This window comes from Streptomyces sp. NPDC002809 (assembly GCF_040295435.1).
Taxonomy (GTDB): Bacteria; Actinomycetota; Actinomycetes; order Streptomycetales; family Streptomycetaceae; genus Streptomyces.
In genome coordinates this window covers 1-55,470 of sequence record NZ_JBEOVJ010000034.1, presented here as the reverse complement: position 1 = coordinate 55,470, position 55,470 = coordinate 1, and the positions used below count along the sequence as shown (strand labels likewise).

Here is a 55,470-nt window from a genome sequence, read left to right as displayed (position 1 = left end):
CCTCCGCCCCGCATCCTCCTCCCTGCGGAGCGGGTCTGTACACCGACCCCCTCCGTCAAGTGCCCTCCCGCACGGGAGCCGGGGCCGGAGCCGGGCACAGGCAGGCCCCTCCCCCACCGGGAGATGCGTGCGGCGACGCGGACGGGCCTCCTCAGGCGCGGCGGCGGCCCAGGTGGACCGTGCGGGCCATGAGCAGGTAGGTGTCGCGGCGGCGGTGCAGTCCGGCCGGGTCCTCGGGGTCGAGCAGCCGGTCCAGCACCGCGACGTCCTCGGCATCGAGCCGGTCGCGCAGCCCGTCGCGGCGGCGGGTGAGATCGGCGACGACGTGGTCACGCGCGACGTCACCGAGGGGCGCGGCCAGGTCGAGCAGGAAGCTTCGGGTGCCCTGCGGGGTGAGGCCCACCGCGGTGAACAAGGCGGCCCAGTCCTCGTTCTCCCGCCGGGCGTCGGGAAGCACGGCACGCATCTCCTCGAAGACCTCGGCCTGCACCGCCTCCATCCGGGCCTCCAGGCCGGGGCGGCCGAAGCCGAGGTCGCGCGGGAGCTGGCGCGGCTGCAGGCCGCCCTCGACGAGCGCGACGGTGCCGCCGGGGTTCAGCGACGAGGCGAATCCGGCCAGCACGGCGCGTTGGTCGCCCATGTGATGGAGCGTGTTGCCCGCCCACACCAGGTCCGCCCGCCCCAGCTCCGCGAGGCCGGCCGGGATGTCGGCGTGCAGGGTGGAGACCCGGTCCCCGAGCCCGAGCCGCTGCGCGCGGTCGCGGGTGCGCTCCAGCAGGGCGGGCGTTCCGTCGACGGCGACGACCTCCGCCTCGGGGAACGCCTCGGCGAGCAGGCAGGAGATCACGCCCGGCCCGCTGCCGATGTCCAGGACTCGGCGCACCTCGGGTGCGTCGGGCAGACCGGCGATCCAGCGGGCCGCCTCCGTGTACTGCTCACTGCTGAGCTCGGCGTTCTGCTCCAGCAGCGGGCCCATGACGTCCCAGTCGAAGTCGGCGGGGTCGTGGTGGTTTCCGTGGGCACCGCCGTGCCCGTGGTCGTGTCCCTGGCTGCCGTCGTGGTGGTGTCCGTGCGCGGTGTGGTTGCTCATGGGCTCAGCCTCGACACACCTCGACGGTGGCGCAAACTTTGTTGCCGTTACGGCAAGTCCCCGCTCGCACCTACCTGCGGCGGAACGCCAGCAGCCGGTACTCCGGTTCGGCGCGACGGCGGTCGGGATCGGGCAGCGCGGTCAGGACCCGGGCGAGCCGTTCGGCCGCCGCCCCCTCAAGGGCCAGACGCGAGGCGAAGTAGCCGCGCCGCACGCCCTGGGCGGCGTCCTGAGGCGTCCGCCCCTGTCCGTACCCACGGAAGACGGCACTGCCCACCACGTCGAGACCGGACGCGGCGCCGTACTCGACGATCAGCTCCGTACCGTCGGCGGGACTCGGTGCCAGATATGGGGCGAACGCCTCGTCGATGTCGCTGCCGACGTCATGTGCCGCGTCCTTGTCGACCGTGGTGACGAACACTCCGCCGGGCCGCAGCACCCGCGCCGCCTGGGCCACCACCGCCCGCACGGCCCCTTCCTCACGCAGCAGGTGCAGCAGCCAGACCGCCGTCACCGCGTCGACCGCGGCGTCGGGCAGGGGCAGCCGGCGTGCGTCGGCGAGCACCACCGCACCGACGCGCCGCCGGGCGACGTGGGCCATGCCGTGGGCGGCGTCGGAGCCGAACACCCGCAGACCGGGGCGGCCGCCTGCGATCCGCTCGGTGACCAGTCCGGTGCCGCAGCCGATGTCCAGCAGCGTGCGGGTGGCGGGAGGGACCAGGCCGAGCACCGCGCCGGCGGCCGCCTCCGCCCGGGGCACGCCGCCGCGCGTGGCGTCGTAGGTCGCCGCTTCGTCGTCGTAGTCCAGCATCCGGCCGACTGTACGACATGGCCCGTAGTCGCCGCGTACAGAGCTGACACCCGTATTGCCGCTGGGCCACCTGGGCCATAACTTGCCGTTATGGAGCTGGAGTTGCGCCATCTGCGAACCGTACGTGCCATTGCCGACACCGGCAGCCTCACCAAGGCGGCCGCCACTCTCGGGCTTGCCCAGCCCGCTCTGAGCGCACAGCTGCGGCGGATCGAGAAGGCGCTGGGCGGCCCGCTGTTCGACCGGGACCACACCGGTGCGCGGCCGACGCTCCTGGGCGAACTGGTGCTGGAACGGGCGCGGGTGGTGCTGCCGGCCGTCAGCGAGCTCCAGGAGGAGGCGGTGCGGTTCGCGAACGCGTGGGGGGCCATGGAGCGGTTCCGGCTGGGCGGCACGCACGGACCGCTGCTCGGCGGGCTCGTCGACCGGCTGGCCGCGGCGCACCCGGCGGCGCCGGTTTCCACGTACACCTCATGGTCGGTTGCGGAGCTGGCTGCCCAACTGGTCGACGGCAGGCTCGACTTCGTCCTCATCGGGGCTTGCGGCGAGAGCCCGCCGCCGGTCGCCGACCGGCTGGAGTGGCAGGTCGTCGGAATCGATCCTGTCTTCGTGATGCTGCCGGAGAGCCATCCGCTGGCCCGGGAGGCGGAGCTGGAGCTCTCCGCGCTGGCGGACGAGTGCTGGGCGGATGTGCCCGGCGACGGCTGCTTCGCGGACTGCTTCGTGGCCGCCTGCGCGCGGGCCGGCTTCAGCCCGGTGTCGGTGTACGAGACGGACACCGCGTCGGTCGTCCATCTGGTGCAGGTGGGACGCGCGGTCGGGCTGTGCCGCGCGACGTTCCCGCCGACGCCGGGCGTGGTGACCCGCCCGGTGACCGGCTCACCGCTCAGCTGGCGCCATCTGCTTGGCTGGCACCCCCGGTCGGCGGCCGCATCGGCAGCGGCCGGAGCGGTGAGCGGGCACACCCGGGCGGCCTACGCCCAGGCGGTGCAGCGGAGCGACACCTACACACGCTGGCTCGCCGCGCATCCGCGCTTCGGCGCCGCTTCCTGACGAGCCCCCGGCTACTCCGCACCGTGTCCCGGGGCGACGGCCTCGACCCTGGCGGCCAGCCCCAGGTCCTTCTCGGTGACCTTTCCGCCCGCGTCGTGGGAGTTCACGGACAGCGCGACCGTGTTGTAACCGAGCGTGAGATCGGAGTGGTGGTTCAGCTCATCCTGGATCTGGGCGACGTGCACGGTGAGACCGGCGGCGGCGAAGTGTGACGGGAGGCGGTAGGTGCGGGTGATCCGGTCCCCTTCCAGCGTCCAGCCGGGCAGTTCGCGCAGCCGGTTCTCGATCTCGTCCTGGGGCAGCGGTGCGGCAGGCATGCGGTGGCTCCTCGCTAGGGCCTTGCTGGTCGATGATGCCGGTGACGTTACGGTCTCGGTATGACAACTGTCGCGCTTGACACGGGGGTAGGGCCGCTGCTGCGCAGCTGGCGGGAGCGTCGCCGGATCAGCCAGCTGGAGCTGGCGCTGCGGGCCGACTCGTCGGCCCGGCACATCTCCTTCATCGAAACAGGCCGTTCCCGCCCCAGCGAGGAGATGGTCCTGCGGCTGGCCGGCCATCTGGACGTGCCGGTGCGGGAACGCAACGCCCTTCTGGTGGTGGCCGGTTACGCACCGCGGTACACGGAGACCGCGCTCGGCGACCCGGCGATGGGTGCGCTGCGCGAGGGCATGGACCGGCTGCTCCAGGGGTACGACCCGTATCCGGCGTTCGTCGTCGACGGCCTGTACACGGTGGTGGCGGCCAATCAGGGGATGACCCGGATGCTGGACGGGGTGGCGGAGCATCTGCTCACCCCGCCGCTGAACGCGATGCGCCTCACGCTGCACCCTGAGGGGCTGGCTCCGCGGATCCGTAATCTGCGCGAGTGGCGGGCCGATCTGCTGGCTCAGATGGAGCGTCAGATCGCCCTGGTCCGTTCGGCGGAGCTGCGTGCCCTGTACGAGGAGGTCGCGGACTATCCCGTACCCGTGGGGGCGGATGGTGACGCGGACCGGTCCGCACCCTCGTCCTCGGTTCCGTTCGCCCTGCCCCTGGTGATCGAGCACGGGGGGCGGTCGCTCTCCTTCGTCGCGTCCATCGCGACGTTCAACACCCCCATGGACGTGACGGTCGCGGAGCTGGCCATCGAGACGCTGCTGCCGGCCGACCCGGCCACCGCCGCGTATCTGAGGTCGCTCATTTGCTGACGACGGGCAGTGCCCACGGGGCGTCCGCCCTGGCCAGGACCTGCGCGGCCAGACACACCACGCCGAGGATCACGACGGCCAGCAGGAGCGGCAGGATCGGATGACCGTGCAGCACGGCCACCGCCCCGACGAGGGCGCCCGCCAGCATGGCGGCGGCCGAGAGGACCCGGCGGCCCGCCTTGCTGCCGGGGCCTCCGGCCAGTCGGCCGTCGGAGGCGATGCCGGTGATGGTCAGGGTCAGCACGGTCGTCTTGAGATCGGGGACGGCGAGCGCCCGTGCGAGGGAGTTCTGCAGGCCGAGGCCCAGGGCGAGCAGCACGATGAGGGTGAAGCGCACACCGCCGGTGTACGGGCTGCCCGAGAAGAGCGTGACGACCAGGGCGGCCAGGACGCACACCGTTTCCGCGCACAGGGCGTGCAGCAGCATGCGACCGCGGTGGGCGTGGGAGCGGTGGACGATCCGCCCTCCGGCCACCGCCCCCACCACGAACCCGCCGAGGGCGACGAACGAGGCGGCCAGGGAGAACCCCGGAGCTCCGGCGAAGGCGAACCCGGCGAAGACCACGTTGCCGGTCATGTTCGCGACGAACACCCGGCCGAGCTCCAGATAGCTGACGGCGTCGACCAGTCCGGTGACGACGGTCAGGGCGAGCATCAGCGGCGGCAGCGGTCCGTGCCGGTCGTTCATGTCCGGTACGAGGGTGGTCCATGCCTCACGCAGTACTACGGGCACGGGCATGGGCATGGGCACCGGCACGCTCCGATCACAAAATGGGGTGATCAGGATTGTGCCGTCGTGGCCGGGCCCCAACGCCATGGCCGATGCGCGTCGCCCCTGTTCCGCTCGAACGGCGCAGGGGCGACGGACCGGCACATGGCCGGATCGGTGGAGGCAACGGGCACCACGCGCCCCTTTGCCGGGGAAGCGCGGGCGGCACGCGCGCCCGTTGCCGAGGACGCCGGGCGGCACGCGCGCCCGATATCGAGGACGCCGGCTACACGCGCGCCCCGTTGTCGAGCGGGTCGCGCTGCCCGGCCCCGGACTTCCTGCGCGGGGTGCGGGCGGGCGGCGGGGCCTTGCTGCTGCGCTCCAGGAGCAGGGCGGCGGGTACGGCGGTCATGACCGAGGAGTACGTACCGACGACGATGCCGATCAGCAGGGCGAGGGCGAAGTCGGCGAGGGAGTCGCCGCCCAGCACCGCCAGCGCGACGAGGATGAACAGGGCACCCATCCCGGTGTTGACGGTTCTGGGGACGGTCTGCAGGACGGCCCGGTTCGCCACGTCCGCCAGGGGCTGCCTACGGGCCTTCGCCCACAGTTCCCTGACCCGGTCGAAGACGACGACCGAGTCGTTGACGGAGTACCCGATGACGGTGAGGAGCGCCGCCAGGAAGATGCCGTCGACGGTGCGCCCCAGCCAGGCGAAGGCCCCGACCAGGATGATCACGTCATGGACGAGCGCGCCGACGGAGGCCACGGCGAACGTCCACCGGAACCGGATCGCGAGATAGCCCAGTTGGACGAGTACGGCGATGGCCAGGGCGATCAGTGCGTTGCGCCGCAGTTCGTCGCCCAGGCTGGGGCCGATGAGTTCGTCGCGGACCTTGGTCGTCTCGCCGCCCTCGGCGGCGAGGGCGGCGCGCAGTGCGTGTTCGCCGTCGTTGTCCAGGTTCCCGGTCCGCACCGAGATGTCACCGGCGCCGGCCGTGGTGACCTCCGCGTCGCCGAAGCCCGCACCGGCCAGCGCGGTGCGCGCGCTCTCCACGTCGACGGGACGGCTGGTGGCGTACTCGACGAGCCGGCCACCGGTGAACTCGACACCCAGGTTGACGCCGCGCACGAGGATGCCCGCCACCGCGACCGCGATGAGGACGGTGGAGATCAGCAGCCAGCGCCGGGGTGAGCGCATCAGCTGCGGATCGCGGCGGGCGATCCAGGTCCGTACCCGGCCGGGGCTCGCGATGCCGTTGACGCCCCGGTAGTCACTGACGAACCGGGAACGGGCGGCCGTCTCCGTGAGGGCTCGGGCGATGACGAGCGCGGAGAACATCGACGCGAGGACGCCGATGCCGAGCGTGACACCGAAGCCCTTGACCGGGCCGGAGCCGAGGAAGAAGAGCAGGCCCGCCGCGATGAGCGTCGTCACGTTGGAGTCCGCGACGGCGCTCCAGGCGTGCCGGAAGCCCGCGGTGAGCGAGGTGCGCAGGGACTTGCCTGGGCGGAGTGCGTACTCCTCTCTTGCCCGTTCGAAGACCAGCACGTTCGCGTCGACCGCCATCCCGATGGCCAGGACGAACCCGGCGAGTCCGGGCAGCGTGAGCGTGACGCCGAGCGCGACCAGCGCGGCGTACGAGATGACTCCGTAGGCGCCGAGAGCAACCGCGGCGAGCGCGCCGAAGAGCCGGTAGACGACGGTGATGAACAGTGCCGTGGCCGCGGCGCCGATGACGGCGGCGCGGGCACTGGCGTCGATGGCGGCGGCGCCCAGCGTCGGGCCGACCGTCCGCTGCTCGACGATCTCGACGGGCACGGGCAGTGCTCCGCCCTGGATCAGCAGGGCCAGTTCACGGGCCTCGTCGGCGCTGAAGGAGCCGGTGATCTGGGTGGATCCGGAGGGCAGGCCGGTGTTGCAGGCGACGGTCGGGGAGACCTGCGGCGAGGAGATCACCTGTTTGTCGAGGACGATGGCGACGCGGCGCCGCTCGTCCTGGACGGGGTGGCAGGCCGCCTCACCGGTCAGCCGGGTCCAGTCCCGGCCGGCGTCCTTGTGGAAGTCGAGGGAGACGCTCCAGCCGGCGCCCTGCTGGGCGTCGAACGCGGCGGAGGCCTCCTTGACGCCCGCGCCCGAGAGCGCGGCGGGGCCGAGGGCGAGAGTGCGGCCCTGTTCGTCGGGGAGCGTGAGCCCTTCGCCGCCCGGGGTACCCGGGCCCTGTACGGCGTGGAAGGTGAGCTGGGCGGTCTTGCCGATGACCTCGGCGGCCTTGCGGGGGTCCTGGACGTCCGGGAGTTCGACGATGATCCGGTCCTCGCCGGAGCGGGTCAGGGTCGGCTCCGTGACGCCGAGCGAGTCGATGCGCTTGCGCAGCACCTCCAGGGTGCGGTCGGTGCTCTCCCGGTCGGCCTTGGCGGTGTCGGAGTCCTTGGCCTGCAGCACCATGCGGGTGCCGCCCTGAAGATCGAGGCCGAGTCTGGGGGACATGGTCAGCGTGATGAGCACGGAGACGAGCAGTACGGCCGCAGCCAGAACCGCCCGCACCGTGGTGGCGCGGGTCATGCGTGTTTCCTCCGAGGGGCGGCCGGACACGGCCCGGCACCCCGAAGGGCGCTAGGACGGCGTGTGCGGCACGGCAGTGATGGGGGGCGGGACCGGTGACGGGTCCCCGGACCGGTGAGCGGCGGCCCTCGGAGGCCCGCGTACGCCGGGAAGCGCAGCGCGGAAACGGTCGGCGGAGCCCGCGGGTGCGGCGGGTGCGGATCCTGGGACGGGGTGCGGGGGCGGGACCCCGGGCGGGAGCGGTGGCAGGGAACCGGGACCGGGCGGTGGCAGGTGCTGCGGGGTACGGGGATGCTCTGCGGCGGCCCACGGCTGGGGTGCCGTCGCCGGTCCGGGGCGGTGGACTCCGGGGGCGGTGACCGCCCCGGACCGGCTGGGGCCGGTCCGGGTGTCGCGGTCGCCCGGTGCCCGGCCGGCCGGGTGGGTCCGCACGGTGCGGTCCGTGCGGAGCGAGCGGTCGGTACCGAGGGCGGACGGCCGGCTTCCGGCCGGACTGTCGGCGGTGGGGGCCGTACCGGCGGACGAGCGGATGGGGAGTCCGGCCCCGGCCGCTGCGGGTGCGCCGCCCGCGACGGCGAGGACGGCCAGGAGCAGCGCGACAAGGAACTGACGTGCCGCCGCCGCGCGTCCGGGGTGCGCCGGGTCGTCCGGCCGGCTCCCGGGAGGCGCGTTCCCCCGGGGCGGCCCCGGGAGGGGGGTCACCCGGATCGACCGGGCAGGGCCGGTGCGGCGGAGGCGTGACGGAGTACGGAGCTGAGGATCAGCCCGGCACCGCGCACGACCGTGGTCGCCGGATCTTCCGTGAGCCGGACGGGGGTGCCGAGGCGGACCGCGATCCGGTGGGTGATGTCCGGGCGCAGCGCACCGCCTCCGGCGAGCAACGGACCTCTGCGCAGGGCTCCGAGCACCGCGCCGTGCCGGTCCTGGTGCCACATCCCCATGACCATGTCCAGGACGGCCCGGACGACGGCGGTGGGTGCCTCGCCGGGTTCCATGTCGCTCGTACCGGTCTCGGCCAGGCGCGCGTCGCGGACCCTTCCGTCGACGAGGAGGGTCGCTTCGGTCAGTTCGGCACCGATGTCGACGACGAGGAGCGGGCCGCCGTCATGCGGTCCGGCGCAGGCCGCAGCGGCCCTGGCGCTGTCCAGGACGATGACGCTCGACGGGCCGAGCGCGGTGAGGATGTCCCGGGCGGCGGTGCGGTGTCCTGATCCGGCGAGGACGGGCCGGCTGAGGACGATCACCGTGTCGCTGCGGTCGGCGCCCAGGGCGGTGTCCGCGATCCGGGCGAGCATCCGGCCGCAGGACTCCGTGTCGACGATGCGTCCGCGCCGGACCGGACGGCCGCCGTGCCCGTACTCACCGGCCGGGTCGGATCCGGTGTCCGCGACGACGCCCTGTCCGGGGATCCAGGCGCGGGTCCGGGAGCTGCCGAGGTCGATGGCGAGCCCGCGGGTGATCCCGCGGTGCTGCCGGTGCTGCCGGTGAACGGAGCGAGCCTCTCGCTGTCCGTCGCGCAAAGAACGCATCGCCCCTCACCCCCGGCCCGCTACTGCGGCCGTTCACACACCCATTGACCCGCAGATAGCGAGGCATGGCCGAACCATCACTATGCAATAGGGAGGCAAAGAAAGCCACTCCCGCAGCAAATCGAAGGACTCGACTCAGCAGGGAAGCGCGGCGCCGGACATGAACGGTTCCGCGCCGCCAGGACACCCGCGGCCGACCGGCGCGCGGCCGCGGGCCACGCCCACGCCGCGGGACGCGTCCATGCCAACGGCCCACGCACGACCTGACGCCACCCGGCCGCCGGACGCAGTTCCTCGTCCGGCGGCCGCACGGTCGAACGGTCGCGCACTCACACAGCCACACCCCCGCACCCCCACGCGGTCACGCGGTCACGCGGTCACGCGGTCACGCGGTCACGCGGTCACGCCTCGGACGGCAGGAACTCCGCGATCAGTTCCGCGAACTCCTCCGGGTCGGCGATCCGGACACCCAGCTCCTCCGCCTTGGTTCGCTTGGAGCCGGCCTTCTCGCCGGCCACCAGGAGCGTGGTGCGCTTGGAGACACTGGAGGAGGACTTCCCGCCGGAGCGCTCGATCAGCTCGTTCATCTGATTGCGCGAGAGCTTCTCCAGGGCCCCGGTCATCGCTCCGGTGACCACCACGGTCATCCCGTCCAGCGGCCGCCCGTCCACGCCCTCGCCGTCCGTCGCCGCGTCGCCCTCCTCGCCCGGTTCCGGCGGCGGTGTCGCGCCCGGCTCGGTCATGGTGACCCCGGCGGCGACCAGCTTCTCGATCAGCGGGGCAAGCTCAACCAGCTCCGCGACGACACCGGCGGCCTTCTCCTTGCCGATGCCGTCGACCCGCTGGAGGGACTCGGCGTCGGCGGCTCTGATCCGGTCCATGTCCGCGAAGTAGCGGGCGATCCGCCGGGACATGGAGCGCCCGGTGCCTCGGACTCCCAGGGCGCAGAAGACCCGGGAGAGCGGCTGTGCGCGTGCCGCGTCGATCGCTTCGATGAGATTGTCGGTGCTGGTCTCGCCCATCCGCTCCAGCGCGAGCAGCTGCTCGCGCTCCAGGGTGAACAGATCCGCGAAGTCCGCGACCAGTCCGGCGTCGACGAGCTGGACGACCCTGGTCGCGCCGAGTCCCTCGATGTCGAGCTGGTCGCGCCCCGCCGCGTACGAGATGGAAGCCACCAGGCGGCAGTTGCGGCCCCGGACACAGCGCCAGCGCTGCTCGCTGGTGTCGATCTCGGAGCCGCACTGCGGGCACGCTTCGGGGAAGACGACCGGCTGCTCCTCTCCGGTCCGCAGGTGTGCGACGGGGGCCTCGATGCGGGGAATGATGTCGCCCGCCTTGTAGACCATCACGTGGTCGCCGATGCGCAGATCACGGCGGGTGATGTCGGCCGGATTGTGGAGGGTGGCGAAGCTGACGGTCGATCCGTCGATCTCGACCGGCTCCAGCACGGCGCGCGGCGCGATGATGCCGGTACGGCCCACGTTCCACTCGACGCCGAGCAGGCGGGTGACCTTCTCCACGGCCGGCAGCTTGTACGCGATGGCCCAGCGCGGCGCCCGGGTGCCCGAGCCCGCGTCCCGCTGGTCGGCGGCCAGGTCCGCCTTGATGACGATGCCGTCGATACCGAAGGGCAACGAGGCGCGCAGCGACGCGACTTCCTCGATCCGCGCCTGGGCGTCCTCGACCGTGGTGACGGTGCGCGGCGCCACCGCCGTGTCCGCCGCCGTGTGGACACCGAGCCCCGCCGCATAGCCGAGGGTCTCGCTGTGGGGCAGCTCGGCCGGTGTGGTGGTGAGCCCATCCGATTCGGGCAGCGCGACCACGCCGTACGCGAAGAACGTCATCTCCACCGTGTAGGGACGGTCCTTGGCGCGCAGGGTGCCCGCCGCGCCGTTGCGTGCGTTGGCGAAGGGTGCGCCGCCGTGTTCGGTGCGGAGCGTGTTGGCCTGCTCGAACTGCTCGGTCGTCATCAGGATCTCGCCGCGCATCTCGATCGTGACCGGCTCGGCGAGCTGCCGGGGCAGGCCGACGACGGTGCCGATCGCATGCGACACGTCCTCGCCCGCGGTGCCGTCGCCCCGAGTGATCAGCTGCTCCAGCCGGCCGGCGCGGTAACGGGCCGCGACCGCGAGGCCGTCGAGCTTCGGCTCGACGCTCCAGGCGGCGACCGGGCGGCCGATCCGACGCTCCAGCGAGGCCGTCCAGGTGGCGAACTGCTCGGCCGAGAAGACGTTGTCCAGGGAGAGCATCGGGACCGTGTGCGGCACGTCCCCGACCGCCACGCCTCCGGCGACCTTCCCGGTCGGGGACTCGGCCAGCACGTCCTGCGGGTGGTCCTGCTCGTATGCGGCGATCCCGCGCGCCAGCCGGTCGTACGCATCGTCGTCGAGCGTGCTCTCGCCCGTGGCGTAGTACGCGGCGGCGGCCTGCGACGCTTCTTCGACCGCGGCGGCGTAGGCGGCGGTATCGGCGAGCACAACAGCTGAGTTCGTCATGCCCCCATCCTGCCGTCCACCACTGACAACGCCCTGGTCATGGGGGCCGGGGGCCGCTCCGGGGCAGCCGCGGAGCCCCGTCCGCCCCCTATGCGGTGCCATCCGTCGAAACCTCACCTAAGAGAGCGCTCTCCCGCCGCAGGGGCGCTTCAACTAGGTTCAACAGGAAGGGAATTGCAGCTCAGCTCCTTCTATTGACATGCCCGGGACGCACTCCTACGTTCCATCGAGAGAGCGCTCTCTCACATGGTCCAGGAATCCCCCACTTCCCCCGAACAGGAGTGCCGTGCTCTTCTTCCGTCATCGACGCACAGGCGACGAAAGCCGCCGCGGAACCCTTCCGTCCAGGCATCGCCGCGCGGCGGCGCTGGTCGCCGCCGCGCTCGCCCTGTCCTTCCTCCAGGCGACTACCGGCAGCGCGTCCGCCGGGCCGGACACCGGGGCCGCACCTGCCCCCGAGGCCGCCGCGGACGTCGTCCGGGTCGCCGAGTTCCTCGCCGAGTGCCCGTACACCCACCGGGCTCCCGACGACCCGATCGTCTTCCCCGGGCTGCCCGGGGCCTCGCACATGCACAGCTTCTTCGGAAACGACTCGACGAACGGCAACTCCGACCTCGCCTCGCTGGAGAAGGCAAGGACCAGTTGCGCGCCCGACACGGACCTGTCGTCGTACTGGGTGCCGACCCTGTACGACGGCGGCACGGAGGTCGAACCCACCGGCACCACGTTCTACTACCTGGGCGAGGGCGTCCGGGACGACATCATCCAGCGGATCCAGCCCTTTCCCCGCGGACTGCGGATCGTCGCGGGGAACGCCAAGGCGACCGGTCCGGACGACAACACGATCTCGCGCTGGTCGTGCCTGCATCACGGGGAGGTCAACCCGTCCCACGACTTCGTGAACTGCCCGGCGGGCGCGATGCTGGAGTCCTATCTGGACTTCCCGCAGTGCTGGAACGGCCGTGACCTCGACTCCGCCGACCACAAGAGCCACATGGCCTATCCGGTCGGCGGCGAATGCCCCTCGACCCACCCGGTGCCGGTTCCCAAACTGCGCCAGGTACTGCGGTATCCCGTCAACGGTGACCCGGCGCGGCTGCGACTGGCGTCGGGCCGGGGCTACACGATGCACGGCGACTTCTTCAACGTGTGGCCCGAGGCCGAGATGGCGCAGCGTGTCCGCGACTGCATCAACGCCATCGTGAAGTGCGGCGCCGACGGCACCCCCTGACGCTCCACCAACCGTCCGTCGCCCGTCCGGGGCCACCCGCCCCGGACGGGCCCTTTCCCGAGGACCTCGTGATGAAGGCGGCCCGCACCACCGCTGCGCTGTTCCTGCTGCTCCTCCTGGCCGGCTGCGCGGCCCCGGCGGACGCTCCGCGTCCGTCCGCATCCGCTCCCCCGGCCTCCGCTCCCCCGCTCTCCACCCCGGCCGATCCGACGGACGCCGCCTGGGTCCAGCTGATGACCCCGATGAACGAGCAGGCCGTGGCGCTGCTCTCACTCGCCGGGAAGCGGGCGGCTGACCCCCGGATACGGAGCTGGGCGGCCGCGCTGCGGTCCGCCCAGAACGGTGAACTCACCCGGCTGCGGCCGCTGCTGGCCCGCATGGGGCTGCCGGACACCAATGTGCACGAGGGGCACGACATGCCGGGAATGGTCACGGAGCACGATCTCGAACGGGCCCGCACCGTCGAGGGCGGTGCGTTCGACCGCTTCCTCGTGGCGCGGATCCGCGACCATCTGCGCCAGTCCGCACAGGTGTCGCGCTCCGAGACGAAGGCCGGCACCCGCCCGGACGCCCGACGGCTCGCCGCCGCCCTGGTGTCGGCCCGCCGGGCCGAACTCGACCGGCTCACAGGCCTGTCGGACCTCGTCGGCTGACGCCTCCACAGCCGTACGCCCGAAGCCTCGACGGCCGTTTCGGCCTCGCTCGAACCACCCGGTATAAAGACTGCATGACTGCCGACACACCGCTGCCCGCCCGTCCCGCCACGTTGGAGGACGTCGCCGGGGTGGCAGGGGTGTCCCGGGCGACGGTGTCCCGCGTGATCAACGGGGCGACCACCGTGGACCCGGCGCTGCGGCGGATGGTCCAGGAGGCGGTGGACGCCACCGGCTACGTGCCCAACCGCGCGGCCCGCTCGCTGGTCACCCGGCGCACCGACTCGATCGCTCTCGTCGTGTCGGAACGGGAACGGCGCACCGTGTCCGAGCCCTTCATCGGCCGGATGTTCTCCGATCCGTACTTCGGACGGGTGGTCAGCGGACTTCTCGAGGTGCTGCGCCCGGCGGGCATCCAGCTGGTGCTGATGCTGGCCGACGACCAGGAGTCCCGCGACCAGTTGCTGTCGTACCTGCGCCACGGGCATGTGGACGGGGTGGTGCTGATCTCGTCGCACGCGGACGATCCGCTCCCCGGCCTGCTGCACGACACCCGGCTGCCCGCCGTGCTCGCCGGACAGCCCCGCAGGCCGACGCCGATCACCTACGTCGAGGCGGACCAGCTGGCCGGGGCCCGGCTTGCCGCCGATCACCTGGCCTCGCTGGGCCGCCACCGGATCGGCACCGTGGCGGGACCGCAGGACATGCCGGCCGGCCAGGCGCGGCTCACGGGCTTCCTCGACGCACTACGCGCACACGGCATCCAGGACGTGGCCGCCGCCGAGGGCGACTTCACGCACGCGGGCGGGGCTGCGGCGATGCGGCGGCTGCTCGCGGACCGTCCGGACCTGGACGCGGTGTTCATCGCGTCGGACCTGATGGCTCTGGGTGCCATTCCGGTGCTGCTGCGGGCCGGCAAGGACGTTCCGGAGGATGTCGCCCTCGTCGGGTTCGACGACAGCAGTGCGGCCCTGGCCTGCGATCCGCCGCTGACGACGGTGCGGCAGCCGGTGGAGGAGATGTCCGCGGAGATGGCCCGGCTGCTGTTGAAGCAGATCGGCAAGCCCGGTGTGCCGGCGCCGTCCGTGATCTTCCATCCCACGCTGGTCCGGAGGCAGTCGGCCTGACCGGGGCCCTCCCCGGTGCGGTCGGCCCGCGCGCCGCTGCCCGCGTCCGTCTCCTGCCTGGAGAGCCGGGAAGGCCCGGCGCATCCCCGGCGCGAGCGGGCACGGGCCACTCGATGCGCCCCGGGGACCGGGTTGAGGTCACAGCAATCGGTCGACCAGCCCGTCGACGTAGTCCGGGGCGAGCGGACCCATGCCGAACAACGTGCGGATGTACATCGGGGCCAGGACGTGGTCCAGCACGTCGAGCGCGTCGGGTGCGTCCTCGCCGCGTTCGCGGGCGCGATCGAGCATGAGCTGCAGTTGCCGGATGCGTTCGGCGCGGAGGTCGTCACTCGCCCGCATGCCCTGCTCACCGTTGCTCGACAGGGCGACGGCCAGGCGCACCACCATCAGGCCGTCGGGCCCGGTGATCTCACGGGCCACGCCGGCCGCGTAGGTACGCAGGTCGCCGGCCAGGCTCCCGGTGTCGGGCATCGGCGACCGCGCGTTGAGGCGGGTGAGTGCCACGTCGGTGAGCAGGGTTTCCAGGCTGCCCCACCGGCGGTAGATGCTGCTGTCGGCCACGCCCGCGCGGGCTGCGACCTCGCCGACGGTGAAGTTGCCGTAGCCGCGCTCGCCGATCAGCTCGGTGACGGCCCGGTGCACCTCAGCGCCGACGCGGGCGCTGCGCCCGCCGGGCCGCCGGGCTCGCTGTCGCTCGTTCATGCGCCCACCTTAACGCAGTCAGGACTTGCGTTTACGAACGACCCTCCCTACAGTCCCCTAACGCAGCCACTGACTGCTTTAAGGCGCCCAAGGGCTGACCCTGTCGGCCGTGGAGTGGCGCAACCGACGTTCGAGAGGAATCCCCATGGCTGCATCGCCTGCATCTTCAGGCAGTCCAACGAACCGGGCCGCGCTGCTCGCGGTGACCTGCCTGGGCCAGTTCATGGTCCTGCTCGACAACACGATCGTCGGAGCGGCGCTCCCCGACATGCAGCACCGGCTGCACACTCAGCTGACCGGTCTGCAGTGGATCGTCGACGCGTACGTACTGCTGGTCGCCATGCTGCTGATGTCCGGCGGCGTCTTCGCCGACCGGTTCGGCCGGAAGCGGGTGTACCTGACCGGCGTGGCGGTGTTCACCGTCGCGTCGGTGCTGTGCAGCCTCGCGCCCTCGGTCGGCTGGCTGGTCGCCGGCCGGGTGCTGCAGGGCATCGGGGCCGCGGCGCTGAGCCCTGCCTCGCTCGCCCTGCTCGCCGCCGCGTATCCCGTGCCGCAGGAACGGATCAAGGCGATCGGGCTGTGGGCCGGATTCAGCGGAATCGGTCTGGCCGCGGGCCCTGTGGCCGGCGGCGTGCTGACGGATGCCTTCGGCTGGCCCGCCATCTTCCTGGTCAACCTGCCCATCGGCGCGGTCCTTCTGCTGGTCGGTCTGCGCAGCCTCGAAGAGACCCGCAATCCGAGCGCCCCCGCGATCGACATCCCCGGGACGGTGCTGTCCGTGCTGGGGGTGGGGGTGCTGACCTACGGGCTGATCGAGGGCGGGGCCCGCGGCTGGACATCGCCGGTGATCCTTGGCAGCTTCACCGCCGCGGTGATCCTCTTCGCCGCCTTCGCCGCCGTCGAAGCACGTCGTTCCGCTCCCATGCTGCCGTTGCGGCTGTTCCGGCAGCGCCTGTTCACCGTGTCCAACACCGCCATGGTCGTGGTGGGGTTCGCGCTCATGGGCTCGTCGTTCTTCTTCTCCCAGTTCTTCGTTTACGTCCAGGGCAGCTCGATCCTGCGCGCCGGCCTGCAGACCCTGCCGATGTCTCTCGGCATGGTGATCGTCAGCCCGTACGCGGGCCGGCTCGCCGCCCGGCACGGCTTCCGGATCGTGGTCACCACCGGCCTGGCCCTGGCCGGTCTGGGACTGCTGGCGCTCGGTATGGTGCACGCCGACACCGGCTACGGGAACGTGTGGTGGCGGCTGGCAGTCATCGGCATCGGCTTCGCCCTGACCATGTCCCCACTGACGGGAGCCGCCATCCAGGCAGTCAGCCCACAGGAAGGCGGCCTCGCGTCAGGCATCAGCAGCACCACCCGGCAGATCGGCGCGGTGCTCGGCGTTGCGGCACTCGGAGCCGTCGTCCGCGCCCGGCAGTCCGGCGGAGCCTCCTTCGAGACCGGCCTCAACAGCGCCTTCCTCGCTGCCGGCAGCGTCACTCTGGCCGCCGCCGTGTTCACCGGCCTGTGGCTGGCGATGTCCGAACCCGCGGAAGTCTCCGCGGCGCCGCGACGTTCCAGCGGTCCAGGTGCGGTCACCACATCGAACGGAGCATCCGCGAACAGCCGCTGACGGCGATACCGGGCCTGGCCCGTACGCGTCCCGCCGGACGATCCCCGGCGGGACGCCTCCCGGCCGGAAAGGTGCTGCGCCACGCCTCTCACGAATGACCGAGCACGAGCGCCGAGCCGGCGGACTCGCTCGTCGGCTCCATGATCATCCCTAGGCGGGTTTCTGCCGTATCCGGTCAGGGTCCGGGAACGCCGGGACGGCCGTTCCCGGACCCGGCCCCGTCCCCCGTGCCTGACATGGTCCGCGGCTCCGTCCGGGCGTCGGGCCCGTCCTCCCGCCGCACCGGCACCTGCGGTCCCGCGACATCGCGCAGCCAGCCCCTCAGGACCCGGTGCACCGTCTCCGCGCCCACCAGTTCGGCCGGCCGCTCCCCGCCTTCGGGGGTGGCCGCGTCCAGCGGGTCCGTCATGGCACGCGGCCACAGCAGGAACGGCCGGGACTGCTCGCCGCCCAGACCGCCGTGCGAGCCGATCTGCTCCTCGAAGGCGTGCACGGTGCCGGTCCCGGGGTCGTACATCGAGTTGACCATCACGTCCGCGACGTGCGGAAACGTGTCGGTGCGCCGGATCGCGTCGGCCGCGCCCGGCCCGAAGGGGGCCAGCGGGCCCTGCCCGTCCTTCAGTTCCGCCACGGGGATCCGCGCGCCGTCGCGCCCCAGCACCACCGATCCGTGCTCTTCGCTGCGGACGAGCAGGAACCCGATGCCGGGGTGGTTGGCGAGCGTGCCGAGCAGCGCGGGGTGCCGGCGGTCGAGCTGTTCCAGCGAGGCGCGGCCCGCGATGTCGGGGAAGGAGATCAGCCCGAGGTTGCCCGAGGCGAGGACGACCGGGTCGGAGGCTTTCGCCACCTGCTTCTCCTGGCCCTCGGCAACCGGCCGGTGGAGCGCGATCCGGACCGCGTCCCGTGCCTCGGAACCGCTCCGGGTGCGCTGGGCCCTGCGTGGCACCGGAAGTCCGCTGCCCGCCCGCACCAGGTCCTTGAGCGTCAGCCCGTACGTCCCCGCGAAGGTCTCCCCCGGGCTCTGTCCGTGGTCGGACAGGAGCACGACGCGGTATCCGCGCGGCGTGTGTTCGGCGACCTTGACGATCAGCGCGAGCGAGCGGTCGAGCCGGGCGAGGACCTTCTCGGCGTCCCGGCTGCCCGGCCCCGAGTGGTGGGCCACCTCGTCGTACGCGACGAGGTCGGCGTAGACGGCGGTCCGTCCGGCGAACATGTCCCCTATGACGGCGGAGACCACCACATCCCGTTCGACGACGGTCGCGAAGGCCCGGATGAAGGGGTAGAGCCCGCCGCGCTTGATCCGTGGGGTGTCCTTGCGGATCCTGGCGCGCGTCGACTGTCCGATCTCGCGGCCGACCTCGGCGACGAACGAGAGCGCGGTACGGACGGCGTTGGCCGGGTCGGAGAAGTAGGCGAAGTATCCGGCCCTGGAGCGCCGCCCCTTGCCCCGTCGGGCAGCCATCGACAGGACGAGGGCGAGCTGGTCGGCGCCGCCACTGAAGAGGTTGCCGCGGCTGGCCCCGTCGAGGGTGAGCAGTCCCCCGTCGCGCGTGCGCACTATGGCGCGGCGCTGCAGTTCGAGAGCGCTGGCCGGTCTGCTGGAGACCATGACGTCGCCGGTTTCCTTCTCGTACCAGCGGAAGGCGGGGATGTCGTGGTTGCTGCCGTGCAGGATGCCGAGCTGGCTGGCGCCGGTCTGGCTGGACCAGTCGGTGCGCCACGGGGTGAGCCGGTGGCCCGCCGTGTCGGCCAGCCAGTGCGCGACGGTCGGCATGAGTCCGTCGGCGGCGGCCCGAGCGAGGACGTCGTGGCCGACTCCGTCCAGCTGGATGAAGACGGTGCCGGGCGGCCCGTCGCCGCCCGCGCCGCCGGCGCCGCTGCGACGGCGGCGCCGTTCGGCCAGGCGCGAGAGCCTGCGGCGGTAGGCGTTGTCGTCATGGACGGCGAGGGCCGTGGAGGTCGCGGAGGCGACGGCGGACATCACGGCCGCGACGACGACAGCCGTCTCCGGGGCGGCGGCACCCCGCCCGTCCGGGATGAGCCGCAGCGCGATCAGCAGCAGCGAGCCGTTGAGGAAGAAGACCAGCATCCCGAGGACGAGGGCCGGCACGATGAGCAGGGCCCGTACGAGCACCGGCCAGACCAGCGCAGAGAGCAGACCGAACGCACCCGCGCCCCAGGCCGCCGTGAACGCGGTCTTGGTCACGCTGTCGCCGTCGTCCGACTGAAGCTGGAAGTCCGGCAGAATCCCGGCGAGCACAAGCATCGTGAGCGTCGAGACCGCCCACACCACAATCACTCGCACCAGGGCGCTTCCGGCTGTTCGCCATCGCCCGTCACCCACGCCGCTGCCACCTCACGTCCGGGCCCCGCCGTTCCGGGCCCCGCCCCAGCCTTTCACAGCGGGGCGGAGCGCCGCGGATCGCCGGGCGGGGGCGGTCGGGCGGCCAGGCGGTCAGGCGGTCAGGCGGTCAGGCGGTCAGCAGCCGTCGTAGCCGGCGGTGGGCATGGAGAGCCTGCGGTGCACGTCGGCTTTCGTACGGGCGCTGTACTGCGGTTCGTCGAGATCGGCGATCTCCAGGCGTACGCCGCGCCGCTCGCACTCCGCGGCGAACTGCGGAACCGAGGCGATCGCCCGGGCGAGCACCCGGTCGGTGGGGGCGACGAAGAGTTCGACCTCGCCCCCTTCGATGTCGGCCCAGAGCGCGTGGTGGTCCGGGCGCAGTTCGTAGAAGCGCAGCTGCCGGGTGACGACGTAGCCCTGCTCGGCGGCCCAGCGGGCGCACATGTCCTGTTGGCTGCGGGTGTCCACGAGGAACGGATCGCTGTCGAGTTCCTCCAGCGGTGTGAGGCTGGCGATGGCCGCCACCCGTACGTCCCCCATGACCGTCCCCCGTGCTAGGCGTTCCCCGACCCTACCCGCCGGATTCCCGCACAAGAAGGCGCATGTCCGGCGGGGAGGGGCGTACGGGGGCAGGCGCGCGCTCGGAGGGGGCGCGCCTGCCCGTCGGGCCGTCAGCCGTCAGCCGTCGAGCGAGGTCATGACGTGCTTGATGCGGGTGTAGTCCTCGAAGCCGTAGGCGGAGAGGTCCTTGCCGTAGCCGGACTTCTTGAATCCGCCGTGCGGCATCTCGGCGACCAGTGCCATGTGGGTGTTGATCCACACGCAGCCGAAGTCGAGGTTCCTGGACATCCGCATGGCGCGGGCGTGGTCCCTGGTCCACACCGAGGAGGCCAGCGCGTAGTCGACGCCGTTGGCGTAGGCGACGGCCTGGGCCTCGTCGGTGAAGGACTGGACGGTGATGACGGGGCCGAAGACCTCGTTCTGGATGATCTCGTCGTCCTGCTTGAGCCCGGAGACGACGGTCGGGGCGTAGAAGTAGCCCTTCTCGCCGACCCGGTGGCCGCCCGCCTCGACCTTGGCGTGCGTGGGGAGGCGCTCGATGAAGCCGCTGACCTGGGCCAGCTGGCCCGCGTTGTTGAGCGGGCCGTAGAGCACGTCCTCGTCGTCCGGCTGCCCGGTCCTCGTGTCGGCTGCGGCCTTGGCCAGTGCGGTGACGAACTCGTCGTGGACGGACTCGTGGACCAGGACCCGGGTCGCGGCCGTACAGTCCTGACCGGCGTTGAAGAAGCCGCCGACGATCAGGTCGTCGACCGCCTTCACCAGGTCGGCGTCCTCGAAGACCACCGCGGGCGCCTTGCCGCCGAGCTCCAGGTGGACCCGCTTGACGTCGATGGCCGCGCTCTGCGCCACCTGGATGCCGGCCCGGACCGAACCGGTGATGGAGGCCATCGCCGGGATCGGGTGCTCGACCATCAGCCGGCCGGTCTCCCGGTCGCCGCAGACGACGTTGAAGATGCCGCGGGGCAGCTCCAGCGACTCCAGGACGCCGCCGATGATCTCGGCGATCAGGGCGGTCGACGCGGGGGTGGTGTCCGACGGCTTGAGGACCACGGTGTTGCCCGCGGCGAGCGCCGGGGCGAACTTCCAGACGGCCATCAGCAGGGGGTAGTTCCAGGGCGCGACCTGCGCGCAGACACCGACCGGCTCACGGCGGACGATCGAGGTCATGCCGTCCATGTACTCGCCGGCCGAGCGGCCCTCCAGCAGCCGGGCCGCGCCCGCGAAGAAGCGGACCTGGTCGATGGCGGGGGCCAGTTCCTCGCTGCGGGTCAGGTGCAGCGGCTTGCCGGTGTCGCGGCTCTCGGCGGCGACCAGCTCGTCGGCCCGGGCCTCCATCGCGTCCGCGATCCGCAGCAGGGCGAGCTGACGCACGGAGGGCGTGGAGTCGCGCCAGACGGGGAACGCGGCAGCGGCGGCGGCCATGGCCGCGTCGACGTCGGCCCCGCCCGAGAGCGGCGAGGTCGCGTAGACCTCGCCGGTGGCCGGGTCCACGATGTCGAGCGTGCGGCCGTCCGAGGCGTCCGCGGGGACACCGTCGATGAAGTTGCGGAACGTGAGGGTCATGCGGGGAGAACCGGTTTCTCTCGTGATCGGGCGGCGGTGCCGGGCGGGCCGGCCCCGTCGTCGGGCGGCGTTACGGGCCGGCGGGCGGCGGTGCGCCCGTCAGCCGGCCGTGCGGGCGGACAGGTGCTCGTGGACGGCGGGCCAGCGGCCGTCGGCGGCGCGGGCGAAGACGATCGTCTCCCGCTCGTGGACCGTCTCCTGTCCGGCCCGGGTGGAGACGGTCGTCTCCACGTCGTGGCTGAAGACGGCGGTGGACCCGAGGTGCTGGATCAGCTGCCCGGTCGAGGTGCAGCGAACGACGCGGAAGTCGTCCTGGTCCACCCATTCCTGCCACAGCGCGCGGTACTCGGCGGTGGAGCCGAGCCGCTGCGGGGTGGAGTGGAAGACGAAGGTCGCGTCGGGGGCGAAGGCACCGAAGTAGTCGTCGAGGCGGCCCTCGGCGAAAGCGGCGACGAGCGCCTCGGCTGCGGCCCGGATCTCTTCGGTGTCACGGTCGGGCGTGCTCATGGACGGCTCCTGGTTGCGGAAAGCGGGGTGGAGGCGGGAAGCAGTGCTCAGAGCGCCGTCGCCGGTTCGGCCGCGGGCTCCTCGTCGACGCCGCTGATCGGCGGGACGGGTGTGTCCGAGGCCCGGACGAACCGGGGCCCGTCCGGCCCGTACACACCGCGCGGCTCGGGGAACACCGTCAGCAGGGCGAGGTAGAGGACCGCGGCGAGGCCGAGGCCGATCGGCAGCGAGATGTCCGTGCCGTTCGCGAGGTCGCCGAGCGGGCCGACGAACTGGCCGGGCAGGTTGGTGAACAGGAGCGCCACCCCGGCGGAGAGCAGCCAGGTGGCCAAGCCGCGCCAGTTCCAGCCGTGGTTGAACCAGTAGCGGCCGCCGGTCTGCCGGCGGTTGAAGACCTGGAGCGCGTCCGCGTCGTACCAGCCGCGCCTGGTCAGGTAGCCCAGCGCCATGACGACCATCCACGGGGCGGTGCAGGTGATGATCAGCGTGGCGAAGGTGGAGATGGACTGCGCGAGGTTGAGCGCGAAGCGGCCGACGAAGATGAAGGCGATCGACAGGGCGCCGATGAAGAAGGTCGACTGGACCCGGCTGAAGCGGGTGAAGACGCTGGAGACGTCGAGCCCGGTGCCGTACAGCGCGGTCGTGCCGGTGGAAAGACCGCCGATCAGGGCGATCAGGCAGAGCGGCAGGAAGTACCAGCCGGGCGAGATGGCGAGCAGTCCGCCGACGTAGTTGGGTGCGGCCGGGTCGACGTACTTCGCGGCCTTCGTGGCGATGATCGACGCGGTGGCGAGGCCGAAGACGAAGGGCAGCAGCGTGGCGATCTGGGCGAGGAAGGCCGCGCCCATGACGCGGCGGCGCGGGGTGTCGGCCGGGATGTAGCGGGACCAGTCGCCGAGGAAGGCACCGAACGAGACCGGGTTGGACAGCACGATGAGTGCGGCACCGACGAAGGACGGCCAGAACAGCGGGTCGGCGGTCGAGGTGAAGGCACCCGCGTACCCGGCGTCGAAGTCTCCGGCGAAGGCGAACGCACCGAGGACGAACAGGGCGGAGGCCGCCACCACCGCGATCTTGTTGACCAGCAGCATGAAGCGGAAGCCGTAGACGCAGACCACGAGGACGAGCCCGGCGAAGATCGCGTAGGCGATGCCGTACGAGAGGTCGGACTCGGGGACGTCCGCGAGGCGGTGCGCCCCGCCGACGAGGGCGTCGCCGGAGGACCACACCGAGATCGAGAAGAACGCGACCGCGGTGAGCAGGGAGAGGAACGAACCGACGACCCTGCCGTGCACACCGAGGTGGGCGGAGGAGGAGACGGCGTTGTTGGTGCCGTTGCGCGGGCCGAACAGCGCCATGGGCGCAAGCAGCAGCGCACCGGCGACGAGTCCGAGGACGGTCGCGGTGAGGCCCTGCCAGAAGGAGAGGCCGAACAGGATCGGGAAGGCGCCCAGTACACAGGTCGCGAAGGTGTTGGCGCCGCCGAAGGCGAGCCTGAAGAGGTCGACGGGACGGGCGGTGCGGTCCGCGTCGGGGATCCGCTCCACACCGTTGGTCTCGACTTCGGTGATCGAGGTCGTCACGGGCGCTCCACCTACTGTTCGTGCTGTTCATGCGGGGGGCTGGCCCCTCAGTGTGTGGGCCCGGGTCGGCGTGGGCAATTGTGAAAGTCACAGACGGATACCCTGATATCTGTGGCTGCCAACAAACTCACGGTCGAGGACCTGCTCTCGTTCCCCGCGCTCCAGCTCACGGTGAGGGCGGGCAGCGACGGCCTGGGGAGGTCCGTTTCCTGGGCGCATGCGAGCGAGCTCGCCGACCCGACGCCGTGGCTGCTCGGGGCCGAGGTGATCATGACGACGGGCCTGGCCGTGCCCCGCACGGCCGCCGGGCAGCGGGCGTACCTGGAGCGGCTGGACGACGCCGGGGTCTCCGCCCTGGCGCTGTCGGCGCAGCTGCACATGCCGCCGCTGCACGACGCGTTCTTCCGGGCGGCCGAGGAGCGGGGCTTCCCGGTGCTGGAGGTGCCGCTGGCGGTGCCGTTCATCGCCGTCGCGCAGGAGGTGGCAGCCTCGGTGCAGGAGGACGCCCGGCACCGGCTGGGCGCCCAGCTCCAGGTCTTCGGTTCGCTGCGCTGGCTGGTGGCGGAGGATCTGGACACTCCCACGCTGTTGCGCAGGCTGGAGCGCCTCTCGGGGTACGACGTCTATCTGTGCACGCCGCAGGGGCGCCCCCTGCTGCCCGGAGTGCCGACCCCGGAGCCGGGGGTGCTGCCCGCCTCCGCGGACGCGCCGCCGACCATTCCGGGCGGTTTCGTACTGCCGGTGCCCGCGCCGGGCGGTCCCGCGGGCTTCCTGGTGGCGTACGAGCGCGAGGGCGCCCAGCCCGCGGGGCTGGCCGTCGTCCAGCACATCGCCACGGTGGCGGCGCTGCGCGTCGCGATGGTGCGCACCGAGCGCGAGACGCTGCGGCGCGAGGGGGCGGAGACGCTGGCCGAGCTGCTGCAGGAGGCCCTCGACCCGGAGACGGCCCGGCGCAGGCTCGCGCGGCACGCGATCGAGGGGGACACGGTGCTGATCGTGATCCGCCGCGCCACGGAGGAGGCGCTGCTGCGCTGTCTCCAGGACCATCCGCATCTGCTGCTGACGTGGGGCGAGGACCGCTATGTGCTGGGCTCGCCGGAACTGTCCGGGGAGATCGGCGGGCTCCCCGACGTGGCGGCGGGGATGAGCCGTCCGTTCCTGCCCGGCGCCGCCCTGCGCGTGGCGCAGCGGGAGGCGCTCTGGGCGGTGTCGAAGGCCGTCGAGTCGGGCCGCCCCGTGGTCCGGTACGGGGACGACTCGACGGGCCGCTGGCTGCCCGACGACCCGGCGGTACTGACGGCGCTGGTCGAGCACGTGCTCGGTGAGGTGCTTCGTTACGACGCGGCTCACGACTCGCAGCTGCTGGTCTCGGTCCGCACCTGGATGGAGCGCGACCGCCGTACGGAGACGGCCGCTGCCGCCCTCCACATCCACCCCAACACCCTTGCGTACCGCCTGCGCCGCTTCGGCGTGCTGGCCGGCCGGGACCTGGGTTCGACGGGGGCGCTGGCGGAGGTCTGGCTGGCGATCCAGGCAGCGGGCACGCTGGGGCTCACCGACTGAGGTTCCGTCCGCACCGTAGGCTCGTCGGCAGGTCCGGAGAACAGGAGGCGGCACGTGCCGGTGGAGATCACCTGGTGGGGTCATGCCACCTGCACGATCGAGGACTCCGGGGTAAGGGTCCTGACCGACCCGCTTTTCGTACGGCGCTTCGCGCATCTGCGCCGACGCCGCGGTGAGCTCCCCGGTCCGGCGGCAGCGGTCGCCGATGTCGTCCTGATCTCGCATCTGCACTCCGACCATCTGCATCTGCCGTCCCTGGCCCGCGTCGCCCCGGGTGCCCGGCTCGTCGTCCCGCTGGGGGCGGTCCGGGCGGTTCCGGGGCTCCGGGTGCTGCGCAGGATGCGTGGGCTGCGGATCACCGAGGTGGCGGCGGGCGACGAGGTGCGCGTGGGAGAGGTGCGCGTCAGGGCCGTGCCCGCACTGCACGACGGGCGTCGTCTTCCGGTCGGCCCGCATCGCTCCCCCGCGCTCGGATACGTCGTGGAGGGCGAGACGCGCACGTACTTCGCCGGTGACACGGGGCTCTTCGACGACATGGCGCAGGCGGTCGGGCCGGTGGACGTCGCGCTGCTGCCGGTCGGCGGCTGGGGGCCGTATCTGGGGCACAGCCACCTCGACGCGGCGCGCGCCGCGGAGGCACTGGCCCGCCTCGCGCCGCGCTCGGCGGTGCCGGTGCACTACGGCACGTACTGGCCGATCGGGATGGACGGGATCCGGCCGCACGAGTTCCACTCGCCGGGTGACGAGTTCGTCCGCCAGGCGGCGCTGCGGGCACCCCACGTGGCGGTGCACCGGCTGGAGCACGGCGAACACGTGCGGCCGGGGGCCACCGGGTGATACACGAGTTCCTCAGGCACACGACGCAGCTGCCCCCGGAGTCGACACAGCAGGCCGTCGGCTACCCCTCGCTGTTCCTTCTGGTGGCGCTGGGCGCCCTGGTGCCGGTGGTGCCGACGGGTGCGTTGGTGAGCTCGGCGGCCGTGGTGGCCTTCCATCAGTCGTCGCCGTTCGCGCTGCTGGTGGTCTTCGCGGTGGCGTCGTCCGCGGCGTTCCTCGGGGACATCTGCCTGTACTGGCTGGGGCAGCGCGGGGTGCGGTCGAAGAACGGTTCCAAGTGGCTGCGGGCGATCAGCGACCGGGCCGCGCCGGAGCGGCTCGCACAGGCGCAGCGCAAGCTCGACGAGCACGGCGCGACGGTGCTGGTGCTGTCCCGGCTGGTGCCGGCCGGGCGGATCCCGGTGATGCTGGCGTGTCTGCTGGGCCGGATGCCGCTCAGGCGGTTCGCCCGGGGCGATGTGCCGGCATGTCTGGCGTGGGCCGCCACGTATCAGCTGATCGGGATCCTCGGCGGCTCGCTGTTCCCGGAGCCGTGGCAGGGCGTGGTGGCGGCGGTGGGCCTGACGTTGCTGATCAGCGGGGCGCCGGCGGTGTGGCACCGGTTGCGCTCCCGGTCCGGCCGGTGACGGGCGGGTTCAGCCGCTGACCGGGCGCGGCTCGTTCGCCGGGTGGAGAACCCGCGAGCCGCCGATCGGCAGGTCCCAGAGCAGCTCACGTGGATGTCCGGCCCGTCGCCAGGCCGTGCGCAGCCGGGTGAGGGGTTCGAGTACGGGCTCCGCGGAGAGCAGGAAGGTCGCCCAGTGCATGGGCGCCATGGCGTGCGCGCCGAGATCCTCGTACGCCTGCACGGCCTCCTCCGGGTCGGCGTGCACGTCGGCGAGCCACCAGCGCGGCTCGTACGCGCCGATCGGCAGCAGGGCGAGGTCGATGCCGGGGTGGCGGCGGCCGATCTCCGTGAACCAGTGGCCGTATCCGGTGTCTCCTGCGAAGTAGATCCGCCGGCCCCGGCCCGGCCCGGCGGTGTCCTCGATCACCCAGCCGCCCCAGAGCGAGCGGCAGGTGTCGGTGAGGGTGCGCTTGGACCAGTGGTGCGAGGGCACGAAGTCGAAGCGCACTCCGTCCAGTTCCGCCGACTCCCACCAGTCGAGTTCGGTGACGAGGCCGAAGCCGCGGCGGCGGCACCAGTGGCCCAGTCCGGCCGGGACGAACAGCGGGGTGTGCCGGGGCAGCCGGCGCAGGGTGGGTGCGTCGAGATGGTCGTAGTGGTTGTGGCTGATGACGACGGCGTCGACGGTCGGCAGGTCCTCCCAGCGGACGCCGACGGGGGTGATCCGGGCCGGGGTACCGAGGATGCGGCGGGACCACACGGGGTCGGCGAGCACGGTCAGTCCGCCGGTGCGGATGATCCAGCTGGCGTGCCCGGCCCAGGTGACGGAGGTGGTTCCGGCCGGGGTGGCGGGGAGCGGCTCGGGGGCGTACGGCAGCCGGTGGATGCCGCGCAGTCCCTCGGCGTTGGGCCGGATGGCGTGCTCGCGGGCCAGCCGGGACATGCCGGTGACACCGGGGAGGGGGGCGGTGAGCCGGTCGGCGAAGCTCCTGGGCCAGGACCGCTCCTCTCCGAGGGGGCGCGGGGTCACCACCTCGCCGCGGGACACCCTGCGCGGCTCCGGGGCGAGGGAGCGCTCTGTCTGTTCCGTCATCGGGGGTGCTCCCGTCTCGGAGTGCGTCTGCGCGGTGCGTCAGCGGAGTTCGTCGAGGGCTGCCCGGAACATGCTCAGGGCTGCCACGACATGCGGCAATTCGAGGGGTTCCGCCGCGGTGAGGGACTCCAGCCGCTGCTCCGGGGTCGCCCCGAGCAGCGATCCGGTTCCCAGCCGCACCCGCAGTGCTCCCAGTTCGTCGCCGAAGCGGTGGCCGCCGGGGACCGGTACGCCGAGCCGGTCCGTCAGGTACTCCTCCAGCTCCAGTGAGTCCGTGACCCCTCGGGCGGCGAGCCGGGAGCGGAGCGGGCCGAGGTCCGCGTACAGATGGCGGCCCGCCTGCGGGGGGCGGGCCAGCGCGCCGGAGGCGAGCACCACCTGGTGGGCCGCGGCGGCGATCCGGGCCTGCATCACGGCGGCCCGGCGGACCCGTTCGGTGACGGCGTCGGGTTCGCGCAGCGCATGGGCGGCCGCCGCCGCGACCGGGCCCGCGACGAGCGCGCCGAGCGCGGTGAGGATGTCGAGCGTACGGGCGTGGCGCACCGCCGACCGCGTGGTGTCCGGGAACCGGGCGACCGCGACCGGCCAGGCGGACGGGGTCAGTGCGCCCGCCAGGTCGGAGACGACCGTCACGTCGTCGGGGCACATCTCGGCCGGGCTGAGCAGCACCGTGTCGTGCGGCCGGTGGAGGGTGTCTCTCCACGTCTCGTCGCTGATGATGTGCAGCCCCTCGGCGACGGCGGCCTCGCAGGCCTCGCGCACCAGTTCCGGCGGGGCGACGGTGGCGGTGGGGTCGTCCACCACCGAGATCAGCAGCAGCCGCGGCCTGCCCCCCTCGGCGCGCACCCTGCGCACGGTCTCCAGGAGCGCGTACGGGTCGGGCACACCGCCGCACTCGGCGGGGGTCGGGACCTGGTAGGCGGGCCTGCCCAGCAGCCGGGCCTGCGGGATCCAGGAGGCGGGGCAGGGGCGCGGCACCAGTACGTCGCCGCCGTGCGCGGCGATCAGGGCGAGCACCAGCGGGGAGGTGCCCGGCGCGGCGGCGATGTGCTCGGGGCCGCCGCGCAGTCCGCGCCGGTCCCAGTAGGCGCGGGCGGCTTCACGCAGGTCATCCGAGCCGCCGGCCGGTTCGGGGTCGCCGCGGCCCGCCGCGGCCGCCAGCACCTCGGCCAGTTCGGGCAGGACCGGCAGTCCGGGGCCGGGCGCGGGCGGTCCGTACCGTACGGGCCCGCGATCCTCCCGGACCCCGGGCGCGCCGTGCCTCTGACGTCCGGTCCGCTCCCGGCCCATCCGGGCCTCCTTCGCCGCCGCTCGCCGACCGGCCCGCCGCGTCGCTCTCCGGCCTCGACCGTTTCTTCGCCCTCCGGCCCTTTATACGAGGGATCGGAGCGGGGCGCCTGCGCTCACGCGAAGCTGTCCGGGCGGCCGCGGCCCCGCCTCGGCGCGGGCACCCGGCGGCCCGGGAACCGCACCGCACCGCGACGGCCCCATTGACACTCGCCCTGCCGCGTCATTACGGTCACGCCAAGATTTCGAACGAGTGCCGAAATATCGAACAAGTCGAGGGGCGACTCCCGTGCGTATCACCGGAATCAGCACACATGTGGTCGGAACACCCTGGCGCAATCTCACGTATGTGCAGGTCCATACCGACGAGGGTCTCACCGGTGTGGGCGAGACCAGGATGCTCGGACGCACCGACGCGCTGATCGGCTATCTGCGCGAGGCGGAGGCCAACCACATCGCCGGTTCGGACCCGTTCGCCGTGGAGGACCTGGTACGCCGGATGAAGTACGGCGACTACGGGCGGGCCGGCGAGATCGTGATGTCCGGTATCGCTGTCGTCGAGATGGCCTGCTGGGACATCAAGGGCAAGGCACTCGGTGTTCCCGTCTGGCAGCTGCTCGGCGGAAAGGTCACCGACCGGGTCAAGGCGTACGCCAACGGCTGGTACACCACCGAGCGGACCCCGGAGGCCTATCACAAGGCCGCGTCGGCCGTCGTCGCGCGCGGCTACCGGGCGCTGAAGATCGACCCGTTCGGGACGGGCCACTTCGAGCTGGGCCAGGAGGAGACCCGGTACTCCGTGTCCCTGATCGAGGCGGTCCGGGACGCCATCGGCCCGGACACCGAGCTGATGCTGGAGATGCACGGCCGCTTCAGTCCCTCGACGGCGGTGCGGATCGCCCACGAGATGGCCCCGTTCCGGCCCGCCTGGCTGGAGGAGCCGGTGCCGCCGGAGAACCTCAAGGCGCTCGCCAAGGTGGCGGCCAAGGTCGACATGCCGATCGCGACGGGTGAACGCATCCACGACCGCATCGAGTTCCGCGAGCTCTTCGAGTCGCAGGCCGCCGACATCATCCAGCCCGACGTCGGTCACATCGGCGGCATCCTGGAGACCCGGAAGCTCGCCGCGACTGCCGAGACCCACTACACGCTGATCGCCCCGCACAACGTCGGCGGCTCGGTGCTGACGGCGGCCAGTCTCCAGGTCGCGGGCTGCACCCCCAACTTCAAGATCCTTGAGCACTTCAACGACTTCGCGGACGCCGACATCAAGAAGGTCGTACGGGGCGCCCCGCAGGTCGACCCCGGGACCGGCTGCTTCGAGCTGTCCGACGCCCCGGGTCTCGGCGTGGAGCTCGATGTGGACGCCGCGGCCGAGTTCCCGCAGCAGCAGGCCCGGTTCGACCTGTGGGCCGACGGCTGGGAGAAGAGGCAGCCCAAGTGAACGACGGTCCCGCCCGCTCACGGGCGATCACGATCGACCGGCCGGGCGGGCACCGGCTGACGGACGGACCGGTTCCGGAGCCCGGCCCGGGGGAAGTCCGCGTGCGGGTGGCCGCGGCCGGGATCTGCATGAGCGACCGCGAGGTGTACGACGGCCACCGCGACCCCGGATACGTGCGCTACCCGGTGGTGCCAGGTCACGAGTGGTCGGGCACCGTCGAGGCCGTGGGCCCAGGCGTCGATCCCGCCCTGACCGGCCGGCGCACGGTCGCCGAGGGGTTCCGTTCCTGCGGGAGCTGCGAGCGGTGCCGCAGTGGGGAGACGTCGCTGTGCACGTCGGGGTACGACGAGACGGGCTTCACCCGGCCAGGGGCGTTCGCCGATCACGTCGTGGTGCCCGCACGGCTGCTGCACCCGCTGGCCGACGACGCGGACCTGCGCGCCGCCGCGCTGCTGGAGCCCGCCGCCGTGATCGCCGCGGCCGTGCGGGCCGGCGCGCCGGAACCGGGCGAGCGGATCGCCGTGGTGGGCGCGGGAACGCTCGGGCTGCTCGCGGTCCAGCTGCTGGCCGCGGTGTCGCCCGGGGAGCTGACCGCGGTCGACCCGAGGGACGAACGGGCCCGCCAGGCACTGCTCTTCGGGGCGAGCGAGGCGCTGGCACCCAAGGAGGCCGCCGAGGTGCACGGCCGGTACGACCTGGTGGTGGAGACGGCCGGGGCCGCGACCACCGCGGCCGATGCCTGCCTGCTCGCGCGGCGCGGCGGCCGGGTCGTGCTCACGGGGATGTTCGCGCCGGGGGCCGCCGGCATCGACCCGGTGCATCTGTCGTTGAGCCAGCTCACGGTGCGCAGCGTCTTCGGGGCGTCGTCCGCGTCCTGGTCGTACGCGGTGCGGGCGTTCACCACGGGGCTGCTCGATCCGGCGGCGCTGATCACGCACGAGTTCCCGCTGGAGCGGTTCGCGGAGGCCGTGGCGCTGGTCGGGGGCGGCGGCTCCGGGACGGGCAAGGTGCTGATGCGCCCCTAAGGGCTGTCCCGTAATCGCTGGCGGGCGCACGACGACAGCTACGGCACCTCGCCGCATTGTCGGAACGTCCGAATACATCCAGTATGCGGACGCTCCTCCGCCTCGCGATGCACCGCATCCGACGCCGCGCGCCGATCCACCACGGATTACAGGACAGCCCTTGGGGCCTCTCGTTCGGATCACGCCGGGCTCGCGTGGTCCGGCAGGCACATCTGCCGCGTCGCAGTCGGTCGCCGGCGCTCCGCAGTGAATCCCTCCTCCGCCTCGCACCTGCACGCACCGGACCCCGCCCCCTGATCCCGCCCGATCCCGCCCGATCCAACGAAGACCCCGTACGCGCGCACCCGCGGCCCGGAGCGCGGGTGGCCCGACGCCCGGCAACCCCGCCCCGCCCGCGACGCCCTTCCCGAACCTCGTCCGACCCACCGAACACGAAAGGTCGCTCATGACCTCCGTATCCCCCGCCCCGTCCCGATCCTCTACCGGCGTCCGGCGCCCTGGTGAGCCCGCGCTCACCGCGCTCGGGCTCGGCGCTCCCGCCCCGGACCCGGCCGACTCGTCCCCGCACGCCTTTCCCGACGGTGGCACCTGGCGGACCGAGATCCCGTCCGTGGAGGGCCCCGAAGCGCTGTCCGTCGTACTGAAGGAGAGCGCGCGGCTCGATGTCCCCGTCCACCGGGTCAGCCAGGGCAGCGGCGTCTGGATGCTCAGCGACACCGAGATCACCGAGATGGTCGAGGGCTGTGCCGAGCGCGGCGTCGAGCTCTGCCTGTTCACCGGCCCGCGCGGCAGTTGGGACACCGGGGCCTCGTTCCGCACCGATTCGGGCGGAGCCGGGCTGCGCGCCCGTGGCCACGACGCCCTGGCCGGCTGCGTCGAGGACGCCCTGCGGGCCTCCGCGCTGGGCGTGAAGTGCCTGCTGGTGGCTGACGAAGGGGTGCTCTGGACCCTGCACCGGCTACGCCGGCAGGGCGTGCTGCCCGCCGACACGACGTTCAAGGTGTCGGCCCTGGTCGGCCCGGTGAATCCCGCGTCGTTCGCCGTGTACGAACAGCTCGGGGCGGACTCGGTCAACATTCCGTCCGATCTGACGCTCGCTCACTTCACGGAGATCCGGCGGACGTCGGCCGCTCCGATGGACCTGTACATCGAGGCCCCGGACGACCTCGGCGGATATGTGCGGATGTACGAGGCGGCCGAACTGATCCGGCGCGGCGCCCCGCTCTACCTCAAGTTCGGCCTGTCCAAGGCACCCGGCATCTACCCGTACGGCGCCCATCTGCGCGATGTCACCCTGGACACGGCGCGCGAGCGGGTCCGGCGCGGCCGGCTGGCCCTGGACCTGCTGGCCCGGCACGGCGCCGACGGAAACATGTCGCCACTGGGCTCCCGGCTGCCGGGCACCCTGCGGCGGTTCCCGACGGGGTGATCCGCCGTGGGGCGGGGGCACAGGCCCGGTGGAACGGTGATCCGCCGCGGGGCGGGCACCGGGCCTGGGGAGCGATGATCCACCGCCGGGCAGGCACCGGGCCGGTGGAGCAGTGATCCGCCGCCGGGCGGGGCCCGACTCGGTGGAGCAGTGATCCGCCGCAGGGCGGAGCCTCGGCCCGAATCCGCCCGGCGCCCTCCGGCAGCCTCTCAGCCCGCGAAGGCCGTACCGGGCATGCCCCGGCCGGCGTCGGGCAGGACCAGCAGCGACCCCGAGAACGGGTGCGGTGCGTCGAGACCGGTGCGGGCGGTGGAGATGTAGAGGTCGCGCAGGTCGCGGCCGCCGAAGGCGCAGGCCGTGGGCCGCCGCACCGGCAGCTCGACGACACGGTCCAGCCTGCCGTCGGGGGTGTAGCGGCGCACGGCGGCGCCGTCCCACAGGGCTACCCAGACGGCCCCCTCCGCGTCGACCGTCAGGCCGTCGGGATACCCCGCACCCTCCTCGACGGTCGCGAAGGGGCGGCGGCCGGTGACCTGTTCGCCGTCCACGTCGAAGACGTCGATCCGGCGGGTGGGCGTGTCGATGTAGTACATCAGCCGGCCGTCCGGGCTCCACCCGGTGCCGTTGCTGCAGGCCACCAGCGGCAGCACCCGGGTGGCCGTGCCGTCGGGGGCGATCCGGGTGAGGCTGCCGCCGACCTGCGTTTCGTCGTAGCGCATGGTGCCCGCCCAGAGCGCACCGTCCGGCGCCACAGCGGCGTCGTTCCCGCGCCGTCCCGGTTCGGCGTCGTGGACGAGCCAGCAGAAGGCGCCGTCCGCGTCGTAGAGGCCGATGCCGTCGCGCAGGTTGACGACCAGGCCGCCGCCGGCCCGGGGCTTGGCCGCGCCGACGTGCTGTTCGGTGGCCATGACGGTCCGCCGGCCGTCGGCCGGGTCGTAGGTGTGGATACGGGCGGAGAGGATGTCGACCCAGATCAGCCGCCCGGTGACCGGGTCCCAGGTCGGCCCCTCCCCGAGCGCGGCGTGCTCCCGTACGGCGACGTCGAGGCGGGGGCGGCTCACATCTCCCTCCGGTGGTGGCCGAGGCGGCCGGAGAGCGCGTCGGCGCCCTCGGCCGCGAGGGCGGCCAGTTCCGCCTCGCGCTCCTCGCTCCAGCGGATCACGGGGACGGAGACGGAGAGCGCGGCGACGACCCGGCCCGACCGGTCCCGTACAGGCGCGGCGACGCAGCTCACGTCGGGGTTGGACTCCCGGTGTTCCACCGCGATGCCGCGTTCCCGCACGGAGTCGAGCGCCGCTCGCAGTTCTCCTTCGTCGGTGATGCTGTCGGGGGTCATCGCGGTCAGTTCCAGCCCGTCGAGACGGGCGTCGAGCTCCCGGCCGGGAAGTGCGGCGAGCAGCATCTTGCCGACCGACGTGCAGTGGGCGGGCAGCTTGCGGCCGGCCGCCGACACCATCCGGACCGCGTGGGTGGAGTCCACCTTGGCGATGTAGATGACGTCGGCCCCCTCCAGGATCGCCACATGGACGGTCTCTCCGCAGGTCTCCGCGACCTGACGGGCCACCTGCTGGCCCTCGGCGGCGAGGTCGAGCTGCTCGGCGTACCGGCTGCCGAGCTGGTAGGTGCGGACGCCGAGGCGGTAGCGGCCGGGCTGGTCGGGGATCGTGACCAGGTACGAACGAGCGGCGAGCGTGGTCAGCAGCTCATGGACGGTGGTGCGCGGGAGCTGGAGCTTGCGGGTCACCTCGGGCGCGGAGAGCGTACCGTCGCCGTGGAGGAAGAGTTCGAGTACGTCCAGCGCCCGGGTCACCGCGGGGACGAGTCGCCCCATGGTCTGCACCACCCTCTCGTGTTCGACATTCCGGCCAGTGACCGGCATCACGAACACAGGCTAAGCGTGGCTAACTTGCGGGGCAATGACGAGGTGATGTCCGGCACTCGACGCCCGAAAGGACACGTCGCGTTTACCCCGGTATGCCCCTGAATGACGGGTGGGCGGCGTCACCCGGCACCCCCTTCACAGGGCCTCGTGCGCACGGCCCGGGCGCGCCTGCCGGTTCGGCGGGGGCGGGCGGGGTATTCGCTGTTCCATGTCTTCACCGAGCATCCCCTCACATCTGACGCGACCCGCCGGGTTGCGGGGCGTTCTGCACCGAAGCGACCTGGCCGTGTTCCAGAACCTGGCCCAGCGGCACTGGCCGGCCGCCGGGCCCGTGCTGCCGCGACTCAGCCGCAGCGCCAATCACGGGCTGCTGTGGTTCGGCGCGGCGACGGGCATCGCCGCTTTCGGCGGCAGCGCCCGGGCCCGGCGGGCCGCGCTGCGCGGGATCGCGTCGCTTGCGGTGGCCTCGGCGGCCATCAACACGATCGGCAAGGGTGCGGTCCGCCGCGAGCGGCCGATCCTGGACGCCGTTCCGGTGATACGGCAGCTGAAGCGACAGCCGGTCACCACGTCCTTCCCTTCCGGGCACGCCGCTTCGGCTGCCGCGTTCGCCACCGGTGTGGCGCTCGAATCGAAGGGCTGGGGGGCGGTCATCGCGCCGGTCGCCCTGTCGGTGGCCGCCTCCCGCATCTACACCGGAGTCCACTACCCGAGCGATGTGCTGGCCGGTGCCGCGCTCGGCATAGGGGCGGCGTTCGCCCTGCGCGGCATCGTGCCGACCCGGGGGCAACTGCCCGCGCCGGGCCGGCCGCCCGCCGACGCGCCCGCCCTGCCGGACGGCCAGGACCTGGTCGTCGTCGTCAACCGGGAGTCGGGGACGGCGACGGCCACGGCGTCGCTCGTCCGGGACGCCCTGCCGAACGCCGAAGTGGTGGAGTGCCCCCCGACGGAGCTCTCGGCCGAGCTGGAGAAGGCGGCGGGCCGCGGCCGGGCACTGGGGGTGTGCGGGGGTGACGGCACGGTCAACCAGGCAGCGGCGGTGGCCGCCGTGCACGGCCTCCCGCTCGCCGTGTTCCCCGGCGGGACGCTGAACCACTTCGCGTACGACCTGGGCATCGAGACCGTGGCCGACGCCTGCGCCGCACTCGGCTCGGGCAGCGCCGTACGGGTGGACCTGGGCCGCTTCCGGCCCGGCCCGGACGGCCCCGGGGGTGCCCACGGCTACTTCCTCAACGCCTTCAGCCTGGGCGTCTATCCGGAGCTGGTGCGGACCCGCGAGCGCTGGGCCCCGCGGATCGGCGGCTGGCCGGCCGGCGTCCTCGCGGCCTTCGACGTGCTGCGCGGCGAGCGTCCGCTGGAGGCCGAACTGCAGGGCCGCAGAAGGCCCTTGTGGCTGCTGTTCGTCGGCAACGGACTGTTCCAGCGAGTCGGCCCGGCGCCCGGCCGGCGGCACAATCTCGCGGACGGGCTGCTGGACGTACGGGTCGTGCACGGAGGCCGGACGCCCGCCCTCAGGCTGCTGGCGGCCGCCGTCGCCGGGCCCCTGACCCGCTCCCCCATCCACGCCGCCGTCCGACGCCGGCGCATCCGCATCTCCGGCCTGAAGCCCGGCACCCCGTACGCCTATGACGGCGAAGTGGCCCACAGCAAGGGTGACTTGATGATCGACAAGCTGCCGGAGGCGCTGACGGTCTACTGCCCGAGACCGGTGTGATTCCAGCCGGATCCTGGTGAGCGAAGGGCGGTCGACGCCGAGTCGGCCGCCCTTCCGCATGAGCTCGCACCTGACCGTCCGTATCGCAAGATGCCTATCTCACTATGCGGCGTGAGGGCATACGGTATCCGTACCGATCAGCGCTTTGCGGCTCGCGTTTCGCGGTTCGCGTTCGAGAGAGGATGCACGGTCATGCCGAAGGAGACCGCCGTCTACACCCACGGCCACCACGAGTCGGTGCTGCGCTCGCACCGCTGGCGTACCGCCGCCAACTCCGCGGCCTACCTCGTCGGTGAACTCCGTTCCGGCATGAGCGTGCTGGACGTCGGGTGCGGGCCCGGCACCATCACCGCGGACCTGGCCGCACTCGTCGCCCCCGGCCGCGTGACGGCCGTCGACACCACCCAGGAGATCCTCGGCCAGGCGGCCGATGCCGCGTCCGAACGAGGCCTGGACAACGTCGAGTTCGCCGTCGCCGACGTCCACGCCCTGGACTTCCCCGACGACTCGTTCGACGTGGTCCACGCCCACCAGGTGCTCCAGCACGTCGGCGACCCGGTGCAGGCGCTGCGCGAGATGCGGCGGGTCTGCCGTCCCGGCGGCATCGTCGCGGCCCGCGACAGCGACTACGCGGCCATGAGCTGGTTCCCCCAGTCGCCGGTCATGGACACCTGGCAGCAGCTGTACGGCCGGGTCGCGAGGGCCAACGGGGGCGAGCCGGACGCGGGCCGCCGGCTGCTCTCCTGGGCGCGCGAGGCGGGCTTCACCGACATCACCCCGACCGCCGCCTCCTGGTGCTTCGCCACCCCGGAGAACCGGGCCTGGTGGAGCGGTCTGTGGGCGGACCGCACCGTCGACTCGGTCTACGCGGAGCTGGCGGTCGAGGGCGGCCACGCGACGCCCGGAGAGCTCACGGCGATCGCCGAGGCCTGGCGCACCTGGGGCGAACAGGGCGACGGCTGGTTCATGGTCCCGCACGGCGAGGTCCTCTGCCGGGCCTGATCCCACCACCCGGGGGCCGGCCGGAACCGCCGGGCCCCGGGGCCCACGCCCACTCCGCCGAATCGATCACACACCGCTGACCGGCCAACTACCCTGTTCGGCATGGAAATCCTGGGAACCACGCTGCGTATCTGCGTCGACGACCTGGAGGCCGCGGTGGCCTTCTACGAGGACCTCACGGCGAGTTCGGCGCTGCGCTTCGAGCGCGGCGGGGTGTCCGTCGCCGCCATCAGCTGCTTCCTGCTGATGAGCGGGCCCGAGTCCGAGCTGGAGATCCTGCGCAAGGTGACCGCGACGATCGCAGTGAAGGACGTCGACGAGGCCCATACCTCCCTGACCCGGGTCGGCGCCCGCGTCATCGCGGGCCCGGTACCCACCCCGGGCGGCCGCAACCTGATCGCGGTGCACCCGGACGGCTCGGTCTTCGAGTACGTCGACCGCAACCGGGCCGTCTGAGCCGTCCGGTCCCCGCGCCCTCCGCCGTCATCCCCGAGGCCGCATCCGGTAGTTGTACACATCCGGCAGCGGCTCACCCGTGACTTCGGCGAGTTCGGCCCACACCTCGTCCAGGATCTCCGCGCCCTCGCGCAGATCGGCGACCTCGAAGCCCTCGTCGAACAGGGCACGGGCGGCCGCCCGGTCGCCCTCCGCCAGCAGGAGGCGCGCCTCCAGAAGACGGAAGCGGCCCCGGGCGCGGATTCCCGGCAGCAGGCCGGTCCAGACCGTGCGGGCCTCGGCGGTGCGGTCCACGGCCAGCAGGGCCTCGATCGCCTCCCGGCCGAGGGCCGCCGTGGCCGCGGTCCAGGCCTCGCCGTCATCGGGGCGCTCCGCGCACAGGTCGTCGAACGCCTCCGTGTAGTGGTCGGCCGCCCGGTCCCGCTGGCCGCTCTCCTGGGCGGCGACGGCGAGACAGCGGAGCAGCGGCCAGCGCGACGGGGCGAGGGCAAGGCCGCGCTCCCAGCTGCGGACCGCCTGGGCCCGGTCGTCGGCATGCCACTGGGCGACGCCGAGGTGGTACTCGGTGAGGGGTTCGGCGGAGGCAGTCTCCAGCATGTCGCGCCAGTGCGAGGAGACGAGGCTGGGGCCGGGCGGGGCGACGCGGCGGTGTTCGGGGAAGGAGCCCTGCTCCAGCAGCTCCAGCCAGGGCGCCTGCTGCTCGCCGAGTGCGGACTCCGCGAACGGAGTGCCGGGCAGCGTGTACCCGGCGCGCCGCACTTCGAGTGCTCCCCACCCCGAGCCGGTGGCGAGGATCTCGCCCGGCTCCGTGTCGGCGCAGCGGCGCCACGCCTCGTACGCGGCGTCCACATCGGCGCGCGGCAGCGCGGCGGCGAGCCGCTGCTCGGTCTCGGCACGGGCTGCCGCCCAGTCGTCGCCGTGCACGGCGGCGGGGTCCGCGGTGAGCGGTCCGTAGGACTCCAGCCAGCTGAACTCGCCGCCGGGCTCCAGCGGAACATGCTCCAACTGGGTGCGGGCGAGCCCGGCCTGGATCTCGGCGTAGCCGGTGGTGCCGGGCTCGGTGAGCCATTCCTGCCAGCGGCGGCCACCCGGCCCGCTGCCCCAGAGGAAGAGCTTGCGGCCGCGCAGCAGGTCGGTGGAGGTCTGGACGAGTCCGTGGCCGTGCTCGTCGAGGGAGGCGATCCAGCGGCGGGCGCCGTCGGGTACTTCGTAGAAGTAGTCGGCGGGGAAGTCGCTGCGCAGCGGATACGTCCGGTCGACGCCGCCGGTCTCGGGCATCGGGACCCGGGTCAGGGTCCGTTCGTAGCCGAAGTGCCAGGCCTCGTCGGCGGGCGCAAGCACCCGGGTGCGTTCGCCCTCCGGGACGGCGATGTTGGACCACCAGTAGACGGGCGCGGGGTGTTCGTGCGGGTTGCGTATCCGTACGCCGACGTGGAGGAAGTCGGAGTCCTCCGGCAGCCACAGATCGACCTGGAACGGCAGGTCGCGCAGCCGTTCCCACTCCCAGAGCCGGACCATCTCGCCGCCGTCGGGCGCCGGGACCAGGGCGGCGTGCACGGGGGCGCAGGACAGGGTGGTGTGGCCCGTCGCGCCGATGTTCCATTCGATGCCGCCGGAGAACCACGCGCCGTTGAGGGCGAAGTCGGCGGGCTGCAGCACGGGGTTGGTGTAGACGAGGTCGCGGCCGGTCGGCTTGTGGAAGAGGGAGTGGATGCGACCGCCAAGTCCGGGGAGCACGGTGGCCCGCAGCCGGTCGTTCTCGATGACGATCGCGTCGAGGTCCGTGGAGGTGCGCTCGCGGCCGTAGCCGTCGAGGATCCGTACGGGAAGGACGGTGGCGAGGGGTTCATGACCGATCTGCCGGGCCATGTCGCGGGGCAGTCCCGCCCGGTCCCGGTCGTCGACGAGATGCATCTCGTCGAGGGGCCGCAGCGCGGGCAGCGGGTTCTCCGGCCCCGTCGCCGCTGCGGGCAGGGTCAGTACGGTGCGTCGTACGGTGGTGGCCAAGGCAACCTCGCTCCCTCGCGCGGGCCGCCGCAGGTCCGGGCGCCCCCCGATGACCATGGAACACGCTGGAAGCCGCCCGGACCAGGGGATCGGCCGTCAGACTTCGGCAAAAGCCGCGACCACCAGGTCGGTGAGCAGCGCACCTGCCGTGCCGTCCGGGTCGAGATCGGGGTCGTAGACCGTGACGTTGAGGCCGGCACAGCGGGGCGAGCGGACCAGTGTCCGCAGCAGGGGGCCCAGTTCACCGGGGAGCAGTCCGCCGAGGTCGGGGCTGTCGACGGCGGGCATGACCGACGGGTCGAGCACATCGGCGTCCAGGTGCACCCAGAAGCCGTCGACGGCCGGGCCCTCCAGGCTCCGCACGATCCCGCCCGCCAGGTCTGCGGCACCCTGCTCGCGGATCTCCCCGACGGTCGCCACCGGGATCTTCAACTCGGCGAGCTCGACGCGGTCCTCGTCGTAGTCACGGATGCCCAGGACCCGCACGTCCTCGTCCCTGAGGTAGGGCCGCAGCCCGTCCAGGCCGCTGAGATCGTCCTGCCCCCGTCCGGTGGCGATGGCCAGCTCCTCACCGGCCGCGGCGCCGATCCCGCCGCCGTTGCCCGCATGGCGGAAGTCGGCGGACCCGTCGACCGACACCAGTCCGTACCGGCCGATCCGGCGCAGGGCGAGCGAGGCGCCGAGCTGGATGGAGCAGTCGCCGCCCAGGACGAGGGGGAAGTCACCGACGCGCACGTGCTGCTCGACCCGGTCGGCGAGGGTGCGGGTGTACCGGGCGATCGCGGCGGCGTTGAAGACCCCGTCCCCCTCCTGCCACGCGCCGCGGTCGTAGCGGGGCGGCACGACGACCCCGCCCTCGGACGCACCGATCCGCTGCACGATCCGCTGCTCCCGCAGTGCGCCGGCGAGCTTGTAGCAGCCCGGTACGGTGCCGGGGGCCGGCGGACGGAGTCCCAGGTTGGAAGGGGCGTCGAGCACCACGATATTCCGCATGCGCCCCATCCTCCGCGCCGTAGGCTGGCCGCTCAATCGGATTCCGGAATGCGACAGGAACGGCGGCACACGATGAGCACGCAGCACACGTACCGAGTGATCGTGCGCGGCACGTGGCAGGGGCTCACGGACCAGGCCCGCGAGCAACTGCTCGCCGAGGTGGAGGAGCACGGTCTGGCCGCGATGCAGTTCAGCGAGGAGGGCTCGCTGACCTACGACCGTGTGCTCAAGCACTTCAGCTTCCGGTACGTGGTGGTGTCGGATGCCGAGGACGGCGAGGAGATGGCTTCCGCGATCGCCGAGGACCGGGCGGAGACGGCGTTGCGGAAGGCCGGTTACGGACACGGTGAACTGCGCTCCACCGCGACGGACATGGACACCATGAAGATCAACTTCAAGGGGCGGCGGGGGCCGGCGGCGGGGTGACGGCGGGCCGGCGACGACTACGACCCCCTGACCAGTAGATTCTCCACTTTCGGCTCTGTCACGGACTTACCCGTTCGCACGCAGGATCATCCCGCGAGAGTCCCTCCGACAGAGCTGGAAGTCCCTGAAAACTCCCTGGCTCAGCCCCCTTCCGGGTGCCGCGAGGCAGCGTTCGGCAGGGCACCACCTGACACCCGAGCTGCGCCATCCGCAGATTCACGTCCATCGACTCGAGAGTGGGGGTGCGAGGATGCGCCGAAAAGCAGTGAGGGAGCGGATTCCGGGGCCCACCGTTCCACCTCGGTCTCCATGCGGTCGGCCATGGCTTCCTGTTCGCGCCGGTCCCACCGCCCCGTCAGCTTGTCCTTGCCCGCGTCTCCCTTGATCAGGTGCGGGACATGGGTGTACGCCCACGCCGCTTCGGTGCCGGCCGGTGAGCGAGTGGCGTCGGCCGTGGTCATCTGCCCGAAGAGGAGGAAGGGGCGGTCGGGCACCTGGCCGGTTGCAATCTGTGCAGCGAAGCGAGTGAGGCCGTCGACCCCGTCGGCCAGGCGGACCGTGCCTTCCGATCCGGCCGGGTTCGTGCCCGAGAATGTCTCCGGGGTCAAGGTAAGGGCTGTCCCGTAATCCGTGGTGGATCAGCGCGCGGCGTCGGATGCGGTGCATCGCAAGGCGGAGGAGCGTCCGCATACTGGATGCATTCGGACGTTCCGACAACGCGGCGAGGTGCCGTAGCTGTCGTCGCGCGCCCGCCAGGGATTACGGGACAGCCCATAGGGCCCCAGGACTTCGTACAGGTGCAGGTCCGAGCCACAGATGCCCGTGGACGTGATCCTGACGACAATGTCCGTCGGGTCCTCGATCCGCGGATCCGGAACGGTCTCCACCCGGACATCCCTTTCGCCTTGCCAACTCAGTGCGCGCAGATTCGAATCCTCTCAAGAGGAACCGCGACAACGCCCGCGCGAGAATTCCCATGCCTTCAGGACGAGGCCGGCCAGGTAACCTCACCCGTTGCAATCCACGTCGCATTCACCCGGCACCTTATTTGCGCAGAGACTGAGGCTTGCGGACGGTGCGGCGGCCGGAATTATCGCTCTCCGAGCCCCGGTCCCTCTGTCGAGCTTGCGCTGCCTTTTCCCGTGGTCGGCACGCTCCCAGAGCGGGACCGTCGACTACGGAACCCCACTTCGCTGTCGCGCTCTTCATGGCTCGGCGCCCTCCGGCACGCGACTACGGTGGATACCGGGTAGGGGCGTGAGCGATGAACAGAAAAGCCAGCCGGACACTGCACACCGCCGCCCCGAAGGCGTCAGCGACAAGACCGTCGAGGCGCTGGGCGGTCCGGCTACTGCCCCATGACCTGCCGCGGCCAGGACATCACCGTCCAGGACATCAGCCTCACTGAACGCGGCGCGACCTCGCAGGAGCGCTCTTTTCCTCGTCGTCGTCGCTGTCGTCGTCCCCCGGCACGTGAACATCGAGAACCTTGATGTTGATCTCGACGACTTCCAGCCCGGTCATCGTCTCCACCGCATCGGTGACATGAATGCGGATCTTCTTGGCCGTGTCCAAAATGAGCGTTCCGTACTCGACCACGATGTCGACATCGACGGCGGCCTGCTTCTCGCCCACCTCGACCTTCACTCCCCGGCCCGGGTCGTTGGAGCGGGACACCTTGTCCTTCATCGCTCCCATGGCCCGGGAAGCGCCGCCGCCGAGGGCGTGGACTCCCTCTGTCTCACGTACCGCTATCCCCGCGATCGTCGAGACGACGGTATCCGCGATGACAGTCGTCCCCTTCGTACCGCCCGCCGATTCGGTCGACCCGAGTGTCGTTCCGTTTTCACTGCCGTTCGTCGCCATGAGTACCTCGCAGCGAGAGTTCTGAGAGGGGACAACCGGAAGCAGCGGACCTTTTCCACCGTCCTCGCCCCCTTCCACGGTGCTCCAGAATCCGGGCATACGCCATTCGAGTGCCGAGAAGGGCAGCGTGTCCGTGTCCGCTCCCTTCGCCGCGCGCTCTCAGTTCCGGGGCAGCAGGGAGCCCAGGGGCCCGAGGTCGAGATTGAGGTCTTCCAGCCGCACACCGTGCTGCTCGCAGAGCTCTCCCATGCGCTGATCGAGCATCATCAGCGTCGCCCCGATCTCATCGGTCTGATCGTCGGTCAGGTCACCTTCGTCGATGCGCCGCAGGGCTTGCCGTTCCATCAGCTGCCGGAGCAGTTCGACCACCGTGAGCACCAGGGTGACCAGATCGCGCCCCATCCGCTCGGAGTCCAGGTCAACTCGTGAGGTTGTCACAGCGGCCCGCTGTCTGCCCAGGGGGCGGGAACACGCTCATTGACCGACGACAGCAGTGCATGGAGTGAGACACGTACGAGTGGTACGTCGGCGATGGCGATGACCAGGTCACCGCTCACGACCACCCCGGTCGCCAGGACACGGTCCAGCAGATCGACCAGCGGCACGCCGATCGGGCCGCTCAGGCCTCCGGGCCCGTCCCACGGAACTGCTTCATGCGTCACGGACTACACCTCGCCCACGAAGGAGTAGGGCACCCAGGGCCCGGAGACCTCGATGTGTGCCCCGGTGCGCTTTCGCAATCCGGCGACCAGCAGGTCCAGCTCGGCGGCCCGATGCCCCGCTACCAGGTAGGTCGCATTCAGGACCTGAACATGACGGTCATCAACGGCTCCACTGCCGTGCGGCCGAAGCCGGCGGGACTCCGTGGCGAGGCGGCTCACGTCCGCATCCACGGCATCCGCGACCCGCAGGGCATCCGTCTGCCGCTGCTCTCGCTGCGACTGCAGGTTGCGCTTGCGTTCCAGATAGGCCCTGCCCGCTCCAGGGGCCGGGCGCGTCCGGTCTGCCGCCGTAGCCGTCCGCTCCTCCGGGGGACCATCGCCCGCGCTCCGCGAGACGGGTGCGTAGACCTTGATCCCCCATTCGGCATGATGCGCAATACGCGTCAGTGCTGTGCGAAACCGTGTCGACTCACTGACGAGTGCGAGAGCAGCCCTTTCGTCCCCGTTGTACAACGTGGCCAGCGGCAAGGGGACCGTGGGAAATCGGGCAGCAACTGCCGAGACGACCTCATGGTGGGCACGCGCGTATCGTTCGAGTTCAGCCTCGTCGGTCAGCCGTTTCTGCCAGACCTCGTCCGTGAACTCAGCTCCTCGAACGGTCTGCACGATCGCTGTGAGCGAGCCGATGCCAAGAGAGCGCACCGGTTCGTCCTGCGTGACCCCGGCGAGACGATCCACGTCGGGGTCCCCCTCCGTGTGGCAGACCGCGAACACATAGGTGGCGTTCGCCTCCGACGGCCCTGTGCTGCGCTCCGTCATGAGCCCCTTCTCTTCCTCTCCCTGGCTCATCGCAAGTCCGGCGATGTCTCTTCGGAGCGCGATTCAAGTGCCTCGAGCCGCGCACGCAGCTCGCGGTTCTCGTCCTTCAGGGCGTTCCTTGCCGCGTGAGAGCTGAGCGCCGGATCGGTCTCCCACCAGTCGATCCCGGCCTTCTTCGCCGTGTCCACGGAGGCCACGAAGAGCCGAAGGCGAATGGTGAGCAGCTCGATGTCGAGAAGGTCGATCTTGATGTCCCCAGCGATCACGATGCCCTTGTCGAGAACGCGCTCGAGGATGTCCGCCAGGTTGGTGTTCTGCGGCCCGGCTGCAGGATAGGAAGCGTCCTGTCGGAAGTCGAGATCAGTCACTTCGCGCTCTCCGTGATCGCTGCTTTGCAGACGGGGCCCGCCTTCTGCGCGGCGCCTCGTCCTCTTCCTCGTCTTCCTCGTCTTCCTCGTCTTCCTCGTCTTCCTCGTCTTCCTCGTCTTCCTCGTCTTCCTCTTCTTCGTCCTCGTCTTCCGGCTCTTCCTCGTATTCCTCGTCGTTCTCGTCCGTCAGCGAGTCCTCGTCCTCACCGTCGTCCTCGTCTTCCGGTTCTTCCTCGTATTCCTCCCCTTCAGAGTCTTCCTCGTTCTCTGCTTCTTCCTCTTCCATGGCCTCTTCGTGCGATACGACTACTTCTCCGTCGCGGATCTCGCCACGCCACCCTTCCGGTTCCTCTTCCGTGAGTGTGACGTACCGCTGGAAGTGCTTGAAGTCGAGCCGGACCCGTCGTCCTTGCGCGCGCCAGAGGTTGCCCGTCTTCTCGAAAAAGCCGGACGGATAGTACTCCATGACCAGAACGATGCGCGTGAGGGACGGTGCCAGTTCGTGGAAGCTCACCGCACCTCGCGTTGTCCCCTTGGCGCCTTCGGAGGTCCAGACAATGCGTTCGTCAGGGATCTGCTCCTGGACCGTTGCCTTGAAGCTTCGGGAGGAGGGGCCCACCTTGACCTTCCAGTCGCTCGACACCTCTTCGTCCATCGAGACATCGCGCACGCCCTTGGCGAAACTGCTGAACTGGTCGTACTGGGTCCAGTGGTCGTAAGCGGCACGAAGCGGCACTCCCACATCGAGAACCTCGATGATGTTCATGACCTTTCCACCGCTGGCCTTACGTTTGCCCTGGCCGCCACCAAAGGTCTCCTTGGCCTTCTCCACGACGTTGTCCTTGACACCCTTGGCCTTCTCCGAGACGAACGCCTTCACCGGAGAGTCGCCTTGGAGGATCCGAGAGCCGATAGCCGGCAATGAGCCGCCGTTCTCTGCGACATCGTTCAGCTGACCGGTGACATCAGTCAGCTTGTCCCCTGCCTTCTCCGCGAGCTTCTCCACCTGCGTGCTGAGAAAGCTGGACAGCTCACCGCGGAGCTTGTCCATTCCGGACTCTTCGGTCTCTTCGTTCTCTTCCGACTCAGGCTCTGCATTTTCCGTCCTGGCCATGACTCGCTACCTCCGACCGCTGGAGCGCTTGGATGCGGCTCGCTTGGACGATGACTTGCCTGCTGCCGTCTTCTTGGCTGCCGTCTTCTTCGCCGGGGCGGTCTTCTTGGCTGCAGTCTTCTTCGCCGAGCCGCCGGACTTCTTGGCAGCCGGCTTCTTCGCCGGGGCCGCCTTCTTGGCTGCCCCCTTCTTCTTGGCTGCCGCCTTCTTCGCCGGGGCGGTCTTCTTGGCTGCAGTCTTCTTCGCCGAGCCGCCGGACTTCTTGGCAGCCGACTTCTTCGCCGGGGCCGCCTTCTTGGCTGCCGCCTTCTTCTTGGCCGGGGCGGTCTGCTTCGCCGTGCCCGACGATGTCCGGCGGGGCGCCCGCCTTCTCGGCTGCTCCTCCTCCGGCTCCTCCTCGGGTTCTTCTTCCGCTTCTTCTTCCTCTTCCTCTTCTTCTTCCTCTTCGTCCTCTACTGGCTGCTCATCCTCTTCGTCGCCCTCCTCGGGTTCCTCCTCGTACTCTTCGTCCTCGTACTCCTCGTCCTCGTACCCCCCGTCCTCTTCTTCGGGTTCCTCTTCGTACTCGTACTCGTCCTCGTACTCGTCGCCCTCGTCTCCCTCGTCGCCCTCGTCCTTCGGCGGTTCGAGGAGACGAGCCGTGCGCTCACTGATCGAGCCGGCCAACGTGCTCATGCTTCGATTGGCGGCAGCGGTCATGGCCTTACGGCCCGCGTCAAGAACCTCGCCCCTGAGCTGCTCCTGGAGTTCAGCGACCTGGGGGACCTCGCCGAGTCGGCGCATGCCCTCTGCGGCTAGTTGGCGGGGCTCCAGACCGAAGCGTCGGCCTGCGAGATACGTGGCGACGCTGAGAGCCAGTCGCCCCTTCTTGGTCCGGCCCAGCACGTAGCCGCCGACTACAGCGACCGCGAGGGTCAACTTCGTCTGGTCTTCCATGAGCACGTCACCTTCGATCACTCTGTGCCGGGCCAATCCGTACGGCGTCCAACCGGTCCAGCAAGCGTTCCTCTTCGCGTTCGAACTCCTCCAGACTGATCTCTCCGGATTCCAGTTCCTGATTGAGTACCGCCAATTGCGCACGCAACACAGCGGGGTCGTGCAGTTCGCGCTCGGCGGCGTCGTTGAGCTTCTCCGCCACCCAGATCACGCCACGCACCGGCGCGATCGGAAGCGTGAGCAAACCGGTGATCAGCCCCATGTCATTTCCCGCCCACCAGCCCAGATCGGGCCTCCGCCGAAACGAAGCTGTAGCAGGGAAGCGGGCCGGCGGACCGGATCTCCGCATGCTCCCGATAATCCGCCCCGAGGCTCTGGGCCCGCAGATGGAAGGCTTCGCTCTCAGAACGGTCGACGAGAAAGGACTCGTTCAGCACGCAGCCCGGGACCTCGGGTCCCGGGACGGCCGCCCTGGCAGCAGGTGCGAGTTCGCGGAGGATCCGCCGCCCCGCGGCGACTGCCCGCCTGGTGAGAGCACCGGAGATGGCCTCGCCCAGCCGGAGGCTGGCCTCGTAGCCCGGGTTCTTCCGTGCTGCCGCACGGAGTTGGCGCACGCTTTTGTCCTCGGCGACAAGCGCCTCCAGCGCATTCTGCGCGGGAAGAACCTTGACGTTGATCTCGATGCGGCCCGCGAGCCGGTCCAGGGTGGCGGCATACTCGGATTCGTGGGCGGCCAGTTGGGCGAGGACCGACTGTCCGTCCGCCGCGACCATTCCGAACCGCATGGGGAGCACCGGACCATCGTCAGCGAGGCGCATCAAAAGGTTTTGGTGCGCCAGCAAATCCCGCCGTCGGGCACGGAGCTGCGGCGGCGCGTCACTGACGACCGCCGCAAGCGGACCCTGGTTGATGCCCCTGAGGACCGCGGGCGGCGATCCGACGCCGACCACATCCTTCGGAAGCGGCGTCGCGGCCCGCAGGATCGCGTAGACATACACACCATCGGTTGCCGCGCTCACGCTCATGCCTCCACGCGCCGTCGTCGACTCTCACTGCTGCGGGCAGGAGCACGTCGCTTCTTAGGTCGCTCTTGCGGCTCGTCGTCTTCCTCGGACGAGCCGTCGCCACCACCTACGGCTTTGCGTACGGTGTCGCCGACGGACTCGGCCGCGTGACGCACCTTGCGTTTCCCCACGGACTTCGCCACACCGCCACCGAGAAGCTCGGGAATGGTGGTGCTGCCGGAATCACGCTCAAGGTCCAGTCGGTTGCACGCCTCCGCGAAGCGAAGGTACGTATCCACACTCGCGACAACGATGCGTGCGTCGATCTTCAGGATCTCGATGCCGACCAGCGAAACCCGGATGAACACGTCAATGACCATGCCACGGTCAAGAATGAGCTCCAGCACGTCGTACAACGTTCCGGCGCGGGGCGGACAGGCCACTACCTCGTCCGAGTAGGTGGTCGCGGGCATGAAGAGTCCTTCCAACAGGGGGCAAAGCGCGAGTCACTCGTCGGCGGCACCACGTCGGTAGCGCCGGACCCTGCGGTATTGCAGGAGTTCGCCGTCCTGGTCGAGCTGCACCTCGTAGGAGGCGAGGAGGCTTGTGGTGTCGGGGATCCTCGGCACTTCGAGAACGTCCACCACCACGCACCAGCCGTCGTCCTCGCGCCGCACTGCGGAAACACCCTCCGCGGGGTGGCCGATCAACCCTTCCAGGCTCTTGCTGGCAGCACGAGCCGCATGCTCCGGTCCTCGCGCCGGTCGTCGGGCACGGGAGGAGGTCGCCGTCTTCGAACTCCCGGCGTGTGTGCGACGTTGTTCTGCCATAAGGCCAGTCTCGTCACTCCCGTCGGCCACGCATCTTGAGCGGATCCATCGGAGCGTGACGTGAAGGCGTATCGCTTGACCCGTGAAGGGTATTCACGGTCATCAGGGCCATCGCCAGCAATTCACGTGGCACTGGCAGCTAACGTTGCTCTTCCGCGTACGTGAGTGCCTCTCGATGGTCGTCAAGGCCCTCTCGCCCGTCCCGCGCCCTCAAGGACAGGTCCGAGCACAGTCTCCGGGCCATCTCCCGTGCGTCGTCCCGGGGCGCTGCCCCCTCGACATACTGCAGAATTTCCAGCAACGCCCGGAGCTCACCGCTACGCAGCGCAACCTCGACGACTTCTTGCTTCCCGGCGGTCAGGGCGCTCACCACACGCTTTTGACAGGCATCGATCTGCAAGCAGGCGAATCGGCTGTCGTAACCCCATGATTCCGCACTTCCACTGGCGGCGTCGAAGACGGCGAGGCGCTGAAGAAGTGATTTCGGCTCCGCGTGCGGAGCGCGATAGAAGGGCCGCTCGTCGCTTCCCGAAAACTCGGCATCCAGCTGGACCTCGGAGAGGAACGCAGCCACCCGGCCGGGGTCAGGCGTCAACCCACCTCCCATCCATCGAGCAGACTCCATCAGTGTCCGGCCGGCCCCTTCGGGGATGGAGAAGAAGCACCACCCCGAAACGCCACACCAAAGAAGCCCTGCGTCCCGGCCCTCACCGAACACCTTGCGCCGGAAGGCACGGGTGAACTCCACACTTCCTTCCACGTCCGCCCCGAACGCGTCCTGGCTGGGGTCGTCATAGTCCCCGTATGAGGAAACGGAGGAGACGGGGAGGCCTTCATCGAGAAGCCGGCCGGCGACCGCCACCATGTAGTGACCGATGGCGGCTTCGAGGTCGTCCCTCATTTGCTGCGCGCGGTCGTCCTCGTACACCACCAGGGTTCTCCTGTTTCCGGCTCCGGCTTCGGGTCCTGTCTCCAAGCCGTTTCCCAGAAAACCGCAGTTCACACCGGGTGCGGCAGCGATGTCTCCTACGTCGGCCCCCGCAGACGGTCTTCGGTGAGCGGTGCCGCGGATGGTCCGGTGGAGGGGAATGCACGCGTCGCCGCGGGGTCATATCCTGCGCCGAACCGCCTCGCGGAGGCACTCCGCCGCGGGCATCGAGGGAGCCGACAGCTGCGGCGTCCTCCGCCGCTGCCGGCACCTCGGCCGGACCGATCCGATCGTGTGTCACTGCAGCCTTCCCGGGGGTCGGGACTCTCCTGCCCACCGAAACCCAAAGGAACGGCCGCCCGACACAGTCCGTGACCGCCGGAATGGCGCCCGTCCTGCGCGCGGCCCATCCTGGACATGCGGCGACCTGTCGCCGCCACTACGACGGCGAGAGGCGGCCATGGCCATATCACCTCTGGGCATGCCACGGCGCATGCTGACTGTGCCGGGCGTCTACACTCCGCAACACGACACGCACCTCCTCATGCGGGCTCTCGCCCGGGAGAACATCAGCCCCGGGACGCATGTCCTGGAACTGGGGACCGGCAGCGGGGCCCTGGCAGTTCACGCAGCCCGGTTGGGCGCACGCGTCACCGCCGTCGACATCTCGCACAGGGCGGTGCTGTGCGCCAGGGTGAACGCCGCCCTCCACCGCAGCCGGGTCACCGTCCGGTATCGCGATCTGTCCGCTCTCGACGCAGGACAGTACGACATGGTGATCAGTAACCCCCCGTACGTTCCCTCGCCGACCGCAAGGCCCCCGCTGCGGGGCAGAGCCCGTGCGTGGGACGGCGGTCCGGACGGCCGTGCCGTCGTCAATCGGGTCTGTGCGACTGCCGCAACCGTTCTGCGACCTGGCGGAACACTGCTCATGGTCCATTCGAAAATGTGCGGCGCCCAGACCACGATCGATGTCCTCGCGCGGGCGCGCCTCGCCGCGGAGGTCATCGACCGCGAGCTCATCCCCCTGGGCCCCGTCCTGCGCTCCCGTCTGCCGTGGCTCCGTGATCAGGGACTGCTGGATGGCACAGGACAGGACAAAGAGGAACTGGTGGTCATCCGTGCGCGACACATCTGATCCCCGCCGTGTCCGCCTCGTACCCGGCGGACCGCTCCTGGTGGAGGGACCCGTCACCGTCGCCGGACATGACGGGACGCTCGTCACCTCCGAGCGCTTCATGGTGGCGGTGTGCACCTGCCGTCGCAGCCGCCGCTATCCCTGGTGCGACACCAGCCACCGCAGCCGCGCAACTCCGCCTGCCAGGACCGGAACCGACGCGGCCACCGACCCGGAATCAGGTGCGACAGCATGACCACCGCGCTCTACTCCGAATCGCGTGACGTCAGGCCGGCGCTGCCCACCTCGCGCGGAGTGCTCTCCTGTGCCGTCCTGTCGGCCTTGCGGGACGGACACGCACCTCTGGTGGATCCGCAGGCCGTGTCCGGGGCCGATCCCTACGGGGACGATCTCCAGCTTGCGCTCTATGTTCTCTACGAGCTGCACTATCAGGGATTCGAGGGGGTCGGTGACGACCGTGAGTGGGATCCTGACCTGTTGCGGCTGCGTGGTGCGCTGGAGGGCCGCTTCCTGACTGCCTTGCGCACGGATGTGCCGGGGAAGGCCGACGCGCGTGCCGCCCTTGCCGCGATCCTCACCGAACCGGCCTTCGACGACGGCACCGGAGTGAGCAACTACCTGCAGAACGAGGGCCTGCTCTGGCAGGTCCGGGAGCACTCGGCGCTCCGCTCCCTCTACCACCTCAAGGAAGCCGACCCGCACGCCTGGGTCATCCCCCGGCTGTACGGCCGGGCCAAGGCCGCGATGGTGGCGGTGGAGTACGACGAGTTCGGCGCCGGACGGGCCGAAGACATCCACGCCCGGCTCTTCGCGGACCTGATGGACGACCTCGGCCTGGACCACGCTTACGGTCACTACCTCGACGCGGCCCCCGCGCAGGGCCTGTGCACGGTCAACGTGATGTCGCTGTTCGGTCTGCACCGGGCGTTGCGCGGCGCTCTCGTGGGGCACTTCGCCTCCGTGGAGGTGACGTCATCTCCCGGATCCCGGCGGCTCTCGGAGGCAATGCGGCGCACAGGTGCCGGGCCGGCCGCCGCACGTTTCTACGACGAGCACGTCGAGGCCGACGCGGTGCACGAGCAGGTCGTCCGCCTGGAGGTGATCGACCCGCTCCTGACGGCCGAGCCCGGTCTGGACACCGACGTGGCGTTCGGCATCCAGGCCACCGGTCTTCTCGAGGACAGATTGGGTGCGCTGTTGCTGGAGGCCTGGCGGGGTGGCCGCTCGGCCCTGCGCATCCCGTTGACAGCAACCGCACGGCATCCCGGCAGCCCATGAACCATCCCACGCCGGGCATACCCGACGGCTCCGCAGCCATCATCGTCGTACCGGACACTCCGCGGGTAGCGATGGCCGAGGCGCTGGCCAAGCACCGCCTGCTGGAGCCCCTGAGGGCCCTCGTCAGCAAGCGCCCGCCGCCCCACCTCCTCCCGACCTCACGGGACGAAGCGTCCGTCGCCCTGGCCACAGACCTCCGCATCCCTGTCGTTTCCTACGAAACGGGCGTGCCCAATCTCCGAACGCTGCGGGCAGTTGCCGAGATGAACACCAAGTCCGGCTTCCGCACGGTCGCGCACTCGCTCGGCCTCCGCCTGCCCCACGGCCGGGCATGCACCGGCGCGGACCTCGGCAGGGCAACCGGCGCACTGCTGGACGCGCACGAGCGGGTGGTCGCCAAGCCGGACCGGTCCGCCGGCGGCCACGGCTTGCATTTCGTGACCCGGGGCGAGCGGACGGCGCAACCACCGCCGCCACCGTACGGCCACTCGCTCGTCGAGGGGAACGGGCCGTTCTGTGGATTCTGGGAGCGGAGCGGCGGGGCACGCCGTCGGCGGACGTCGGCACTACTGGTAGTCGCGTCGAAGCAGCCTCTCCCACAGCCGGATCGCCAGTGCTGCCTGACTGCCGTGTCGCTGGCGCCGAGCCGCGCCGGCGCCGGCCGCCCGGGTCACCCGAGCGCACGGCCCGGTGGGCACACCCCGGGCAGCGGTGCCATGTTCCGGACGGGGGCCAGTGGCAATCCGGTGGTAGGCAGTAGTCGCATGACTGTCGCCAGTGCGCGCCACCTGTCCCCGGAGAAGAGACCGAGAAGCAGAAGGAGAACGCCATGCCGGCCGGATCCAACCGCAAACGCGAGCGTCAGTACGAGCATGTGAAGGCGAGCGCCGAGAGGCGCGGCGAGCCGGAGAAGCGCGCGAAGGAGATCGCCGCCCGTACCGTCAACAAGGAACGTGCCCGCTCGGGTGAGTCGAAGACGGCGAGCAGGACGTCCACACAGGACCCGAAGTCCGCCTCTCAGCGAGGTGGAGAGCGCTCACACAAGGGCGCACAGGGCCGCACCAGAGACCAGTTGTACGAAGAGGCCAGGAAGAAGAACGTCGAGGGCCGCTCCACGATGAACAAGGAGCAGCTCCGCAAGGCGGTCAGTCGCTGAACCGCTGAGGCCGCTGCTTGCGGGCAAGGCGTCGCCTCAGCGGCAACATGCAAGGTCCGCCCGCCGACCGGCTGACGGAGTAGGTCACCGGAGCCCAGCTACGAACCGCAGACGGAAGGCCGAGGAATCACCTGGCTGTCGCCACGTGTCCCTGACCACCGACTGTGTGGCTGACCCCGAGGTGACCGGAACTGTCAACGGACATGGAGTGGTCCCACCGGGAGGTGCCGACGCCGGGGTCGGAACCTCTGGACGTCTACGACCGCCAGGGGGAGCGTGGTTTCCGGGGGCTCAGCGGATTCGGCCGGACATCCGTTCTGTCTGTGTCGCCGGCGAGCCGCGGTCGACTCGGAACCCCGCATCTACGGTGCCGGACAAGCAGGGGTCTGCTACCCCACACCTACAGGAGGGACGACAGCGGATGAGTGACCACGACGTGAGCAAGCGGAAGGTGCTGGTCATCGTCACCAACTACGGCGTCGAGCACGACGAACTCTTCGTCCCGCTCGACCACCTGCGCGGGTGGGGCGCCCAGATCGATGTCGCAGCCGTGACAAGGGGCGCCGTCGAGACCCTCGTCGGTGACAAGGCGCCCGGCAGAAGTCTGGACCCCGACCTGACACTGGACGAGGTCGATCCGGCCGATTACGATCTTCTGCTCGTACCGGGTGGGACGTTGAACGCCGACACACTCCGCATGCAGAGCTCCGCCGGCCGCATCGTGCGCGCGTTCTCCGCGGCCGGCAGGCCCGTCGCGGCCATCTGCCACGGGCCCTGGGTGCTGGTCGATGCCGGCGTCGTCGCGGGGAAGCGGCTCACCTCCTACGCCTCACTGCAGACCGATATCCGCAACGCAGGCGGCAACTGGACGGATCAGCCCGTCGTCACTGACGAGTCCGGTGGCTGGAAGCTCATCACTTCACGGAACCCGGACGATCTGGAAGCCTTCATGCGGGAGATCGACGCCGCACTCGACGTCTCCGGCCTGTCCGGCACCTGATCCCTCATCCGCACCACAGCCCTGCAGCGGTCCGCCTGACAACCGGACGTGCCCGCGGCGCACTGCACGGGGCGGCCATGGGCGGGAACACGCTTTCCGGTCAATACGTCCCTGTAAGTCCCTGGCGTTACCCGGCAGACTCGGTCCTCTCACTGAACAGCAGGTCAGAAGCATGACCGCCCGTCACGGCACGGCATAGATCGACTTCAAGGGACGGCGGGGCCCAGGGGCGGGGTTGACAACGGGGCGGCGACGGATGCGGCACCTCTGAGCAGGAGATTCTCTGCTTTCAGCTCTGTCACGGGCTTACCGCTTTGCACACTGGATCGTCCCGCGACTGGCCCTCGGACAGAGCTGAAGGCCCCTGAGGAGTCCCTGGCTCAGTCCGCTTCCGAGTGCCGCGGTACTCGGATTCCGGTGCCTTCCGCACGCTCACGACGGAGGCGGGGCAGGCTCGGACCCGACTCGGGCGAACCGCGCCCAGGAGGACGGTCCACGAACGTCTCCCGTGGTGGTCGGCTGACGCCGCGTGGGGCCCGGCCGCCGGCCCACGTCCCGCGTTCCGATCCGGTCAGCCGGGTCAGCTGGTCCCTCGCCGTCCGCGACCGCCGGCCCCACCGCCCCGGTCACCGGACTCACGCGCAGCCAGGACCTGTCCAGCCGATCATGTGCGGAGCCGGATGGCGAGGCGGCCTGCTGCGGCGGCAGTGCCGCGGAAGACGTAGCCGCGCTTGTCGTATCGAGTGGCGACGACTCCGGCGGGCTCGAGCTTGCTCAATCGGCTCATACGTGAGCCTTGCCCGGTCCGCGCGGACGAACCTCTTACCGCAGGGCGTCGGCGACAGCGCCGGCTCACTGCCGACAAAGGCCGCAGAGCCGCCGTCAGTTCCCCACCGTCCCACAGGACATCAGCTCGCCGACGCGTGGTTGTGGTAACGATGCCACAGGGTCTCAGCACAGCAGGGCGCGCCCGATCGTCACCGGTTTTTCCGGCCGGCGCCCTCAGCTGAGGGCGCCGGCCGGTGGCGGTCTCACGCGGCAACGTGATCGCGCCGGGTTCCTGGTCGTCGTCGGTGGAGCCCGCAACTGTCAGGAGGTGTATCTACGCTGGGAAAGAGTGCCGCCCGGCCTTGAATGATTGATGAACTCGCTTCCGGAAGATTGGGATGATCCCTGCATCTAACTGATCATTTCAGAATGAGATCGGTGTGGTGGCTTGGCAGTTGGAAGTTGGATCGGCAGGATTTGGTGGGTGTCTGCTGATCTTGTGCCTGATG

The 55,470-nt window shown here is 71.1% G+C and carries 54 protein-coding genes and 2 pseudogenes; 22 read left to right on the top strand and 34 right to left on the bottom strand.

Annotation, left to right across the window (positions count from 1 at the left end; genetic code table 11):
• Nucleotides 1-151: 151 nt before the first annotated feature.
• Together ABT025_RS21125 and ABT025_RS21120 are read right to left on the bottom strand one after the other, a co-directional pair.
• Entirely contained in the window at nt 152-1,090 is a 939-nt protein-coding gene (locus ABT025_RS21125) for a class I SAM-dependent methyltransferase (RefSeq protein ID WP_350996480.1), read from the bottom strand.
• 70 nt (nt 1,091-1,160) lie between these two features.
• Nucleotides 1,161-1,901, bottom strand: a complete 741-nt coding sequence (locus tag ABT025_RS21120) for a class I SAM-dependent methyltransferase (protein WP_350996477.1) — start codon at nt 1,899-1,901, stop codon at nt 1,161-1,163.
• Nucleotides 1,902-1,991: 90 nt separating this feature from the next.
• On the opposite strand from ABT025_RS21120, the gene ABT025_RS21115 reads away from it, so the two are divergent.
• Nucleotides 1,992-2,954, top strand: coding sequence for a LysR family transcriptional regulator (locus ABT025_RS21115; RefSeq protein WP_350996474.1), 963 nt, complete (start codon nt 1,992-1,994; stop codon nt 2,952-2,954).
• An 11-nt stretch (nt 2,955-2,965) separates the two neighbouring features.
• Here the strand turns inward: ABT025_RS21115 and ABT025_RS21110 are convergent, their stop codons facing one another.
• Entirely contained in the window at nt 2,966-3,271 is a 306-nt protein-coding gene (locus tag ABT025_RS21110; RefSeq protein ID WP_350996471.1) for a 4a-hydroxytetrahydrobiopterin dehydratase, read from the bottom strand.
• 60 nt (nt 3,272-3,331) lie between these two features.
• Here ABT025_RS21110 and ABT025_RS21105 point away from each other — a divergent pair, with 60 nt between their 5' ends.
• Nucleotides 3,332-4,141: a helix-turn-helix domain-containing protein gene (locus tag ABT025_RS21105; protein WP_350996469.1), complete on the top strand. Its 810-nt coding sequence runs from the start codon at nt 3,332-3,334 to the stop codon at nt 4,139-4,141.
• On the opposite strand, the gene ABT025_RS21100 is transcribed toward ABT025_RS21105, so the two are convergent.
• From ABT025_RS21100 to ligA, 4 genes are all read right to left on the bottom strand, one after another.
• Nucleotides 4,131-4,874 carry a YoaK family protein gene (locus ABT025_RS21100; protein WP_350996536.1) on the bottom strand — a complete coding sequence of 248 codons (744 nt, stop codon included), beginning with the start codon at nt 4,872-4,874 and terminating at the stop codon, nt 4,131-4,133. The two genes, ABT025_RS21105 and ABT025_RS21100, sit on opposite strands and share 11 nt — an antisense overlap.
• A 262-nt stretch (nt 4,875-5,136) precedes the next feature.
• A complete protein-coding gene (gene secD / locus ABT025_RS21095) occupies nt 5,137-7,416 on the bottom strand; it encodes a protein translocase subunit SecD (RefSeq protein WP_350996466.1) in 2,280 nt (759 codons plus the stop codon).
• Between the two features lie 698 nt (nt 7,417-8,114).
• Nucleotides 8,115-8,945, bottom strand: a complete 831-nt coding sequence (locus ABT025_RS21090) for a rod shape-determining protein (protein ID WP_350996463.1) — start codon at nt 8,943-8,945, stop codon at nt 8,115-8,117.
• A 401-nt stretch (nt 8,946-9,346) separates the two neighbouring features.
• Nucleotides 9,347-11,440, bottom strand: coding sequence for an NAD-dependent DNA ligase LigA (gene ligA / locus ABT025_RS21085; RefSeq protein ID WP_350996460.1), 2,094 nt, complete (start codon nt 11,438-11,440; stop codon nt 9,347-9,349).
• Nucleotides 11,441-11,726: 286 nt separating this feature from the next.
• On the opposite strand from ligA, the gene ABT025_RS21080 reads away from it, so the two are divergent.
• The 3 genes from ABT025_RS21080 (at nt 11,727) to ABT025_RS21070 (ending at nt 14,451) form a co-directional block, all read left to right on the top strand.
• Nucleotides 11,727-12,671: a DUF1996 domain-containing protein gene (locus tag ABT025_RS21080; protein WP_350996457.1), complete on the top strand. Its 945-nt coding sequence runs from the start codon at nt 11,727-11,729 to the stop codon at nt 12,669-12,671.
• Between the two features lie 71 nt (nt 12,672-12,742).
• Nucleotides 12,743-13,324, top strand: coding sequence for a DUF305 domain-containing protein (locus ABT025_RS21075; protein WP_350996454.1), 582 nt, complete (start codon nt 12,743-12,745; stop codon nt 13,322-13,324).
• A gap of 74 nt (nt 13,325-13,398) precedes the next feature.
• Complete coding sequence (locus ABT025_RS21070) at nt 13,399-14,451, top strand: LacI family DNA-binding transcriptional regulator (RefSeq protein WP_350996451.1); 1,053 nt, start codon at nt 13,399-13,401, stop codon at nt 14,449-14,451.
• 138 nt (nt 14,452-14,589) lie between these two features.
• On the opposite strand, the gene ABT025_RS21065 is transcribed toward ABT025_RS21070, so the two are convergent.
• Nucleotides 14,590-15,156 (bottom strand): TetR/AcrR family transcriptional regulator, encoded by a 567-nt coding sequence (locus tag ABT025_RS21065; protein ID WP_350996448.1) that lies wholly within the window; start codon nt 15,154-15,156, stop codon nt 14,590-14,592.
• Nucleotides 15,157-15,301: 145 nt separating this feature from the next.
• Between ABT025_RS21065 and ABT025_RS21060 the strand changes: the two genes are divergently transcribed.
• Nucleotides 15,302-16,771 (top strand): MFS transporter, encoded by a 1,470-nt coding sequence (locus ABT025_RS21060; protein WP_350996445.1) that lies wholly within the window; start codon nt 15,302-15,304, stop codon nt 16,769-16,771.
• A 175-nt stretch (nt 16,772-16,946) separates the two neighbouring features.
• Here ABT025_RS21060 and ABT025_RS21055 read toward each other — a convergent pair whose 3' ends face one another.
• The 5 genes from ABT025_RS21055 to ABT025_RS21035 form a co-directional block, all read right to left on the bottom strand.
• Nucleotides 16,947-19,115 carry a phage holin family protein gene (locus tag ABT025_RS21055; protein ID WP_350996442.1) on the bottom strand — a complete coding sequence of 723 codons (2,169 nt, stop codon included), beginning with the start codon at nt 19,113-19,115 and terminating at the stop codon, nt 16,947-16,949.
• Nucleotides 19,116-19,250: 135 nt separating this feature from the next.
• Nucleotides 19,251-19,655 carry a recombinase family protein gene (locus tag ABT025_RS21050; RefSeq protein WP_350996439.1) on the bottom strand — a complete coding sequence of 135 codons (405 nt, stop codon included), beginning with the start codon at nt 19,653-19,655 and terminating at the stop codon, nt 19,251-19,253.
• A gap of 138 nt (nt 19,656-19,793) precedes the next feature.
• The gene (locus tag ABT025_RS21045) at nt 19,794-21,239 is read right to left on the bottom strand and encodes a gamma-aminobutyraldehyde dehydrogenase (RefSeq protein WP_350996436.1); all 1,446 of its coding nucleotides are present in this window, start codon (nt 21,237-21,239) and stop codon (nt 19,794-19,796) included.
• Between the two features lie 99 nt (nt 21,240-21,338).
• Nucleotides 21,339-21,746 (bottom strand): YybH family protein, encoded by a 408-nt coding sequence (locus tag ABT025_RS21040; protein ID WP_350996433.1) that lies wholly within the window; start codon nt 21,744-21,746, stop codon nt 21,339-21,341.
• A 47-nt stretch (nt 21,747-21,793) separates the two neighbouring features.
• Nucleotides 21,794-23,329 carry a purine-cytosine permease family protein gene (locus ABT025_RS21035; RefSeq protein WP_350996430.1) on the bottom strand — a complete coding sequence of 512 codons (1,536 nt, stop codon included), beginning with the start codon at nt 23,327-23,329 and terminating at the stop codon, nt 21,794-21,796.
• 111 nt (nt 23,330-23,440) lie between these two features.
• Here ABT025_RS21035 and ABT025_RS21030 point away from each other — a divergent pair, with 111 nt between their 5' ends.
• From ABT025_RS21030 to ABT025_RS21020, 3 genes are read left to right on the top strand one after another with little or no spacing between them, the layout of a single operon-like run.
• Entirely contained in the window at nt 23,441-24,892 is a 1,452-nt protein-coding gene (locus ABT025_RS21030; RefSeq protein WP_350996427.1) for a PucR family transcriptional regulator, read from the top strand.
• Between the two features lie 54 nt (nt 24,893-24,946).
• Nucleotides 24,947-25,729 (top strand): MBL fold metallo-hydrolase, encoded by a 783-nt coding sequence (locus ABT025_RS21025; protein WP_350996424.1) that lies wholly within the window; start codon nt 24,947-24,949, stop codon nt 25,727-25,729.
• Nucleotides 25,729-26,355: a DedA family protein gene (locus tag ABT025_RS21020; RefSeq protein WP_350996534.1), complete on the top strand. Its 627-nt coding sequence runs from the start codon at nt 25,729-25,731 to the stop codon at nt 26,353-26,355. The genes ABT025_RS21025 and ABT025_RS21020 overlap by 1 nt, the downstream gene beginning before the upstream one ends.
• A 9-nt stretch (nt 26,356-26,364) precedes the next feature.
• Here ABT025_RS21020 and ABT025_RS21015 read toward each other — a convergent pair whose 3' ends face one another.
• Together ABT025_RS21015 and ABT025_RS21010 are read right to left on the bottom strand one after the other, a co-directional pair.
• Nucleotides 26,365-27,429, bottom strand: coding sequence for an MBL fold metallo-hydrolase (locus ABT025_RS21015; protein WP_350996422.1), 1,065 nt, complete (start codon nt 27,427-27,429; stop codon nt 26,365-26,367).
• A gap of 39 nt (nt 27,430-27,468) precedes the next feature.
• Entirely contained in the window at nt 27,469-28,719 is a 1,251-nt protein-coding gene (locus tag ABT025_RS21010; RefSeq protein WP_350996420.1) for an aminotransferase class I/II-fold pyridoxal phosphate-dependent enzyme, read from the bottom strand.
• 286 nt (nt 28,720-29,005) lie between these two features.
• Here ABT025_RS21010 and ABT025_RS21005 point away from each other — a divergent pair, with 286 nt between their 5' ends.
• The 3 genes from ABT025_RS21005 (at nt 29,006) to ABT025_RS20995 (ending at nt 32,614) form a co-directional block, all read left to right on the top strand.
• Nucleotides 29,006-30,160, top strand: a complete 1,155-nt coding sequence (locus ABT025_RS21005) for a mandelate racemase/muconate lactonizing enzyme family protein (protein ID WP_350996418.1) — start codon at nt 29,006-29,008, stop codon at nt 30,158-30,160.
• The gene (locus tag ABT025_RS21000; protein WP_350996416.1) at nt 30,157-31,185 is read left to right on the top strand and encodes a zinc-dependent alcohol dehydrogenase; all 1,029 of its coding nucleotides are present in this window, start codon (nt 30,157-30,159) and stop codon (nt 31,183-31,185) included. The genes ABT025_RS21005 and ABT025_RS21000 overlap by 4 nt, the downstream gene beginning before the upstream one ends.
• 445 nt (nt 31,186-31,630) lie before the next feature.
• On the top strand, nt 31,631-32,614 hold the full coding sequence (locus ABT025_RS20995; protein WP_350996414.1) for a hypothetical protein: 984 nt from the start codon (nt 31,631-31,633) through the stop codon (nt 32,612-32,614).
• Between the two features lie 209 nt (nt 32,615-32,823).
• On the opposite strand, the gene ABT025_RS20990 is transcribed toward ABT025_RS20995, so the two are convergent.
• Both ABT025_RS20990 and ABT025_RS20985 read right to left on the bottom strand, forming a co-directional pair.
• Complete coding sequence (locus ABT025_RS20990; protein WP_350996412.1) at nt 32,824-33,675, bottom strand: SMP-30/gluconolactonase/LRE family protein; 852 nt, start codon at nt 33,673-33,675, stop codon at nt 32,824-32,826.
• Nucleotides 33,672-34,445 (bottom strand): IclR family transcriptional regulator, encoded by a 774-nt coding sequence (locus ABT025_RS20985; RefSeq protein ID WP_350996409.1) that lies wholly within the window; start codon nt 34,443-34,445, stop codon nt 33,672-33,674. The genes ABT025_RS20990 and ABT025_RS20985 overlap by 4 nt, the downstream gene beginning before the upstream one ends.
• Nucleotides 34,446-34,704: 259 nt before the next feature.
• Here ABT025_RS20985 and ABT025_RS20980 point away from each other — a divergent pair, with 259 nt between their 5' ends.
• The 3 genes from ABT025_RS20980 to ABT025_RS20970 all read left to right on the top strand — a co-directional run bounded on the left by ABT025_RS20980 (nt 34,705) and on the right by ABT025_RS20970 (nt 37,668).
• Entirely contained in the window at nt 34,705-36,210 is a 1,506-nt protein-coding gene (locus tag ABT025_RS20980) for a bifunctional phosphatase PAP2/diacylglycerol kinase family protein (protein ID WP_350996406.1), read from the top strand.
• Between the two features lie 192 nt (nt 36,211-36,402).
• Nucleotides 36,403-37,212 (top strand): class I SAM-dependent methyltransferase, encoded by an 810-nt coding sequence (locus ABT025_RS20975; protein ID WP_350996403.1) that lies wholly within the window; start codon nt 36,403-36,405, stop codon nt 37,210-37,212.
• Between the two features lie 102 nt (nt 37,213-37,314).
• Nucleotides 37,315-37,668 (top strand): VOC family protein, encoded by a 354-nt coding sequence (locus ABT025_RS20970; RefSeq protein ID WP_350996400.1) that lies wholly within the window; start codon nt 37,315-37,317, stop codon nt 37,666-37,668.
• 27 nt (nt 37,669-37,695) lie between these two features.
• On the opposite strand, the gene ABT025_RS20965 is transcribed toward ABT025_RS20970, so the two are convergent.
• Nucleotides 37,696-39,675 carry a DUF5107 domain-containing protein gene (locus ABT025_RS20965; RefSeq protein ID WP_350996397.1) on the bottom strand — a complete coding sequence of 660 codons (1,980 nt, stop codon included), beginning with the start codon at nt 39,673-39,675 and terminating at the stop codon, nt 37,696-37,698.
• A 96-nt stretch (nt 39,676-39,771) separates the two neighbouring features.
• Nucleotides 39,772-40,668, bottom strand: a complete 897-nt coding sequence (locus tag ABT025_RS20960) for an arginase family protein (protein WP_350996394.1) — start codon at nt 40,666-40,668, stop codon at nt 39,772-39,774.
• Between the two features lie 72 nt (nt 40,669-40,740).
• On the opposite strand from ABT025_RS20960, the gene ABT025_RS20955 reads away from it, so the two are divergent.
• Nucleotides 40,741-41,094: a DUF6204 family protein gene (locus tag ABT025_RS20955; RefSeq protein ID WP_350996391.1), complete on the top strand. Its 354-nt coding sequence runs from the start codon at nt 40,741-40,743 to the stop codon at nt 41,092-41,094.
• A gap of 211 nt (nt 41,095-41,305) precedes the next feature.
• Here the strand turns inward: ABT025_RS20955 and ABT025_RS20950 are convergent.
• The 14 genes and pseudogenes from ABT025_RS20950 to ABT025_RS20885 form a co-directional block, all read right to left on the bottom strand.
• Nucleotides 41,306-41,669 (bottom strand): annotated as a pseudogene (locus ABT025_RS20950) (NAD(P)/FAD-dependent oxidoreductase); the annotation flags it as partial.
• A gap of 198 nt (nt 41,670-41,867) precedes the next feature.
• Nucleotides 41,868-42,020: pseudogene (locus tag ABT025_RS20945) on the bottom strand (glutathione-dependent formaldehyde dehydrogenase); the annotation flags it as partial.
• Between the two features lie 475 nt (nt 42,021-42,495).
• Nucleotides 42,496-42,960, bottom strand: coding sequence for an Asp23/Gls24 family envelope stress response protein (locus ABT025_RS20940; protein ID WP_350996381.1), 465 nt, complete (start codon nt 42,958-42,960; stop codon nt 42,496-42,498).
• 159 nt (nt 42,961-43,119) lie between these two features.
• Entirely contained in the window at nt 43,120-43,398 is a 279-nt protein-coding gene (locus ABT025_RS20935; protein WP_350996378.1) for a gas vesicle protein K, read from the bottom strand.
• On the bottom strand, nt 43,395-43,622 hold the full coding sequence (locus ABT025_RS20930; protein WP_219571957.1) for a gas vesicle protein: 228 nt from the start codon (nt 43,620-43,622) through the stop codon (nt 43,395-43,397). The genes ABT025_RS20935 and ABT025_RS20930 overlap by 4 nt, the downstream gene beginning before the upstream one ends.
• Before the next feature lie 3 nt (nt 43,623-43,625).
• Nucleotides 43,626-44,441: a GvpL/GvpF family gas vesicle protein gene (locus ABT025_RS20925; protein ID WP_350996376.1), complete on the bottom strand. Its 816-nt coding sequence runs from the start codon at nt 44,439-44,441 to the stop codon at nt 43,626-43,628.
• A gap of 26 nt (nt 44,442-44,467) precedes the next feature.
• Entirely contained in the window at nt 44,468-44,809 is a 342-nt protein-coding gene (locus ABT025_RS20920; protein WP_326733754.1) for a gas vesicle protein, read from the bottom strand.
• Entirely contained in the window at nt 44,802-45,923 is a 1,122-nt protein-coding gene (locus ABT025_RS20915) for an SRPBCC family protein (RefSeq protein ID WP_350996373.1), read from the bottom strand. Before ABT025_RS20915 ends, ABT025_RS20920 begins: the two co-directional genes overlap by 8 nt.
• 6 nt (nt 45,924-45,929) lie before the next feature.
• Complete coding sequence (locus tag ABT025_RS20910) at nt 45,930-46,859, bottom strand: histone protein (protein ID WP_350996370.1); 930 nt, start codon at nt 46,857-46,859, stop codon at nt 45,930-45,932.
• A gap of 7 nt (nt 46,860-46,866) precedes the next feature.
• Nucleotides 46,867-47,121 carry a gas vesicle protein GvpG gene (locus tag ABT025_RS20905; RefSeq protein ID WP_326656482.1) on the bottom strand — a complete coding sequence of 85 codons (255 nt, stop codon included), beginning with the start codon at nt 47,119-47,121 and terminating at the stop codon, nt 46,867-46,869.
• A 1-nt stretch (nt 47,122) separates the two neighbouring features.
• Entirely contained in the window at nt 47,123-47,884 is a 762-nt protein-coding gene (locus tag ABT025_RS20900) for a GvpL/GvpF family gas vesicle protein (protein ID WP_502971992.1), read from the bottom strand.
• Entirely contained in the window at nt 47,881-48,336 is a 456-nt protein-coding gene (locus ABT025_RS20895; RefSeq protein WP_350996365.1) for a gas vesicle structural protein GvpA, read from the bottom strand. The genes ABT025_RS20900 and ABT025_RS20895 overlap by 4 nt, the downstream gene beginning before the upstream one ends.
• 33 nt (nt 48,337-48,369) lie before the next feature.
• Complete coding sequence (locus ABT025_RS20890) at nt 48,370-48,693, bottom strand: gas vesicle protein GvpO (protein ID WP_350996362.1); 324 nt, start codon at nt 48,691-48,693, stop codon at nt 48,370-48,372.
• Nucleotides 48,694-48,832: 139 nt separating this feature from the next.
• Complete coding sequence (locus tag ABT025_RS20885; RefSeq protein WP_350996359.1) at nt 48,833-49,624, bottom strand: hypothetical protein; 792 nt, start codon at nt 49,622-49,624, stop codon at nt 48,833-48,835.
• 490 nt (nt 49,625-50,114) lie between these two features.
• Here ABT025_RS20885 and ABT025_RS20880 point away from each other — a divergent pair, with 490 nt between their 5' ends.
• From ABT025_RS20880 to ABT025_RS20855, 6 genes are all read left to right on the top strand, one after another.
• Entirely contained in the window at nt 50,115-50,759 is a 645-nt protein-coding gene (locus tag ABT025_RS20880; RefSeq protein ID WP_350996356.1) for a HemK2/MTQ2 family protein methyltransferase, read from the top strand.
• Nucleotides 50,743-50,994: a CDGSH iron-sulfur domain-containing protein gene (locus tag ABT025_RS20875; RefSeq protein WP_350996354.1), complete on the top strand. Its 252-nt coding sequence runs from the start codon at nt 50,743-50,745 to the stop codon at nt 50,992-50,994. Before ABT025_RS20880 ends, ABT025_RS20875 begins: the two co-directional genes overlap by 17 nt.
• Nucleotides 50,991-52,037 (top strand): iron-containing redox enzyme family protein, encoded by a 1,047-nt coding sequence (locus ABT025_RS20870; protein WP_350996351.1) that lies wholly within the window; start codon nt 50,991-50,993, stop codon nt 52,035-52,037. The genes ABT025_RS20875 and ABT025_RS20870 overlap by 4 nt, the downstream gene beginning before the upstream one ends.
• Complete coding sequence (locus ABT025_RS20865) at nt 52,034-52,915, top strand: preATP grasp domain-containing protein (protein ID WP_350996349.1); 882 nt, start codon at nt 52,034-52,036, stop codon at nt 52,913-52,915. Before ABT025_RS20870 ends, ABT025_RS20865 begins: the two co-directional genes overlap by 4 nt.
• Nucleotides 52,867-53,193: a plasmid stabilization protein gene (locus ABT025_RS20860; protein ID WP_350996346.1), complete on the top strand. Its 327-nt coding sequence runs from the start codon at nt 52,867-52,869 to the stop codon at nt 53,191-53,193. The genes ABT025_RS20865 and ABT025_RS20860 overlap by 49 nt, the downstream gene beginning before the upstream one ends.
• Nucleotides 53,194-53,614: 421 nt before the next feature.
• A complete protein-coding gene (locus tag ABT025_RS20855) occupies nt 53,615-54,193 on the top strand; it encodes a type 1 glutamine amidotransferase domain-containing protein (RefSeq protein ID WP_350996344.1) in 579 nt (192 codons plus the stop codon).
• A 664-nt stretch (nt 54,194-54,857) separates the two neighbouring features.
• On the opposite strand, the gene ABT025_RS20850 is transcribed toward ABT025_RS20855, so the two are convergent.
• Nucleotides 54,858-54,980, bottom strand: coding sequence for a hypothetical protein (locus ABT025_RS20850; protein ID WP_350996341.1), 123 nt, complete (start codon nt 54,978-54,980; stop codon nt 54,858-54,860).
• Nucleotides 54,981-55,470: the final 490 nt, after the last annotated feature.

What these genes read in the sequence shown, in the direction of transcription:
- ABT025_RS21125 (WP_350996480.1), bottom strand. Translation starts at nt 1,090, where the DNA reads ATGAGCAACCACACCGCGCACGGACACCACCACGACGGCAGCCAGGGA.
- ABT025_RS21120 (WP_350996477.1), bottom strand. Translation starts at nt 1,901, where the DNA reads ATGCTGGACTACGACGACGAAGCGGCGACCTACGACGCCACGCGCGGC.
- ABT025_RS21115 (WP_350996474.1), top strand. Translation starts at nt 1,992, where the DNA reads ATGGAGCTGGAGTTGCGCCATCTGCGAACCGTACGTGCCATTGCCGAC.
- ABT025_RS21110 (WP_350996471.1), bottom strand. Translation starts at nt 3,271, where the DNA reads ATGCCTGCCGCACCGCTGCCCCAGGACGAGATCGAGAACCGGCTGCGC.
- ABT025_RS21105 (WP_350996469.1), top strand. Translation starts at nt 3,332, where the DNA reads ATGACAACTGTCGCGCTTGACACGGGGGTAGGGCCGCTGCTGCGCAGC.
- secD (WP_350996466.1), bottom strand. Translation starts at nt 7,416, where the DNA reads ATGACCCGCGCCACCACGGTGCGGGCGGTTCTGGCTGCGGCCGTACTG.
- ABT025_RS21090 (WP_350996463.1), bottom strand. Translation starts at nt 8,945, where the DNA reads ATGCGTTCTTTGCGCGACGGACAGCGAGAGGCTCGCTCCGTTCACCGG.
- ligA (WP_350996460.1), bottom strand. Translation starts at nt 11,440, where the DNA reads ATGACGAACTCAGCTGTTGTGCTCGCCGATACCGCCGCCTACGCCGCC.
- ABT025_RS21075 (WP_350996454.1), top strand. Translation starts at nt 12,743, where the DNA reads ATGAAGGCGGCCCGCACCACCGCTGCGCTGTTCCTGCTGCTCCTCCTG.
- ABT025_RS21070 (WP_350996451.1), top strand. Translation starts at nt 13,399, where the DNA reads ATGACTGCCGACACACCGCTGCCCGCCCGTCCCGCCACGTTGGAGGAC.
- ABT025_RS21065 (WP_350996448.1), bottom strand. Translation starts at nt 15,156, where the DNA reads ATGAACGAGCGACAGCGAGCCCGGCGGCCCGGCGGGCGCAGCGCCCGC.
- ABT025_RS21060 (WP_350996445.1), top strand. Translation starts at nt 15,302, where the DNA reads ATGGCTGCATCGCCTGCATCTTCAGGCAGTCCAACGAACCGGGCCGCG.
- ABT025_RS21050 (WP_350996439.1), bottom strand. Translation starts at nt 19,655, where the DNA reads ATGGGGGACGTACGGGTGGCGGCCATCGCCAGCCTCACACCGCTGGAG.
- ABT025_RS21045 (WP_350996436.1), bottom strand. Translation starts at nt 21,239, where the DNA reads ATGACCCTCACGTTCCGCAACTTCATCGACGGTGTCCCCGCGGACGCC.
- ABT025_RS21040 (WP_350996433.1), bottom strand. Translation starts at nt 21,746, where the DNA reads ATGAGCACGCCCGACCGTGACACCGAAGAGATCCGGGCCGCAGCCGAG.
- ABT025_RS21015 (WP_350996422.1), bottom strand. Translation starts at nt 27,429, where the DNA reads ATGACGGAACAGACAGAGCGCTCCCTCGCCCCGGAGCCGCGCAGGGTG.
- ABT025_RS21010 (WP_350996420.1), bottom strand. Translation starts at nt 28,719, where the DNA reads ATGGGCCGGGAGCGGACCGGACGTCAGAGGCACGGCGCGCCCGGGGTC.
- ABT025_RS20995 (WP_350996414.1), top strand. Translation starts at nt 31,631, where the DNA reads ATGACCTCCGTATCCCCCGCCCCGTCCCGATCCTCTACCGGCGTCCGG.
- ABT025_RS20985 (WP_350996409.1), bottom strand. Translation starts at nt 34,445, where the DNA reads ATGGGGCGACTCGTCCCCGCGGTGACCCGGGCGCTGGACGTACTCGAA.
- ABT025_RS20980 (WP_350996406.1), top strand. Translation starts at nt 34,705, where the DNA reads ATGTCTTCACCGAGCATCCCCTCACATCTGACGCGACCCGCCGGGTTG.
- ABT025_RS20975 (WP_350996403.1), top strand. Translation starts at nt 36,403, where the DNA reads ATGCCGAAGGAGACCGCCGTCTACACCCACGGCCACCACGAGTCGGTG.
- ABT025_RS20970 (WP_350996400.1), top strand. Translation starts at nt 37,315, where the DNA reads ATGGAAATCCTGGGAACCACGCTGCGTATCTGCGTCGACGACCTGGAG.
- ABT025_RS20960 (WP_350996394.1), bottom strand. Translation starts at nt 40,668, where the DNA reads ATGCGGAATATCGTGGTGCTCGACGCCCCTTCCAACCTGGGACTCCGT.
- ABT025_RS20955 (WP_350996391.1), top strand. Translation starts at nt 40,741, where the DNA reads ATGAGCACGCAGCACACGTACCGAGTGATCGTGCGCGGCACGTGGCAG.
- ABT025_RS20940 (WP_350996381.1), bottom strand. Translation starts at nt 42,960, where the DNA reads ATGGCGACGAACGGCAGTGAAAACGGAACGACACTCGGGTCGACCGAA.
- ABT025_RS20925 (WP_350996376.1), bottom strand. Translation starts at nt 44,441, where the DNA reads ATGACGGAGCGCAGCACAGGGCCGTCGGAGGCGAACGCCACCTATGTG.
- ABT025_RS20915 (WP_350996373.1), bottom strand. Translation starts at nt 45,923, where the DNA reads ATGGCCAGGACGGAAAATGCAGAGCCTGAGTCGGAAGAGAACGAAGAG.
- ABT025_RS20910 (WP_350996370.1), bottom strand. Translation starts at nt 46,859, where the DNA reads ATGGAAGACCAGACGAAGTTGACCCTCGCGGTCGCTGTAGTCGGCGGC.
- ABT025_RS20905 (WP_326656482.1), bottom strand. Translation starts at nt 47,121, where the DNA reads ATGGGGCTGATCACCGGTTTGCTCACGCTTCCGATCGCGCCGGTGCGT.
- ABT025_RS20900 (WP_502971992.1), bottom strand. Translation starts at nt 47,884, where the DNA reads ATGAGCGTGAGCGCGGCAACCGATGGTGTGTATGTCTACGCGATCCTG.
- ABT025_RS20895 (WP_350996365.1), bottom strand. Translation starts at nt 48,336, where the DNA reads ATGCCCGCGACCACCTACTCGGACGAGGTAGTGGCCTGTCCGCCCCGC.
- ABT025_RS20890 (WP_350996362.1), bottom strand. Translation starts at nt 48,693, where the DNA reads ATGGCAGAACAACGTCGCACACACGCCGGGAGTTCGAAGACGGCGACC.
- ABT025_RS20880 (WP_350996356.1), top strand. Translation starts at nt 50,115, where the DNA reads ATGCTGACTGTGCCGGGCGTCTACACTCCGCAACACGACACGCACCTC.
- ABT025_RS20870 (WP_350996351.1), top strand. Translation starts at nt 50,991, where the DNA reads ATGACCACCGCGCTCTACTCCGAATCGCGTGACGTCAGGCCGGCGCTG.
- ABT025_RS20865 (WP_350996349.1), top strand. Translation starts at nt 52,034, where the DNA reads ATGAACCATCCCACGCCGGGCATACCCGACGGCTCCGCAGCCATCATC.
- ABT025_RS20860 (WP_350996346.1), top strand. Translation starts at nt 52,867, where the DNA reads ATGCCGGCCGGATCCAACCGCAAACGCGAGCGTCAGTACGAGCATGTG.
- ABT025_RS20855 (WP_350996344.1), top strand. Translation starts at nt 53,615, where the DNA reads ATGAGTGACCACGACGTGAGCAAGCGGAAGGTGCTGGTCATCGTCACC.
- ABT025_RS20850 (WP_350996341.1), bottom strand. Translation starts at nt 54,980, where the DNA reads ATGAGCCGATTGAGCAAGCTCGAGCCCGCCGGAGTCGTCGCCACTCGA.